The organism is Vibrio sp. FF145 (assembly GCF_041439075.1).
Taxonomy (GTDB): domain Bacteria; phylum Pseudomonadota; class Gammaproteobacteria; order Enterobacterales; family Vibrionaceae; genus Vibrio; species Vibrio tasmaniensis_A.
In genome coordinates this window covers 14690-72360 of record NZ_JBGONH010000013.1, presented here as the reverse complement: position 1 = coordinate 72360, position 57671 = coordinate 14690, and the positions used below count along the sequence as shown (strand labels likewise).

At 44.0% G+C, this 57671-nt stretch carries 46 protein-coding genes and 1 pseudogene (1 of these 47 cut by a window edge); 27 read left to right on the top strand and 20 right to left on the bottom strand.

Features of this window, described 5'->3' with window-relative positions:
- Positions 1-561 carry the 5' portion of a DUF808 domain-containing protein gene (locus ACED42_RS07125; RefSeq protein ID WP_269334652.1) on the bottom strand. 345 nt of this gene lie to the left of the window's left edge, so only the first 561 of its 906 coding nucleotides appear in the window; the start codon lies at positions 559-561; the stop codon falls past the left edge of the window.
- A 174-nt stretch (positions 562-735) separates the two neighbouring features.
- Between ACED42_RS07125 and ACED42_RS07120 the strand changes: the two genes are divergently transcribed.
- A complete protein-coding gene (locus ACED42_RS07120; RefSeq protein ID WP_371701976.1) occupies positions 736-1662 on the top strand; it encodes a M14 family metallocarboxypeptidase in 927 nt (308 codons plus the stop codon).
- Positions 1663-1885: 223 nt separating this feature from the next.
- Here the strand turns inward: ACED42_RS07120 and ACED42_RS07115 are convergent, their stop codons facing one another.
- Both ACED42_RS07115 and ACED42_RS07110 read right to left on the bottom strand, forming a co-directional pair.
- Positions 1886-3493 carry a BCCT family transporter gene (locus ACED42_RS07115; protein ID WP_371701975.1) on the bottom strand — a complete coding sequence of 536 codons (1608 nt, stop codon included), beginning with the start codon at positions 3491-3493 and terminating at the stop codon, positions 1886-1888.
- A gap of 494 nt (positions 3494-3987) precedes the next feature.
- Positions 3988-4560: a malate synthase gene (locus ACED42_RS07110; protein WP_009845766.1), complete on the bottom strand. Its 573-nt coding sequence runs from the start codon at positions 4558-4560 to the stop codon at positions 3988-3990.
- Positions 4561-5027: 467 nt separating this feature from the next.
- Between ACED42_RS07110 and ACED42_RS07105 the strand changes: the two genes are divergently transcribed.
- The gene (locus ACED42_RS07105; protein ID WP_371701974.1) at positions 5028-6455 is read left to right on the top strand and encodes an NAD-dependent succinate-semialdehyde dehydrogenase; all 1428 of its coding nucleotides are present in this window, start codon (positions 5028-5030) and stop codon (positions 6453-6455) included.
- Positions 6456-6683: 228 nt separating this feature from the next.
- On the opposite strand, the gene ACED42_RS07100 is transcribed toward ACED42_RS07105, so the two are convergent.
- Both ACED42_RS07100 and ACED42_RS07095 read right to left on the bottom strand, forming a co-directional pair.
- On the bottom strand, positions 6684-8867 hold the full coding sequence (locus ACED42_RS07100; RefSeq protein WP_371701972.1) for a malate synthase G: 2184 nt from the start codon (positions 8865-8867) through the stop codon (positions 6684-6686).
- Between the two features lie 155 nt (positions 8868-9022).
- Entirely contained in the window at positions 9023-9976 is a 954-nt protein-coding gene (locus ACED42_RS07095; RefSeq protein ID WP_009845781.1) for a LysR family transcriptional regulator, read from the bottom strand.
- A 141-nt stretch (positions 9977-10117) separates the two neighbouring features.
- Between ACED42_RS07095 and ACED42_RS07090 the strand changes: the two genes are divergently transcribed.
- The gene (locus ACED42_RS07090; RefSeq protein WP_371701970.1) at positions 10118-11716 is read left to right on the top strand and encodes an isocitrate lyase; all 1599 of its coding nucleotides are present in this window, start codon (positions 10118-10120) and stop codon (positions 11714-11716) included.
- Positions 11717-11937: 221 nt separating this feature from the next.
- Positions 11938-12531, top strand: coding sequence for a hypothetical protein (locus tag ACED42_RS07085; RefSeq protein ID WP_032500623.1), 594 nt, complete (start codon positions 11938-11940; stop codon positions 12529-12531).
- Positions 12532-12663: 132 nt separating this feature from the next.
- Here the strand turns inward: ACED42_RS07085 and ACED42_RS07080 are convergent, their stop codons facing one another.
- The gene (locus ACED42_RS07080) at positions 12664-13065 is read right to left on the bottom strand and encodes a cystatin domain-containing protein (protein ID WP_017102741.1); all 402 of its coding nucleotides are present in this window, start codon (positions 13063-13065) and stop codon (positions 12664-12666) included.
- A 428-nt stretch (positions 13066-13493) separates the two neighbouring features.
- On the opposite strand from ACED42_RS07080, the gene ACED42_RS07075 reads away from it, so the two are divergent.
- Both ACED42_RS07075 and ACED42_RS07070 read left to right on the top strand, forming a co-directional pair.
- Positions 13494-14681, top strand: coding sequence for an acyl-homoserine-lactone synthase (locus ACED42_RS07075; RefSeq protein WP_371694586.1), 1188 nt, complete (start codon positions 13494-13496; stop codon positions 14679-14681).
- Entirely contained in the window at positions 14678-17335 is a 2658-nt protein-coding gene (locus ACED42_RS07070) for a response regulator (protein ID WP_371701968.1), read from the top strand. The genes ACED42_RS07075 and ACED42_RS07070 overlap by 4 nt, the downstream gene beginning before the upstream one ends.
- Positions 17336-17377: 42 nt before the next feature.
- Here ACED42_RS07070 and ACED42_RS07065 read toward each other — a convergent pair whose 3' ends face one another.
- Complete coding sequence (locus tag ACED42_RS07065) at positions 17378-18304, bottom strand: LysR family transcriptional regulator (RefSeq protein WP_009845787.1); 927 nt, start codon at positions 18302-18304, stop codon at positions 17378-17380.
- 130 nt (positions 18305-18434) lie between these two features.
- Here ACED42_RS07065 and ACED42_RS07060 point away from each other — a divergent pair.
- The 4 genes and pseudogenes from ACED42_RS07060 (at position 18435) to ACED42_RS07045 (ending at position 23388) form a co-directional block, all read left to right on the top strand.
- A pseudogene (locus tag ACED42_RS07060) lies at positions 18435-19218 on the top strand (hypothetical protein).
- A 105-nt stretch (positions 19219-19323) separates the two neighbouring features.
- Positions 19324-20835, top strand: coding sequence for a DUF1214 domain-containing protein (locus tag ACED42_RS07055; protein ID WP_371701966.1), 1512 nt, complete (start codon positions 19324-19326; stop codon positions 20833-20835).
- A 217-nt stretch (positions 20836-21052) separates the two neighbouring features.
- Positions 21053-22384, top strand: coding sequence for an MFS transporter (locus ACED42_RS07050; protein ID WP_371701964.1), 1332 nt, complete (start codon positions 21053-21055; stop codon positions 22382-22384).
- Between the two features lie 122 nt (positions 22385-22506).
- A complete protein-coding gene (locus ACED42_RS07045; protein WP_017091732.1) occupies positions 22507-23388 on the top strand; it encodes a DMT family transporter in 882 nt (293 codons plus the stop codon).
- On the opposite strand, the gene ACED42_RS07040 is transcribed toward ACED42_RS07045, so the two are convergent.
- Positions 23375-24565, bottom strand: a complete 1191-nt coding sequence (locus tag ACED42_RS07040; protein WP_371701962.1) for a GGDEF domain-containing protein — start codon at positions 24563-24565, stop codon at positions 23375-23377. The two genes, ACED42_RS07045 and ACED42_RS07040, sit on opposite strands and share 14 nt — an antisense overlap.
- Before the next feature lie 303 nt (positions 24566-24868).
- Between ACED42_RS07040 and ACED42_RS07035 the strand changes: the two genes are divergently transcribed.
- Complete coding sequence (locus ACED42_RS07035) at positions 24869-25657, top strand: phytanoyl-CoA dioxygenase family protein (protein ID WP_012600234.1); 789 nt, start codon at positions 24869-24871, stop codon at positions 25655-25657.
- Between the two features lie 119 nt (positions 25658-25776).
- A complete protein-coding gene (locus ACED42_RS07030; RefSeq protein ID WP_017085371.1) occupies positions 25777-26118 on the top strand; it encodes a hypothetical protein in 342 nt (113 codons plus the stop codon).
- 146 nt (positions 26119-26264) lie between these two features.
- Here ACED42_RS07030 and ACED42_RS07025 read toward each other — a convergent pair whose 3' ends face one another.
- Both ACED42_RS07025 and ACED42_RS07020 read right to left on the bottom strand, forming a co-directional pair.
- Positions 26265-27476, bottom strand: a complete 1212-nt coding sequence (locus ACED42_RS07025) for a radical SAM protein (RefSeq protein ID WP_371701960.1) — start codon at positions 27474-27476, stop codon at positions 26265-26267.
- 30 nt (positions 27477-27506) lie between these two features.
- The gene (locus tag ACED42_RS07020; RefSeq protein ID WP_009845795.1) at positions 27507-27782 is read right to left on the bottom strand and encodes a hypothetical protein; all 276 of its coding nucleotides are present in this window, start codon (positions 27780-27782) and stop codon (positions 27507-27509) included.
- Positions 27783-27978: 196 nt separating this feature from the next.
- Here ACED42_RS07020 and ACED42_RS07015 point away from each other — a divergent pair, with 196 nt between their 5' ends.
- Complete coding sequence (locus ACED42_RS07015; RefSeq protein WP_012600231.1) at positions 27979-28965, top strand: zinc-dependent alcohol dehydrogenase family protein; 987 nt, start codon at positions 27979-27981, stop codon at positions 28963-28965.
- A gap of 142 nt (positions 28966-29107) precedes the next feature.
- Here the strand turns inward: ACED42_RS07015 and ACED42_RS07010 are convergent, their stop codons facing one another.
- The 3 genes from ACED42_RS07010 to ACED42_RS07000 are packed head-to-tail and all read right to left on the bottom strand — an operon-like array spanning position 29108 to position 32157.
- Entirely contained in the window at positions 29108-29887 is a 780-nt protein-coding gene (locus ACED42_RS07010; protein WP_371701997.1) for a putative bifunctional diguanylate cyclase/phosphodiesterase, read from the bottom strand.
- Positions 29836-31278 carry a diguanylate cyclase domain-containing protein gene (locus ACED42_RS07005; RefSeq protein ID WP_371701958.1) on the bottom strand — a complete coding sequence of 481 codons (1443 nt, stop codon included), beginning with the start codon at positions 31276-31278 and terminating at the stop codon, positions 29836-29838. The genes ACED42_RS07010 and ACED42_RS07005 overlap by 52 nt, the downstream gene beginning before the upstream one ends.
- An 18-nt stretch (positions 31279-31296) precedes the next feature.
- Entirely contained in the window at positions 31297-32157 is an 861-nt protein-coding gene (locus ACED42_RS07000; protein ID WP_231847907.1) for a phosphate/phosphite/phosphonate ABC transporter substrate-binding protein, read from the bottom strand.
- Positions 32158-32708: 551 nt separating this feature from the next.
- Here ACED42_RS07000 and ACED42_RS06995 point away from each other — a divergent pair.
- From ACED42_RS06995 to ACED42_RS06975, 5 genes are all read left to right on the top strand, one after another.
- Entirely contained in the window at positions 32709-33425 is a 717-nt protein-coding gene (locus ACED42_RS06995; RefSeq protein WP_371701956.1) for an ABC transporter ATP-binding protein, read from the top strand.
- Between the two features lie 4 nt (positions 33426-33429).
- Positions 33430-35964: an FtsX-like permease family protein gene (locus tag ACED42_RS06990; RefSeq protein ID WP_371701954.1), complete on the top strand. Its 2535-nt coding sequence runs from the start codon at positions 33430-33432 to the stop codon at positions 35962-35964.
- Entirely contained in the window at positions 35964-37097 is a 1134-nt protein-coding gene (locus ACED42_RS06985) for a lipocalin-like domain-containing protein (RefSeq protein WP_371701952.1), read from the top strand. Before ACED42_RS06990 ends, ACED42_RS06985 begins: the two co-directional genes overlap by 1 nt.
- Before the next feature lie 285 nt (positions 37098-37382).
- Positions 37383-37931 carry a hypothetical protein gene (locus ACED42_RS06980; RefSeq protein WP_371701951.1) on the top strand — a complete coding sequence of 183 codons (549 nt, stop codon included), beginning with the start codon at positions 37383-37385 and terminating at the stop codon, positions 37929-37931.
- A gap of 177 nt (positions 37932-38108) precedes the next feature.
- Complete coding sequence (locus ACED42_RS06975; RefSeq protein ID WP_371694573.1) at positions 38109-38468, top strand: hypothetical protein; 360 nt, start codon at positions 38109-38111, stop codon at positions 38466-38468.
- A gap of 143 nt (positions 38469-38611) precedes the next feature.
- Here the strand turns inward: ACED42_RS06975 and ACED42_RS06970 are convergent, their stop codons facing one another.
- Both ACED42_RS06970 and ACED42_RS06965 read right to left on the bottom strand, forming a co-directional pair.
- Entirely contained in the window at positions 38612-39850 is a 1239-nt protein-coding gene (locus ACED42_RS06970; RefSeq protein WP_371701949.1) for a hypothetical protein, read from the bottom strand.
- Between the two features lie 211 nt (positions 39851-40061).
- A complete protein-coding gene (locus ACED42_RS06965) occupies positions 40062-40850 on the bottom strand; it encodes a helix-turn-helix transcriptional regulator (RefSeq protein WP_371701947.1) in 789 nt (262 codons plus the stop codon).
- Positions 40851-40948: 98 nt separating this feature from the next.
- On the opposite strand from ACED42_RS06965, the gene ACED42_RS06960 reads away from it, so the two are divergent.
- From ACED42_RS06960 to ACED42_RS06950, 3 genes are all read left to right on the top strand, one after another.
- Positions 40949-41842 carry a DMT family transporter gene (locus ACED42_RS06960; protein ID WP_012600207.1) on the top strand — a complete coding sequence of 298 codons (894 nt, stop codon included), beginning with the start codon at positions 40949-40951 and terminating at the stop codon, positions 41840-41842.
- An 894-nt stretch (positions 41843-42736) separates the two neighbouring features.
- Complete coding sequence (locus tag ACED42_RS06955; RefSeq protein WP_012600206.1) at positions 42737-43240, top strand: acyl-CoA thioesterase; 504 nt, start codon at positions 42737-42739, stop codon at positions 43238-43240.
- Positions 43241-43470: 230 nt separating this feature from the next.
- A complete protein-coding gene (locus ACED42_RS06950) occupies positions 43471-43743 on the top strand; it encodes a hypothetical protein (protein ID WP_012600205.1) in 273 nt (90 codons plus the stop codon).
- 554 nt (positions 43744-44297) lie between these two features.
- Here the strand turns inward: ACED42_RS06950 and malG are convergent.
- The 3 genes from malG to malE form a co-directional block, all read right to left on the bottom strand.
- The gene (malG, locus tag ACED42_RS06945; protein ID WP_009845806.1) at positions 44298-45188 is read right to left on the bottom strand and encodes a maltose ABC transporter permease MalG; all 891 of its coding nucleotides are present in this window, start codon (positions 45186-45188) and stop codon (positions 44298-44300) included.
- Positions 45189-45199: 11 nt separating this feature from the next.
- Positions 45200-46771, bottom strand: a complete 1572-nt coding sequence (malF, locus tag ACED42_RS06940) for a maltose ABC transporter permease MalF (RefSeq protein WP_017096229.1) — start codon at positions 46769-46771, stop codon at positions 45200-45202.
- Between the two features lie 78 nt (positions 46772-46849).
- Entirely contained in the window at positions 46850-48034 is a 1185-nt protein-coding gene (gene malE, locus ACED42_RS06935; protein WP_009845808.1) for a maltose/maltodextrin ABC transporter substrate-binding protein MalE, read from the bottom strand.
- 665 nt (positions 48035-48699) lie between these two features.
- Here malE and malK point away from each other — a divergent pair.
- A complete protein-coding gene (malK, locus tag ACED42_RS06930; RefSeq protein WP_009845809.1) occupies positions 48700-49812 on the top strand; it encodes a maltose/maltodextrin ABC transporter ATP-binding protein MalK in 1113 nt (370 codons plus the stop codon).
- 292 nt (positions 49813-50104) lie between these two features.
- Here the strand turns inward: malK and ACED42_RS06925 are convergent, their stop codons facing one another.
- Both ACED42_RS06925 and ACED42_RS06920 read right to left on the bottom strand, forming a co-directional pair.
- On the bottom strand, positions 50105-50305 hold the full coding sequence (locus tag ACED42_RS06925; RefSeq protein WP_009845810.1) for a chromosome segregation ATPase: 201 nt from the start codon (positions 50303-50305) through the stop codon (positions 50105-50107).
- Positions 50306-50552: 247 nt separating this feature from the next.
- Entirely contained in the window at positions 50553-52469 is a 1917-nt protein-coding gene (locus ACED42_RS06920; protein ID WP_009845811.1) for a methyl-accepting chemotaxis protein, read from the bottom strand.
- A gap of 462 nt (positions 52470-52931) precedes the next feature.
- On the opposite strand from ACED42_RS06920, the gene ACED42_RS06915 reads away from it, so the two are divergent.
- The 5 genes from ACED42_RS06915 to ACED42_RS06895 form a co-directional block, all read left to right on the top strand.
- Entirely contained in the window at positions 52932-53888 is a 957-nt protein-coding gene (locus tag ACED42_RS06915; RefSeq protein ID WP_012600202.1) for a MoxR family ATPase, read from the top strand.
- Positions 53889-53898: 10 nt separating this feature from the next.
- Positions 53899-54825, top strand: coding sequence for a DUF58 domain-containing protein (locus ACED42_RS06910; RefSeq protein WP_029223170.1), 927 nt, complete (start codon positions 53899-53901; stop codon positions 54823-54825).
- Positions 54822-55307: a DUF4381 domain-containing protein gene (locus ACED42_RS06905; RefSeq protein WP_371701945.1), complete on the top strand. Its 486-nt coding sequence runs from the start codon at positions 54822-54824 to the stop codon at positions 55305-55307. The genes ACED42_RS06910 and ACED42_RS06905 overlap by 4 nt, the downstream gene beginning before the upstream one ends.
- On the top strand, positions 55300-56292 hold the full coding sequence (locus ACED42_RS06900; RefSeq protein WP_371701943.1) for a VWA domain-containing protein: 993 nt from the start codon (positions 55300-55302) through the stop codon (positions 56290-56292). Before ACED42_RS06905 ends, ACED42_RS06900 begins: the two co-directional genes overlap by 8 nt.
- Positions 56285-57671: VWA domain-containing protein (locus ACED42_RS06895; RefSeq protein WP_371701942.1), on the top strand; the 1387-nt coding region annotated here is incomplete at its 3' end. The genes ACED42_RS06900 and ACED42_RS06895, both read left to right, overlap by 8 nt.

Genomic DNA, 57671 nt, shown 5'->3' with positions numbered 1-57671 from the left:
CACTAAACCATAAACACCAATCGTCATCACAACCGCAATCAAACTCACGACAAGAATCTGAGTAACGATGCTTGTACCCGTCACGGTACCCAGAGCTATCACGATGATTTCCGCGGATAATATGAAATCGGTACGAATCGCGCCTGCGACCTTCCTCTTCTCATATTCCTCTATGGATTCACCAGTACTTGTGTCCTCTCCCTTTTCAGCCTCTTGATGAGCATGAGGAAACAACTTCTCTAAGATTTTCTCTGCCCCTTCAAAACAAAGAAACAGACCACCAATCAAAAGCAAAGGCATGATCAGCCAAGGAATAAAGGCACTGATCAATAATGCGGCTGGCACCAAAATCAGCTTGTTTTTAAATGAGCCTTTTGCAACCGCCCAAACCACTGGGATTTCTCGTTCAGCAGAAACACCGGATACCTGCTGAGCGTTCAGCGCTAAGTCATCCCCCAACACACCGGCGGTTTTTTTCGCAGCGACCTTAGACATCAGTGCGACATCATCCAACACGGTTGCAATGTCATCCAGTAGCGTTAATAAACTTGCTCCAGCCATTTTATGGTCTCTTTTAAGGGATTAAACAATTGATAAAATGTAACACCATCAATCCACTCATCAAAGTTATGAGTCTGTAAAAAATAGAGTCACAAGTTGTGTTTTCTATTGCCGTCTCAGCTAGACAGGACTAGTCTGTCTTCATCTTTCGCGAACATAAAAGAAGAAGTATAGATGAAAAGTGAATACTCCTACCCAATCGGTGAGCCAGGACAAAAATGGCAAGAAGCAGAACGTCAAGCATGGTTCGCTCAAAGAACCGTTAAGCGTGAATACCAGCAAGAAGTCGTGCCAAAAATCCAAGCATTGGCAGACCGCTTTGACATCGAGCAATACGGCGCATTGAGCTACGATGAAGCTCGCTTCCCGCTTTTTGCAATTAAAAGCAAAAACTGGAACGCATCAAAACCAACGATCCTTGTAACGGGTGGTGTTCACGGTTACGAAACCAGTGGTGTGCATGGCGCGATCAAGTTCGCCGCAACTCAAGCAGAACAATATGCAGCGCATTTCAACATTGTTGTTGCACCTTGTGTGAGCCCTTGGGGTTACGAAGTCATCAACCGTTGGAACCCAAATGCTGTCGATCCAAACCGCTCTTTCTACGACGATACGCCAGCAGAAGAATCAGCAAACCTACGAGCTTTAGTGGCCTCTTTGCCAGAAGTATTGGTTCACGTTGACCTGCATGAGACGACAGACTCTGATGAAACTGAATTCCGACCCGCACTCGCTGCTCGTGATGGTATTGAGTACATCGAAGGTATGATCCCAGATGGTTTCTACACGGTTGGCGATACTGAAAACCCGCAACCAGAATTCCAAGAAGCTGTAATTAAATCAGTAGAGCAAGTAACGCATATTGCGCCTGCGGATGACGAAGGCAAGATCATTGGTTCAGACGTCACTCAACACGGTGTGATCAACTACCCAATGAAGAAGCTTGGCTTATGTGGCGGCGTGACCGACTGTAAGTACGGAACAACCACAGAGGTTTACCCAGACAGCGACAAAGTGACTGACGAAGAGTGTAATGACGCTCAAGTTGCAGCGGTAGTCGGTGCTTTGGATTACGTAATTCAACACGAACTAAACGCGTAAGCTAGTAGCTAGTAGCTACTAGCTAGTACACTAGAGCTAAGCCCTAAAACTAAAAAGAGCCACAAGTGACGATTCGCTTGTGGCTCTTTTTTTGTCTCTTTCTCTTACCTGTCATTTCTTCTCAAGTATAAAAAAGCGCCCTTGCACACAGTACAAGAGAGCTTTGAAATAACGCTGAATAAGGAGTAATTAGCGAACTATATACTCCCTATACTCGATTACTTTATTTAACGGTTTCGCTAACGTTTTCTTGTCCTTTATCTACTTCAGTCAGTAGACCTTTCAACAAGCTAAAACAGCCAATAAGAAGAATGATCGTAAACGGCAGTGCAGCAATGATCGTGATCGATTGCAGAGCTTGAATAGATTGAGTACCACCAATCCACAGCATTACCATTGCGATAGCACCTGAGATAACCGCCCAAACCACTTTCTGTTTAACAGGAACTTCAAGCTTACCACCCGCCGTCATGCCATCGATAACGATAGAGCCTGAGTCTAGCGTTGTAACGAAGAACACAATGATCAGTGCGACTGCGAGAACTGACAGAATGCTACCGAACGAGTAAGCATCTAGCATGTAGAACAAGCTTAGAGATACGTCTGTAATGCCTTGGTCGAGGCCAAGTTGTCCCACATGGTTAATTACTTGCTCGATAGCCACGCCACCGAAGATCGACATCCAAGCCGACGTTACCAATGTTGGGATAATCAGTACGCAAAGTAAGAACTCACGAACCGTACGGCCCTTAGAAATACGCGCTACGAACATACCGAAGAATGGTGCATACGCAACCCACCATGCCCAGTAGAACACAGTCCAGCCATGCAGCCATGTTGTGTCTTCACGACCCGCACTTTGGCTCAAAGCTACGATGTTTTTCACATAGCCCGTTGCCGCAGTCGCCACAGAATCAAGCACTGTCGTAAAGTTCAATACAGCGATAAGACCAAGGAATACGAACGCAATAACCATGTTCAGGTTACTTAGGAACTTAACACCACCGTCCATGCCACGCATAACAGAGATGATCGCCAAACCCATAATCAAAACGATAATAGATTGCTGAAGGTAGATGTTGTTTTCCAAGCCAAACACGTGGCTAATACCACTTGCTGCTTGCGTACCACCTAGACCCAATGAAGTCGCAAGGCCAAACAGAGTAACCAGTACCGTTAGTACATCGATCACATCACCTGTTTTACCCCAAACTCGTTCACCCAGTATTGGGTAAAACACAGAACGCATTGATAGCGGTAAGCCTTTGTTGTAAACAAAGTACGCTAGACAAAGCGCCGTCATGCCATAGATAGCCCATGCATGAAAGCCCCAGTGAAATACGGTTGCACCAAGTGCCAGTTCACGGCCTGCTTCTGTAAAAGGTTCCGCATCTAATGGTGTACCGAACCAGTTAGTGAAGAACGCGGTTGGCTCAGCAACGCCCCAGAAAATAAGCCCGATACCCATACCCGCTGCGAATAACATCGCAATCCAAGATGACATCGAATAGTCCGCCGTCGCGTCTTCGCCGCCTAGGCGAATCTTACCCAACGGTGAAAATGCTAGAACAACAGCAAACGCTAGCATGATGTTAGCTCCCCACATAAACAGGAAGTCAAACTTTGATAAAACAGCACCCTTAATAGAATCAATAGCAGCTTTAGCGTCTGCTGGAGGAAGAGCAAGAAGAGTGATGATGAAGAGAAGAGATAAGCCTACTGAGGCTATGAAGACGGTGTTGTGGACATCCATGCCCCATTTACTGACGTTATCTTGACCAACTTGATAGTCAGTAGAATCGATACTGTATTTTTTTGATTTAAAACTCATAAATTATGATGTTCGCATATCCGAATCAACGAATATAAGGACGCTCTCCATATCCAATTACTACTTGATTGGCTCGCCGCACCACCTAAATAGAGGCGATAAAAATCACAATGGTTGGTGAAAAATGGACTTACTGGCTCAATCCCAAGGCGCGCATTATAGCACAGGTCGAAGCATTTTGACTGAGTTTTAGCTCAATAGTTACCCAGACTACCATTGATAGTGATAGTTAACCCAATAAAAGCAGAATAAAACAAACAGACAAAAACATTAAAATACAACATGTTAAATTAAAATGACGCACCGTAAAATCTCATGCAAACTTTCTACAGATAATATTAACAATAGCCTGATTTATTTATAGCTCTAATAAAAAAGCCCCGCTATAGGGGCGGGGAAATTACCAAAGGTAAAAGAGAAATCAGTATTTAAATGTCAGTGCTATGTCTTGCTACGCTTCTCGCCACAGAACTGCACATTTCAAAGGCAGTACATTAAATCGCGAAGCAAAAGCCTAGGTTGTAATCTTCGCCATTCTTTTCAGTGAACTCTTTATCTTCACTCGATGCGCTTGGTCGGCCGCTTTCATCACCCTTCACTAAGCTAACCCAGTGGCGAATACCAGAAGAGAGGTTCGCTTCAGTTTGGCCAAACGTGGTGCATGTCTCTAATTGAATGTCTTCGATGTTCACCAACTCTAAATTACCAGTTCCTTTGCGAGCACCTATCGTCACTTCAACATGGGTACCGCTCTCGTCTCGAAATAGAATTGACGATGGTTTAGATTTATCACCCGCATAAGCGACAAAGTGCTTCGCTCTTTTCAGGCCGGTGTGCTCGCCGTTTTTGAAGTAAACCTGAACATGTCGATAATCAATCTCGTAGCTCACTGCATCTTCGTGTGAACCCGCCTCTAAAGGGAATAGAGTATCAAGCAACTGTTTCGCCATTTTTTGTTTTTCGAGTTGCTTGTCTGCTTTCACCATTTCTACGGCAAAGACAGCTTCAGCAATAAATGTTGAATGGTTTCTGTGAAGTTCTGTTTTGTCTAGTGTCAGCATATTCATAATCTTTCCCTCTTACGGCTTTGAATTTCATGTAGGTCAAAAATCCTGATTGACCCTTTTCAAATGTGTTCTTTACTGTGTGGCTTCCATGTATTTCATACTACTTGTATTTTTTAAACAATTTCACAACAAAAATTTCACAGTGTGAATTTTACTAAATTGATTTTTTACACAAACCGGAATTTCCGCCCCTAGCCCTTTATCTAATTGGGCTGAGAGCTCATTAGACACACTTTTACGTGTTGTTTGATTTTGTGTAATAACCGATTCAATCACAGTCAACACGCAGCGCTATGGTAATCATTTCAAGAAAAAGGGTAGGTGTTTCATCTTGAAAACAAGAAACACTGTATTATTGAGTAGTAACCACAATCTTCGACCAATCAACATTTGGTCGAAGTCATTTCAACACACGCCACCCCGCACATAAGCAACACGTCTAAAGTAATCACAACAAAGGAATCACGATGCTAAACATTAAGAACCAGCACTTACTCTCTTTTATGGTGACAGAAGCGAACAACGCAGTTGCAGTCACAAATCCAGCGACAGGTGAACTCGTCGGACACGCACCTATTTCATCACAAGCAGAGTTAGCAAACGCGATTGAACGTGCTCATGTTGCACAGAAAGAGTGGGCCAAGGTTCCAGCTAAATCTCGTGCTGCATCACTGCACCGTTGGCACCAACTGATCCTTGAAAACAAAGAAGATCTGGCTCGAATCATGACGATTGAGCAGGGTAAACCGTTAGCAGAAGCGACAGGCGAAGTCGTGTATGGCGCGAGCTTTATTGAGTGGTTTGCAGAAGAAGCCAAACGTACTTATGGTGATTCTATTCCTAGCACAGTCGCTGGCAAACGCTTGGTGACCATCAAGCAGCCTATTGGAGTCGCGTGTGCAATTACGCCATGGAACTTCCCTATTGCAATGATCACTCGTAAAGCAGCTCCTGCCCTAGCTGCTGGTTGTAGCTTTGTCGTAAAACCTTCAGATGAAACACCGCTTTCTGCGTTTGCTGTGGTTGAACTGGCTTATCAAGCGGGTATTCCGAAAGATCTACTTCAAGTCGTTCTTGGTGAAAGCCCTGAGCAAGTTGGCACCCTATTCACTTCTCATCCACTGATCAAAAAAATCTCTTTCACAGGCTCGACTCGAGTGGGCAGTATCTTGATGGCTCAAGCCGCACAAGGCATCAAGCGCACCTCAATGGAGCTCGGTGGCAACGCACCTTTTATTGTATTTGACGATGCAGACATCGACGCGGCCGTTCAAGGCGCAATGGCGTCGAAATTCCGTAATGCGGGACAAACATGTGTCTGTGCAAACCGTTTCTATGTTCACAGTAAAGTATACGATGAGTTCGTGGCTAAATTCGCTCAAGCGGTTCAGCAGCTTAAGATTGGTAACGGCTTAGATGAAAGTGTCACCATTGGTCCTGTTGTCAATCAGAATGCGAAGAACAACATCCAAGCATTAATAGACAGAGCGGTAGAACAAGGCGCAACACCTGTGACGCCAACTCAAGAGCTTGATGGGCTTTTCCTTCAGCCTGTTATTTTAAAAAATGTGAAACACAGCATGGACATTGTTCAGCAAGAGATCTTTGGCCCTGTCGCTCCTGTGATGCAATTCGAGACAGACGAAGAGCTTATTGAGATGGCAAACGACACCATTTATGGATTAGCGTCGTACTTCTACAGTCAGAACATTCATCGAGTATGGAACATCGCAGAGGCACTTGAGTACGGTATGGTAGGTATTAATGATGGCCTCATCTCAACTGAGGTCGCGCCCTTCGGCGGTGTTAAGCAATCAGGTATTGGCCGTGAAGGCGCAAAAGAAGGCATTGATGAATACATGGATATTAAGTATCTGTGTTTTGGTAGTAACTAGGTCTCGGAAGTAGTTAGGCTTGGTCGTAACTAAGCCTGACTCTTAGACATCAGCAAGCTTAAACATCGAATAGCCCTACTAACACCTCTCTTCTGAGATTCCCCCACACACCAGAAAAACAGCCAAAAAAAGCCGCGCTATAAAAGCGCGGCACCTTGGGCTCGGTTAAAGGGGGTTTCTTTTTTTTTAGTATTTTACATTCTCTGTTTTTGTTATTGGGTTGCTTCTCTATCCCTGCGCTTTCAGTTTTAGACGCATAGCATGCAGCACTGGCTCGGTGTAACCACTAGGTTGAGCGCAGCCTTCGAATACCAACTGACACGCTGCTGAAAATGCGATGCTGTTTTCAAAGTCAGGTGCCATATTACGGTAGCTCGGGTCGCTAGCGTTTTGCTCGTCAACCACTGCCGCCATACGTTTCATGGTTTTCATTACTTGTGCTTCATCGCAAATGCCGTGGCGTAACCAGTTGGCAATATGTTGACTCGAAATACGCAATGTCGCTCGGTCTTCCATTAACCCTACATCGTTAATATCTGGCACTTTCGAACAACCGACTCCTTGGTCAATCCAACGCACTACGTAGCCAAGAATACCTTGTGTATTGTTATCCAATTCATTTTGGATATCTTTAGCAGTCAGCTTTTGATTACCTAGTAGCGGGATAGTCAGGATATCGTCGACGTTCGCTCTCACACGTTCACGAAGCTCTTTCTGACGGCTAGGAACACTCACCTTGTGATAGTGCAAAGCATGCAAAGTCGCGGCAGTTGGAGAAGGAACCCAAGCAGTATTTGCGCCCGCTTGTGGGTGTCCGATTTTCGCATCCATCATCTTGGCCATGTTGTCCGGCTCTGGCCACATGCCTTTACCGATCTGGGCTTTACCTTGCAGGCCACAAGCTAAGCCAAGATCAACGTTCTGGTCTTCGTATGCGCCAATCCAAGTCATGGTTTTCAGCTGTGTTTTAGGAGCGAATGGGCCCGCTTCCATACTGGTGTGAATTTCATCACCCGTTCGGTCTAAGAAACCTGTGTTGATGAACACAACACGATCTTTAGCCGCGCGGATACATTCTTTTAGGTTGACTGAAGTACGACGCTCTTCGTCCATGATGCCGACTTTGATCGTGAATCGATCTAGGCCTAATGCATCTTCAATACGGCCAAACAGTTCATTGGTAAACGCCACTTCTTCAGGACCATGCATCTTAGGTTTAACAATATTGATGCTGTTCGCAGTCGAGTTTTGGTACGCGCTGTTACCTTTTAAATCGTGCATTGCGATTAACGAGGTGACCATGCCATCCATAATGCCTTCAGGGACTTCATTGCCTTGAGCATCAATAATGGCAGGGTTGGTCATTAGGTGGCCCACATTGCGTATGAACAACATACTACGACCTTTCAGCGAGATCTCGCCTCCCGTCACGCTGGTGTATTGGCGATCTGGATTAAGGTTACGAACGATGGTTTTGCCGTTTTTCTCTAGCGACTCTTGTAGGTCACCTTTCATCAAGCCTAACCAGTTGCGGTAAGCCAATGCTTTGTCTTCACCATCAACCGCAGCTACCGAGTCTTCGCAATCCATAATCGTAGTCAGTGCCGATTCCACCAGCACATCTTTAATACCTGCCACATCAACGCTACCAATTGGCGCGCTTGGGTCAATTTGAATTTCGATATGGAGATTATTGTGCTTAAGCAGAATACTTGAAGGGGCACTCGCATCACCTTGGTAACCAATGAACTGGTTGCGATCGATTAGAGTGACTTCTTCGCCATTGTCTAAGGTCGCTGTCAGTGTATTGCCAATACTGACATTGCTGATGCTGTATTTGGTGACGTCTTTATGAGATACACCGTTTAACGGTGCAGCGTCATCAAGGAAACCTCGAGCGTAGCTCACCACTTTAGCACCGCGTACCGGGTTAAAGCTTCCTCCCTTTTTCGCGCCGTCACTTTCACTGATGACATCGGTTCCGTAGAGCGCATCGTATAAACTTCCCCAACGCGCATTAGCCGCGTTAAGTGCAAAACGTGCATTCATAATAGGTACAACAAGCTGCGGACCCGCTTGTGTTGCAATTTCAGGCTCAACGCTGGTAGTCGTTACTTGAAAGTCATCACCCTCAGGAACTAAGTAGCCAATCTGCTGTAAGAACTGTTTGTACTCTGCCGCATCTAGCGTTTGTCCCGCACGCTCTTGGTGCCAAACGTCAATTTGATGTTGAAGATCTTCACGCTTGATAAGCAGTGCGCGGTTCTTGGGAGCCAAGTCTTCAAGGATAGTTGCAAATGATTGCCAAAAGTCTTCAGCGACAATGCCTGTTCCAGGAATGACCTGCTCATTAATTAATTGGTAGAGGGTGCTATCAATGTTCAAGCTTCCCTGTTGAATACGACTGCTCATAAAATCTCTCTCAAGCTAACTGATGACTACTCAATATATTTACTTAACTGACTTAAATTTAAATAACTCGTTTAAACTTACGCAACGGACATAAATTTAGCTAATTTATGCCAGTTATACTGGATATTCATATAAAAAATACCCTACAAACTGTGTTATTCCGTCACACCACTCTCTATTTCATTGGCGACACTTTTAATCAATCGGCGCATCCACTGATGGTCTGGATTAGTTTGTAACAATGGACTCCACGCCATCTTCACCTCAAAGGGTTCAATAGCAAATGGCGCAGGTTTGATTAACAACCGAGGGTTGTTGCGCTGCAATTGTGCTGCTTTGGTTGGAATGGTCAGGATCAGGTTCTTCTGTTGAGCGAAGAGAATCGCCGACAGGTAGTGTCGTGTGAACACCGTGATATTACGCGTTTTGCCAATGCGCATTAATGCTTCATCTATCCAACCAAGCTTTTGCGCTTCGCTTGGGTTAATCCCAACGCCGGTGCCCATACCCGTCTTACTTACCCAGATATGTTGCGCCTTTAGATAAGACAAAATATCGAAGTTGTCCGCTATCGGGTTATCACAACTAAATAGGCAAGAGAACCCGTCGTGCCAAAGGCTCATCTGATGGAACGACTGTGGAATATCGTCAAAACGGTTGATGATAATATCAACAGTGCCTTGCTCCACATCCTGATAACTCACGTCACTTGGCGTCATAATATCCAAGCGTATTTTCGGTGCTATCTCGCTCAACTTTTTTAATAGCGGCTGAATAATGGTCGACTCAGCATAGTCACTCGCCATGATACGAAACACACGTTCACTGTCTTCAGCATTAAATTCCGTGGTCGGCTGCAATGTCTTTTCTACATTCGCCAAGATGTTTCTAATCAATGGCTGCAGTTTATGTGCTCGCTCGGTCGGTATCATCCCTTCACTGGTTCTCACCAACAGCGGGTCTTCAAATAGATCACGTAATCGACGCAGGCCATTACTCATGGCTGGCTGAGTGATTCCTAACTGATTTGCTGCTCGTGTTACGTTTCTTTCACGTAGCAACATGTCTAAATACACAAGTAAATTAAGGTCTATACGAGCAATATTCATAAGAAAAATACCGAATATAATAACTATAAATTAACAAAATTATCACATACATGGTTATTATTTGTCCATGGTTAGATTTAATCCAAATCAAATGACCTCGCCAAATTGGCCAACATGTCCACGTGAAACTAAGGAATAGTTATGTCGCAAATTACACAAGATATCGAAATGATTGAAGTTGCAAAAAGCGCTGCTGGTGCTCCATGGGATGCAATTAACCCTGAATCTGCTGCTCGCATGCGAGCTCAAAACAAATTCAAAACAGGTCTGGATATTGCGCAATACACGGCAGATATCATGCGTGCAGACATGGCGGCTTACGACGAAGACAGCTCTCAATACACTCAGTCTCTGGGTTGCTGGCATGGTTTCATCGGCCAACAAAAGCTGATTTCTATTAAGAAGCACTTTGATGGCAAGACTGACCGTCGTTACCTATACCTTTCAGGTTGGATGGTAGCAGCACTTCGCTCTGACTTCGGTCCACTTCCAGACCAATCTATGCATGAGAAAACGTCAGTTGCTGGCCTAGTAGAAGAGCTATACACCTTCCTACGTCAAGCGGATGCTCGTGAACTAGGTGGCTTGTTCCGTCAACTAGACGCAGCACGTGAAGCGGGTGATGTGAATCGACAAGACCAAATCCAAGACAAAATCGACAACCACGTAACACACGTAGTACCAATCATTGCCGATATCGATGCAGGTTTCGGTAACGCAGAAGCGACTTACCTAATGGCTAAGCAGATGATTGAAGCGGGTGCATGTTGTCTACAAATCGAAAACCAAGTAGCCGATGAGAAGCAATGTGGTCACCAAGACGGCAAAGTAACGGTTCCTCATGCTGATTTCCACGCAAAACTTCGCGCACTTCGTTACGCTTTCCTTGAACTAGGCATCGACAACGGCATCATCGTTGCTCGTACCGATTCACAAGGTGCTGGCCTAACAAAAGAAATCGCGGTAGTGAAAGAGCCAGGCGACCAAGGTGACATCTACAACTCTTACCTAGATGTTGAAGAGATTGATGTTGCAGATATGGCTGAAGGTGATGTTTGCTTCAACCGTGACGGCAAGCTAGTTCGTCCTAAGCGTCTGCCTTCAGGCTTATACCAATTCCGCGAAGGTACTGGTGAAGACCGCTGTGTATTCGACTGTATTGAAGCAATCAACGCGGGTGCTGACCTTCTTTGGATTGAGACTGAGAAACCACACATCGGTCAAATCAAAGAGATGATGGACGGCGTACGTGAAGTTCACCCTAATGCGAAACTGGTTTACAACAACTCTCCATCATTCAACTGGACATTAAACTTCCGCCAACAAGCATACGATGCAATGGCAGCAGAAGGTAAAGATGTATCAGCTTACGACCGTGCAAGCCTAATGAGTGCGGAATACGATGAAACTGAACTGTCTGCAAGCGCTGACGAGAAGATTCGTACATTCCAAGCGGACGCATCTCGCGAAGCGGGTATCTTCCACCACTTGATTACTCTGCCGACTTACCACACAGCAGCACTGTCTACCGACAACCTTGCAAAAGAATACTTCGGTGACCAAGGCATGTTGGGCTACGTTGCTAATGTTCAACGTAAAGAGATTCGCCAAGGTATCGCATGTGTTAAACACCAAAATATGTCTGGTTCAGACATGGGTGACGACCACAAAGAATACTTTGCTGGTGAAAATGCACTAAAAGCAGCGGGTGAAGCGAATACGTCTAATCAATTTGATTAATCGTTAACAGCGTTTCCCTTCTAGAATCTCCCCCTCCCTTTTCCCTGTTAGGTGCTGGGAGGGAGGAGGTTTTGGGATCAAGCTTGTACTGCCGGCTTCATCTCAAAGCCTCAGATTTGTGTTCCACACCACTGTGACCCTGAAAAATTCTGTTTAAACTGATCACATTCCTGTTTGTTGATTTTCCTATTTATTGATATGCCTATTTATTGAGAGTGCCTATGACTTCAATACCGACACACCTACAAGATGCTAAAACACTGCTGTCAGAAAATGGTTTCGCGACTGGTGATACTTGGTATCACGGCACATCTTCAGCCTTGCTCGCTTCAATCCAAGGCCAAGGGCTGAAACGCTCAGGAGACAAAGCACTCAATGAAGCCGCGTCAAAAACCATGGCAACCATTGGCAACAACTACACCGAATCCGTTGAACCAGTGTTTCTTACCCAGAGCAAAGAACTGGCCTACTACTGGGCTCAGCAAACCATTCGCGAGCGCAGCACTCGTTTTGAGGGTGAAGAGCGCCCTATCGTGTTAGCGGTAAATTTAACGGATAAACAACGTGCCAAAGTAAGGCCTGACGTTGGCGCAATGAGCCTATTAATGATGAGTGTTGGCGAGCAATTCATGGCTCACTTAACTAAGATCTATCAAGAGAACAACATCGCAGGCCCAGACATCGAACTGCGCACTGCGGATCGTATGGACTATCTCAATAAGCTTGGAATGGCCTACATTGATGAAGACATCAGCCGTGCTTGTGTGCAAGAGCTTTATGAACCAGAGCTATCAGAGCCGGAACTGACCAGTTAATCAGGTTCATTACGTCAGTACGATTCAGAATAAAAAAGGGCTCCTAATCTAGGAGCCCTTTTTATGTGTGACGTTATTTACATGCTCGTTAATCAATGGGTTAGTTGAACAATAGACATGTAAGTCAATAGACTAGTTAATCAACGGACACAAGCGACCTTGTTGTGCAGCTTGCGTCATTTCGATATCACCTTGAAGTGAACGATAAACAACAGTATTCCACACCTGACCATTATCCATTTCAAACTCGATCGCATAGTTCAAACCCGCGACAACCTGAGTTCGAACACTCAAGATCTGCTTGAGCTCAGCTGAAGTGTTCATTTGACTAAGAACTGCGTCTAAAGCTTGCTTAGCTTGTGGTGTGATAGCGCTTTGCGACCAACCACCTGTCAGGTTTTTAGTGCTACAGATCGGATTCGCTTTCTCTTGCGGTTGCACGGGAGCATCAGACTCCTGACTGCATCCAGCTAACACAGCAACACTAAACACAGTTGCTAATCCAAGTAATGATGTTAATCGTACTTTTTTCATAAATCCTCTCTACATCGTTCATTCAGTCAGTCATTTACGAGAGATTACCCGTAATGATGTTTCATATGCAGGCAAGCTTAAACCTCGAATGTCATCACTTCATCAGAGATTATGGTGTAACTAATCTATAAATACAGAGCACTGTCAGAAAACCAAAGCCGGACAATAAGCAGACAAGTAAGTATTTGAGAATACACTAATTTAGGGGTTCATGAATTGATTGAAAAATGGCGAAACCATGTTATTTAGGATTAGTACAAGTAGTAAACTCCCACTTTAAATGCAGCTTGTTTTTGAGAAACTAAACGCACAAAAAGTTAGGACAACTTTATAAAGTAACTACTCTCAAACATCAGCCATAGATACATCTCTCATAAACGGGTACAAGTCACATAAAAATAATTAGATAAACTTAGGCGGTTCACTACATGGAATTAATGTCGTCTTTAGGTTCACTGTTGGCTAGCAGCCTGCCTATCGAAAAAAAACAACACGCTCTGGTTGAACTCGTACTCGACACTTATCAACCGCAACAGCGCACGGCTCTTTTCAAAACAGTGGCAGAACATCGTCGAAGCCAAATAGAATTGCTTTTCCCTGAACATCAAACAAAAAGCGACTCAGTAATGTTTGAAGTGATGGACTACCGCGATCTGGTTCAGCGCTATCCAAATACCTTATCCGCAGAAGTTGCTCTCTTAGAGGAAGCGGTAGGACAATGCTATATGCATTGGTTGGACTTTTGGTGTGAATGTGAAATTTCCGCAATCAAAGCAAAATTACCATTGAGCACCCATGCCCCTTATCCTATAGATCTGCCCATTAAAGATAGTGCTTACTATGGTGTAATCATTGACCAAATAGAAAATAGCCCACTCTTAGTACAAACGCCAAGTCGCCCTCAAGGAATACCAATCAACGATGCTATTGCTTTAAGCAACCTTGAGGTTTTTATTAAAGGTGAGAAGTGGTATGAGATGCTGCCTTTACTCCACTTATCACAAACAGGTAAGCACTTTATTCTACTCAAACACCCAACAGATGAAGCCTTTCCAACCCTAGTCTCTTCAGCCCTAATTCAGGACTGGTCAAAAAATGAGACTTGGCTAAGCTACGCCCCCATGTTTAGCAACGACAAATGGAAGTACGGTTTATCCAGACGTGGTTATAAGGGACTGGCAGAGCTACATATTTTTACTCAACCGGCCCTATCAAAGTGTGACTCTATTCCAGAGTTCGATAATAAGTTCCAATTACAATTAGCCGAAATGCAAGCTGTATGTGAAATTCTACGCCTAACCGTGAGTGGAAATATTCAACAAAAAGTCTACTTCCTTTATCTTGCTCAAAAAGAGATGCTTAACTTGTTACATCAAGCGAGCTATAAAATTGGTTTCACCATTATAGATCAACCTTTGATACTCAATTTTTACAAGGCTATCGAACCACAAGCATACTTGCCGCTAGGGTCTTGTGACTTGAACGAAACGAACTTACTGACTTACCGCGGGTTATGGAATATTGAACTGATGTTGAAGGCATTCAATCATGTCAACTTTCGAGACTATAGACGGTGCCTCCGTGAAAATAAACATACAGCGTGGCAAATAATATGAAGACGTTTGATCTTGGGCTAGAGGCGATATTCTTTGCTAAAGCCATCACTCTGCTTGCAACGGTCGCTGTTGTTGTAATGTGGCTGTTCTACTATTGTTATCGCCTTAAACAAAAGAACGAAGCGATAGTGGGGACACACCATGTACCTTACATCGCATATTCCATCTGTATTATTACGTGGATCAGCAGTAATGCCTACTTCCACACCGGCTTTTTGCCAGGACTTGGTACCACAGCAGCCATATTCGCAGCAAAGTTGGCCAACCTCAGCTCTTTCCTTGCTTTTGCCTTTGCGTATTACTTCTCGTGTCAGCTCGCAGCCGAAAACCGCAGTGGTAAAATCCATAGGTGGCAACAAACCATTCTCGCGAGCATGACGGGCTACTCTTTCTATATCAATTTGACCCCAGGGTTAACGGTAGAAGATGTCACCATTACTGCTCCAAGCCAATTCGTGATCGAGTTTGGTCCGCATACACCCTATTTTTTCATGGGGGTTATCAGCTTGATTGCCCTTACACTGACTAATCTAGTGACCATGCGTACCAATAGCAGCAAGCTAACATTAGCCAAAGCCAACTACATGATTACAGGCATCTTGGTATTCATGCTATCTACAGCAACGATTCACATTGGCGTTGCCTATTTCCTACGTGATTTCTCGCTCACTTGGCTCCCCCCAGCGTTGTCGCTCAGTGAGATGTTGTTTGTAGGCTATGCTCTGCTGACCTCTCGCTTCTACAGTTTTAAATACCTTACATACATAAGCCTTAATGTGCTGCTGGTGTGTGCAATTTTAGTGGTACCTTTTTGTACGGTATTTATTCCCCTAACCGACGGTAACCAATGGCTATTAGCGATACCCATCTGCGCGATTATCGGCATTACATGGAGTCCAATCTACAAACGTGTAAGTCCTTACTCCTCATTGCTTGTCTATAGAAACAAAAAGACACCGGTACAACAGATACTCGCATTAGAAGAAGGCTTTAAGTTGTCGATTGACGATGCCATGCGTCGTTTAGGTCGCCAACTGCAAATCCCAGAAGATAAGCTTCGACTAGTTAACAGTAATTACAACGAAACCTTCTACGAAGATTACCTATCTAGCAAAGAGTCCGTTCTAGTGTTCGATGAGCTTTCTGAAGAGCTAGATGATACTGCGCTCGCTAAACGGTCGCTAAAAGCACTTTATGACAAGATGAGTTCAAACAACACCGCGTTGGTAATGCCACTATTCGGACACAAAAAATCAGTCACACACTTGCTAGTATCATCGCACAAAAGCAACAATCGTATGTTCTCTAATGAAGAAATCTCTGCACTGCAAACCTTGTTAACGCGTGTACAAAGCACCATCGAAGCCGATAGACGAATTCGCCAAAGTCGTGCTCTTGCTAACTCGATCGCTCATGAGATGCGTAACCCACTAGCCCAAGTTCAACTGCATTTTGAGGTGTTAAAGCAGCACATAGATAATCAAGCACCAACTCAACAAATCTTGACTGACATTGAGAATGGCCAAGCAGCGATTCAACGCGGGCGACAACTGATTGATATCATCTTACGAGAAGTCAGTGACAGCTCGCCTGAGCATGGACCAATCACCATGACATCTATCCACAAGGCCGTGGACCAAGCCGTCAGCCACTATGGCTTTGAGAACGAGAAGATCATTGAGCGAATTCGTTTACCACAACACGCTGATTTTGTGGCAAAACTAAATGAAACTCTATTCAACTTCGTCATTTTCAATCTGATACGCAATGCAATCTATTACTTTGATTCTTACCCAGACAGCCAAATTGAGATCAGCACCAAAACAGGATCTTACGAGAACGCTCTCACATTTCGTGATACCGGCCCCGGCATTGACGAAGCCATTGTTCATAAGGTCTTTGATGACTTTTTCTCTTTCCAAAAAAGCGGTGGTAGCGGCTTAGGACTGGGTTATTGCCAACGAGTGATGCGCTCATTTGGTGGCAGAGTAGAATGCCATTCCAAACTTGGTGAATTTACTGAGTTTCACCTGTACTTCCCTATTGTACCCAATGCTCCAAAAGCGGAGACGCTGCGTACGCCTTATTTCAACGGTTGGAAACACAACCAATCGACGGAAGATAAAGCCGAAGCTGATGTAAAACCAGAGAGCCAAACTCCAAGCCGTGATATAGAACCTGAACCGGCAAGTACGCTAACAGAAAGTAAGCAAACAGAACGCACGCAAGCAGAAAATCAACCAGCATCAAGCCATCTTGCACCGACGGTACTTATTGTTGATGACAAAGAAGTGCAACGCACGCTTGTTCAGATGTACCTGAGCCGACTTGGCGTAAATAGCTTGCAAGCTAAAAACGGGGAAAATGCTGTCGAGCTGTTCAGATCACACAAAGTTGATTTGATCTTAATGGACGTACAAATGCCGATAATGAATGGCTTTGACGCAAGCCAGATCATCAAGGCGCGCTCACCTCAAACACCAATTATTGCTTTGTCTGGTGAATCAGGACAACGAGAGCTAGACATGATCAGAAAACTGATGGACGGTCGCCTAGAGAAGCCAACCTCTTTGAACGCACTGCAACACCTACTGGACAACTGGCTAGAGAAAGGCTGGGCGCCAAACGCTTCTAAAGAAACAGAAAATGAATAGCTGACTACGGTTAAGTGAATCAATGAAAAAAACGATTAGAACTCACTGATGGTTGGCCTCAATCATCGCTGTTTCGATCAAATCCAGTAACCACTTGTATTTGGCAGAATGTTGGTTTTTCTTATGAAGATAGGCAAATACCTCCATTTTCTCTGCATCTTCTTCTAATCCTTCAATCACAATCGAGCGCAATACTCCCTTGTGCTGTTCGATCACCGGAGGCATGCAGGGTGCGATCATGTTGGAATGCTTAATCGTTTCTATTAACCCAACAACTGACGTCGTTCGAAGCGCCATATTAATCGATTTACCTTGGCTTAAAACTTCTTCTTCCAATCGCGAGTGTTTGTTTTGATCGAAGTAAGCAAGGTCAACATGCGCAAATGGAAAGGACAACAAATCATCAATCTGTGCTACATCCTCTTTAAAAGGATGGTCGACTCTTACTGCCAATACAAATTTCAGGGTCACGAGAGGCACAGCAATGATCTCGGCGGGCAGGTTTTCAGCTTCAAAGTGAATAACAAAATCAATCTCGTCACTCTTAAGTCTTTCCAGTGAATCTTGGGAGCTAGTATGACTAATCAACCTCGAAAGTGGACTTTCATCTGAGAGTTGATGAAACAGAGAGGGTGTTAACCAAGGCAAAAGGTGCGGGTTCGCCTCTATCTTAAAATCTTCGCTTAGTTCGGCAGGAGTAAACTGTTTACCCTCTTCTATCGCCGTGACCAACCCGTCCAATAGTGGAAATACACGTCGATACAGTTCATCAGAATAAGGCGTCGGGAGAAACTGCTTATTGGACAAAACAAATAGCTCTTCACCTAATGATTCCTTAAGCTTTTTGACGCTTTGGCTTACCGCTGGTGTCGAGACAAACAGCTTTTCAGCTGCTTTGCGCAAGCTTTTTTCCTGATACACCACCACAAACACTTTCAATAAGTTCAAATCGACGTTATTCAGTTTCATACCCAAACCATAAACTAATACTTAACGAATGGTTAAGTTTATATGAATTAACTTAACGATGTCCACTTTGTATAGTTACCTCACCTTCACGCAGTACACGGATGTAGTGAGATAAATTTATGAGGCATCTATGTTATTACAACGTTCAATCCTTTCTCTAACTCCTTTGTTTCTGGCAAGTGTCGCGTTCGCGGAAGAAGCCGAAATTCAAGATATGTCAGATCCGTTAGCCGTCTATACACAAGGTGGCTTCGGTTACACAGACAAAGGCTTAAACCTGAAAATCGGGCAAACCTATGACACTGGTAGCGATACGACCATGGGTATGAATGTCTTCGAAGTCAAAGGCATCGCTGGTGAAGCCATTGGTTGGAATAACCGAGGCGCAGATGACACTATCGATTCGTTTCAGAAACTTCGGCGTAGACTTAACCAATGGTCGAGGCACACAAGTCGATATGTCTTGGGATTTCGATAGTAATCAAGGTAGTGCGTCATACAGCTTTATACAGGCTCTTCCACAAATGGGCATGTTTAACTTCTATCCGCTTGCGGGTGTTGGTGTTGCTGCAGGTGAGGAGTTGGTTGAAGGCTCTGGAGGCAACCTCGACGCGGATCAACTTCGTGATCGCTACAACATGCACGGCACTTTCTACGTGGCGGGTATGTACGCAAAAATGCAACTTACCGACAAGATTTGGTTGAACTATAACCCTATGTATTTAGGCACGATGTCTGGTTCATCAACGTTCAAAGATTATGGATTCGAGGGCAGTGATTCTGTACTCGCACATGAGTTTGCTGCGAGCTACCAGATTAACCCAAGGGCGAACGTTCGTTATTTTGCAAATTGGACAGAAAACACCAGTATCGAAGACGGTGATCACCGCATCGAATTTAACTATCAGTTTTAAGCAGTCACTTTCTGCTTGGATGAGCTCTTTCAGTTTGAACCAATGATTTCTGTTCGACGAGCCATTCCCGTTTTGACGAATAATTTTGAGTTTTGAGGACACATTATGAATATGATATCTAAAGCCTTTGTTGGTAGTTTCACTTGCCCATTACGCTCAGCTGCCATGCTAGTTTCTGTAACAGCCTTGTTTTCAGCCACAGCGATAGCAGGCAGCGGTGATGCGACAGAAACGATCCAAACGCGTGCAGGTGACTTTACTTTCGAAACCGACTTTCTTCATGGCATTCCAACACAAGAAAGCTCTGCAAAACTGTTTGAACTGATGGACTATCAACGCGCGTCACAAGCTTACATTTGGTCCGTGCCTTTGGTGTCAAACTACGCATGGAAACAAGCCTATGCCGACATGGGGGCAGAGGATGGTCAAATTACTTATGTTGAGTCTCATGAATCTAAGCTAGGAGGTTTAACTTACAATACCTCTACGCCTTACGCGATTACTTGGTTTAACGTAGAGAAAGAGCCCGTTGTTATAGAAATTCCCACAAATGAACTGCGTGGCGCGGTACACACCATGTGGCAAATCGGTATTTCTCAGATGACTGAGCCGGGCGTCTACGTGGTAAAAGCGAAAGGTTCTGAAACGCCGAGTAACCTGCCAAAAGGCGCAAAAGTATTTGAGTCTGATACCAATAATGTTTTCTTGGGTGTTCGCTTAATGGCTAAGTCAGATCAGCAACGTATGAAAGACTTAGAAGCATTAAAAATTACTGACCTTAACGGCAAGCCGCTCAGTAGCAAAGGCGTGAACTTCCCTGAACGTGGTGACGATGCTAAGCACCCACGTGGTATGGCATTTTGGGAGACCTTGAATGAAGCGATCCAAGCCGAACCTGTAGCAGAGCGCGACCGCATGATGCACGACATGTTACGCCCACTAGGTATTGAAAAAGGCAAAGCATTTACTCCATCAGCTCAGCAGCGTGACATCTTAGAACAAGCTGTAATCATGGGTGAAGCTATGGTTAAAAACATCGATTTCAACAAGACTGAACGTCTACCACACGCGGCTTATGGCAAAGAAGGGAATTCGTGGGAAATCGCAACGGCTTCAACACCAAACCAAGACCGTCACTATGGTATGGACCTCGATGGACGTGCAGCTTGGTTTTATGAAGCCGTCACTAACGACATTGCAATGCATGGATTTGAGAACGGCGGTTGGGGACAGATCTACCTAGACAACTACCGTGACGACAATGGCAAAGGGCTAAATGGCAGTAACCACTATACTTTGACGCTAGATGGAGATGTAAATTTCGCCGATTTATTCTGGACCATCACTGTTTATAACGTTGAGAACCGCGCCATTATCGACAACGACATTGAGCGTGCCGATGTGGGCTCAAACATCGAAGGAACGGTCAAAGACGCACAAGGCAATTACACTTTCCACTTCTCGCCAACTAAGCCAACAGGTGTGAACGAAGCTAACTGGGTGCAAACCCGAGAAGACGAAAACTGGTTTGTTTACTTCCGTGCATACTCACCAAGTAAAGCGTTTGTAGCGCAGCAGCCAGAAACCTTGTTGCCTAACTTCAAGCGTGTGGACTAACCGTTAAGTCTATGTACTAACGATAAAGTTCACTGCGGCCTACGATAAAAGAGGAGCCTCAGCGCTCCTCTTTTTAATCCTGCTACCTTTCTAGCCTTCAAAGGCGCTGCGAAATAAACTCAACTAGTTGTTTTTCTGATTCTTGAAACAATTCCATGATTTAAAAGAGTAAAAGGGTTATACATAATAATGTGTTATCTAAATTACTGAAATTATCATGACGCTCAAAGAGATCCTTAACATTCCCAATGTCCGCTACTTCTTAATGTTTAGAAGCAGCTACTTTGCGCGTTTTTACTACCCTATATTCACCCTACTTTATTTAGATTACGGGTTAACCCTGTCTCAATTCGCGATGCTCAATGTAGTTTGGGCGGCCACCATTGTGCTTGCTGAAGTACCGTCGGGTGCATTCGCCGATACCTTAGGCCGCAAGAAACTGGTGGTGCTGTCTTCGATTGTGATGTTTGTTGAGATCGCCATGATAGCGCTAGTACCAACCGGAAACCCCGACTTGGTATTCATAGTCTTTCTAATTAACCGGATTCTCAGTGGCTTAGCGATGGCACTGGCCAGCGGTGCTGACGAGGCATTGGCTTACGACACCTTAAAAGAACAAGGCAATGAAGAGTTGTGGCCGCGAGTGCTGCAAATTCAGCTTCGTGTCGCCTCAACCGTCGGTATCTTTGTCACACTAATTGGCGCGGCGATGTACGACGTGAACTTTATGGCGAACATCTTTCATTTCCTTGGACTATCTGAACCAGAAAGCACTAAAGATCTGATGCGTATTCCTGTGTTCGCCACCCTATTTGTAGCGATGATCGCCATCTATGCCGCGATTAATATGCGCGAAGAGAAAAAGGTAATGCCAAGCGAGCAAACCAAATTGGCAACCACCATCGCCAGCCTTAAATTAACAGCTGACACAGGTAAGTGGGTACTTGCTACGCCTTACGTGCTGTTCATGTTGTTGTATTACAGCCTGTTCGAACACACCTCAAGAATGTTCCTAACCATGAACAGCCAATATTATCTCGCCATCGATATTCCTATTATCTACTTCGGTTTTATTGGCGCGGGGATCAGTTTGCTTAAAATCATATTGGCGGGGCAAAGCCGTAGGCTAGCAGAAAGCATGGAGCCTAAAACCTTCATTGTGGTTATGGGTTTAGCAAGCATGGCGACTTATTATTGGATCAGTTTAGGTTGGACGATTTACGGGGTTATTCCAGCACTAGTGCTGATTTTTATTATCATGACGATGAACATTTTCATTAGCTACCACCTGAATAAAAAAACCGAATCACACAACCGAGCCACTGTCCTCAGCTTTAAAGGCCTGATGTTTAATCTCGGATATGGGCTGATCGGCATTTTGTACGCTTACTACTATAAACTGGTGTCTCAGGGCTACACCGAACAAGAAATAGAACAGAACCTCGCTTTCTTAGCTTCACTGTCTTCGTTTTTCTATTACTTCACCTTATTGTTCGTTTTGATTAGCGCGTTGTTCTATTTCAAAAACAAAAAACAGCCGATCTTTTGAAGAACGTACTGATACTGAATGGAGAGTAAAATGAGCCTCTGGCTATAAATAGACCATGTCGCTTCTTATCATGTGATTTTTTGTTAAGATAATCATCAAATTACATAACACATGGAAGCGTCATGTCTTTTAGTTGGATAGCTTTTACTCTTCTCGCAGCCTTCAGCCAATCTTGGCGCAATGCCTTTCAAAGCAAGTTAAGTGGCACCATGAGTGTTGCTGGTGTGACGCTGGCGCGTTTTATCTGGGCTGGCCCAATCGCCTTAATTTATCTGTGCGCCCTCTATCAATGGAAGCCAGTATCCACACCTGATTTTTCGGGTGAGTTTGTTTTCTACATTATTGCAGCAGCCATTATGCAGATCCTCGCGACGGGCTTAATGGTGATGTTATTTAAGCTCGAAAACTATGCGATAGGAGCAGGCTTAGCCAAGTGTGAAGCCCCCGTATCTGCTGTGTTATCCGTATTGTTTTTTGGTACTGCTTTGACACTAACAGGTTGGGTCGGCGTGCTTATTGGCACGTTAGGCGTACTAATCATGAGTAGTTCTTCTGGTTGGCGAAGCTTGTCTCCGAAAGTATTTTTGTTAGGTATGGCGTGTAGTACCGCTTTTGCTTTAACGTCTCTTTGGGTACGTGAAGCAAGCTTGAGCATAGGGCTTCCCTTCCCCCATAGCGCTGCTTGGGTGCTGTTTCTGGTCATTACTCTTCAGACATGCATTATCTGTACGTATCTCTTTTTCAGAGAGCGAGACACGCTGCGCCAGATATTCAAGAAATCTAAACTGGTGGTGATGACAAGCCTAGCGAGTGTTATCGGTTCTCTGGGTTGGTTTAGCGCGATGTCGCTTCAAGCCGTGCCGTACGTAAAGACACTCGGGCAAGTCGAAGTGATCTTCATGGTGTTGATATCCTATTTCTGGTTGGGACAAAGCATCGCGCGCAAAGACATTCTTGCGCTCATCTTGCTTTCTATCGCAGCAGTATTGGTTATGTGGCAGTGACGAGCTCATTAATATGGCTAGGACAAATTGAAGTCATATTGCGACCGTTTGTTTTCGCTTGATACAACGCTTTGTCGGCTCGACTAATAAACCCATCCCAATTCTCATTTGGGTGAAGCTGAGCGACACCGAAACTCGACGTCAGAAACATCTCATTCCCTTGCACGGCTGAGATCTCTGAAATAGACAATCGCAGCTTACAAGCAATAGCCTGTGCTTGTAGGAAATTAACATTGGGCAATAAAATCATTATCTCGTCTCCGCCAAAACGGAACGCGCTGGCTGTTGGCGATGTTTTGATTGCACTTTGAACCATTTCAGCAAAAGACTTGATGACGAGATCACCCACAATATGTCCGTGTTGGTCATTGATCGACTTAAAATTGTCAATATCCATCATAATGGCACTAACAGGCGTAGTCCCCGCCTGTTTCATGATGACTGGAACCATTTCATCTAATGCTCTGCGGTTTCCAAGTGCCGTTAAAGGATCGCTGTAGGAGAGCTCGTGAATAGACCTAAGCAACCTTGCATTAATCAACCAAAGCATTGTGAAGCTCATCGACACGATAAGAACAATACTCATTAAAAAGGCAAGTTGATGAATGAGTGCGGCTGCCATGAAATCCTGAAGCTCAGCTGAAAATAGCGTCACCAATACTCGGAAAACCATAAACCCGCCATATATCAAAAATGATAAGGCCATCATCCGAGTAGCTAAGTTCAAGTCATCACGTTGACCCTTTAACACCACAAACGCAGTGCAAAGAGTGACAAAGGCTAAATAGAAACTAACGAGAATAATTCGAGCCTTGATGGAAGGTTCATAGTACGTGAAGTGAATAAAACCTAGCAGAAGAGCCAACATCATCAAACTGCTGAGGTAGGTACATTTTAAAGAGTATTCTCGGAACAGGCATAAGCTATACAAAGCGAGATGAAAGCCTAGCGCAATGACCATATTGGCACCAATAACAGTGACCCAATCCGGTAACTCCCCCCTTAGGCTCAACATCAACGGCCCAGTTCCAATAACAAATATTGAAAGGGAAAAGCTAGAGAGCCCTTTAATTGGCTGTTGCGTAAATTGGAACAGCAATAAGCCAATGCAGTAAGTGAAAGAGAACAAAATAATAATAAAATTAAGCGTTCTCATATCCAGCGAAAAACCATCCATGATTTTCTATCTTCCATACACAACCAAATTTCAACATGGTCAATAATCATGCAAACCACAAAAACATTCACCATATGAATCTTTTCATTTTATAAAATAAGGGATAGATCACATATGCGGAGATTTTTATCGCATGAGTCCATGATATGGATAGGCATGTAACACTCGCCCCCATAGAGCTTTATCGCATCACTGAATCTACAGGCTTCTGCACTCGTTACTTGGTTGAATGACGACTGTCTGGCATTATGCGCCCAAGAAACCTGTGGTTATTGCACAGCAAAGAATGAACGAAGGTAGTCAGTGGTAGAAAACAGCCAACAATTAAGTGACCGTTACGACGAACATGGTTACTTTGTTATCAGAAATTATTTCGATGAAGCTCAAATTGCATCGCTTAGAAAAGTCGTGCTGAAATTCCATGAATCATGGAAAGCAGACAACGAAGAATTCTATAAAGAAGAAGCATTTAACTCGTCTTTAATTACGGGAAGCGAATATTTGCCCGCCGACGATAGAAGTGTGCTTTTTGACTTCATCAGCTCGAAGCAAGTGATGGACGTGGTTGATGCGGTGATTCCGAACAAACCGGCATTCATGAATACACAGCTGTTCTTCAACCCGGTAAATCCGCAACAAAAAGACTTCTGGCATCGTGACTGTCAATACGACTACGACGTTGATGACCAAATGAAAGTCATCATGGAAACCCAGGTATTGCATCTGCGAGTCCCCCTTTTTGATGAGCCCGGTATGGAGCTTATCCCCGGCACGCACAAACGTTGGGATAACGAAGAAGAATACAACGTTCGCCAAGAAGAAAATGGTAAAGTGAGCAGCGATGATATCTCTGGTGGTAAGCAGATACCATTAGCCGCCGGTGACTTATTGGTATTTTCAGCGGACATGATCCACCGAGGCCGATATGGCTTGGATCGTTTGGCTTTGGATATTTTGATCTTCGATTCGGCGGCAGACTATGTCGACTACGTTGATGACGATTGTTTACCAACACCAGCCATGTTGAGCAATATTACCGACCCAAGATTATTTATGAACACGCTGCATTTGAAATCGATGTTGTGCTCCTAAGAGATTAAAACAGTTACATCAAAAGTCACATGACTTGAAAATAATAACAAATATGTTCACATTTATTTCATAGCGCTCGCAATAAGATACCTTCATATTCAATATTCGAGATAAGCAATATGAAAAAATTAATTACTAGCATGTCACTACTTACAGCACTTGTTTCGGGTGCTGTTTTAGCCGAAGTGAATGGTGAAGATTTTAACGAATTCCCTAAACAAGATGCTGCGCACTGCTTTGGTTGGGCGGCAGGCTTAGATAAAGACCAAGATTACGCTAAGTTTATTGTCGAGCTATCGAAAGATCGCACTGTGAGTGTCAAAGAAGATCCTTATATAATGGAAGAGTTCGGCACTGCAATGGGTTATTCAGAAGCGATGTTAGAATTTGCTGGGAAAGAAGCTGCGGATGCTAAATATAAACTAGTCTGCGATCCAATCAAACAAAGCTATGGCTTTTGATCGCGAGGTTTCACCGCTACGTCAAAGACTTGATACAAAGGCTCCACATGGAGCCTTTAAAGTGTACTGACTCAGTCAGGGATTCCGAATAGTAAAACTTATTTATGAACCTTCGCGATTTTCATTCCATGTATCCAGAACAAATTTTAATTGAACCATGCAAAAACTCGTTCTTTCAAGCTCGCATTCTTTCTCCAAATCCAATACAAGCCTTCCTCTAGCTCTTCAACGCTCATACGACTGGGCTGATAAACCGGATGGCTACCATCGTACTTGGACCAATCTTTAGTAAGAAGTCGCCCTTCACGCTCTAGCTGATTAAAAGACTCTGAACCGGGAAACGGAATCATATAATGCGGGATGACCTTATCAATCTTGATATCTTCAACGAACTTCTGCGTCTGTTTGAAGATAGAAGTATCGTGTTCATCAAAACCGAACAAGAAGTCTCCCCATACCTCAATGCCATGTGATCTTATCTCAGCAATGTATTCTTTCATCTTAGAGGGTTTCACAAAGCCTTTCTTTTGCGCCTTTAATGCCTCTTCAGAAGGCGTTTCTATACCTAACAATACAGCTTTGAATCCTGCTTTCACCGCAGCGCTAAGCAATTCTGTGTCACGAGCAATCAAGACTGTCGTTTCCCCGTAGAAACTCATCCTAAGAGGCTCAATAGCTTTAAACAGCGCTAAAGCATATTCTCGATCATGAGTGAGATTGTCGGAGTGTAACTCAACCCACTCAATACCCAATGTCTTGAGATCCGCTAACTCGCTGACGATATTTTCGATTGGCCTTTTCTGGAACTTATCAAAGAACCTTGGCACTAAACAGAAGTTACATTTAAATGGGCAACCTCTTGTCACAACTACTGACCATGTATAATTGTACGCTTCAGGATTGATGATATTTGTTGGGTATGGATTGAGCATACTGAGATCGACAGGCTCGGAGCTTTCATAAATAGGCTGTAGCGAACCAAACTCAGCGTCACGGAGTAACTGAACCCAGTAGTTCTCAACTTCTCCCATCGCCAAACAATCCGCATATACTGCCGCTTCTGAAGGGTTAAACTGAGTATGTAACCCCCCGAATATGACTGTTTTGCCTTTTTTCTTATATTTAGAAGCTAGCTCGTAAGCCCGATAAGCATCTGGAGTCGACATAAATATCACCACCAAATCAGCATCATTATAAAGGTCAGCTTTTGCACCTATGGTCTCATCAACCATATCTAACTTGTACCACTTTGGTGTCGCAGCAGCGGCGGCAAAGATGTTTTGTGGAGGTCCCCCCGTAGAGGCTTTGTATTTTGAGTAATCGCTGCCAGCAGACGCTTTAATTAAATAGATTTTCATAGCGTATCCTAATTATTAAATTTTGCTTTGCTACAAAGAGCTAAAAAACTCAAAGACTCTATTGTCCATATAGAAATATACCCCTCCCATCACAAACCAACTGATGATGATTAAGGTAAACAAAACTGGATGTTCTTTTAGCTCAATACGTTCAACAAAGAAGGCTTCTTTTGCGCGAAGATTTTCCCATCCCCAAAACCAGCAAAATAGCCCCCAAATCAGAAGTAGATGAAACTTAAGAGCAAACAAGGCCATGGTCAGAGCCAGCAATGTTTTCCACTTAGACATTACTTCAGGCACGTTCATCTTTCTTAACTCCTAGTTATTAAACTAGGAATCATTGTAAATAGGTGTTGGTCAACTTTTGGTTAACTAATTTCAGTTTGAACAATCAATTGCCAACAACATCGATGTTGAGCAATATTAGCGACCCAAGATTGTTTATGAACACGCTACAATTAAAATCGATGCAACACTCATAACCCATAAAGGTATCCGAACTATGACTGACACTAAGCAAAATACCCGAATTAGCCAGTTCCGTTTCGGTCAGCCAAAAGAATCTCTCAAGTTAGAACATGTCGCTTTAGGGGCATTAGACAAAGATAAAGTTCGCGTACAAATTGAAGCGACTAACATCAACCCTAGTGATTTGTTGTCGATTTATGGTGTGGGCCAATACAAACATAGCCACCAGCCGCCGAGAGTACCGGGATTTGAAGCGGTAGGAAGGGTTATAGAATCCAGCAATGCTGAGTTTGCAGTAAACCAGCGTGTGCTTGTGGCAACCAGTGGAACATGGCAGAACTATGTCGATGTATCACCAGATGACCTGTTCCAAATTCCTCAACATTTAGAAAATGGCTACGCCTGTCAGTTGTACATTAATGCGCTAACTGCATGGGTGTTGACGACAGAAGTAGCTAAGCTGACCCAAGAAGATGTATTGATCATCAACGCGGGCAGCTCAGCCATCGGTAAGATATTCTCTCAATTATCAGAATCACTCGGCTTCAAAATCATTGTCGTTACATCACAACCGAAACAATACCCGACCATTTCAAGTTGGGTGTTAGATGCAAATGATGATTTAGTTTCTCAAATTAAGGCGTTAGGCTTGCCTATGCCGACCGTTGCCTTTGATGCGATTGGTGGCTCACCCGGAACCGATCTTATTCACACCCTTAGCAACAATGGGCGTTTTATCAACTATGGCACGCTGTCACTGGATTTTTACGAGCCACGTTTTTTTGAGCACGCGAAAAGCCAAAGCATCGATTTCAGCACCTTCTTCTTACGTTATTGGGAAGAGGCTGAAGGCAAAGATGTGCGCCGTGATAAATTCACAACCATGCTAGATCACTTCATCACAAACGACATACAGCTCGACGTCGACCGCTACCTGCCATTCGATGAAGTTCAAACCGCAATTGATCTCATTGAATCGAAAACCACGCGCCTAGAGGGCAAGATCATCTTGCTTCCTTAGTACATCGTTGATCGCGATAACTTGCGCTCGTGTTAGGTAACCCTCCTAACACTGCGTTAAACGGCGGAGTTTGGAATGTATACTAGTCCATGAAGACATTAATACACTGTTATTGGCCGGTATAGACTCTGAATAAGCGTAATTACTTCAGATAAATAACGTTTGTATCTTTCGGTTTGCTCAACCCTGTTTCAAGTTTTTCCGACAACGTTTCCGCACACATAGGTTTGGCCAAGAGATAACCTTGTCCGTAGTCACAGTGCGATTGCGCTAAGAAGCTTGACTGGATCGTTGTTTCAATTCCTTCAGCAACGACCTTAATACCTAGCTGGTGAGCCATTGAAACAACTGCCGCACATAGAGCTCGGTCATTCATATCGCACTCAAGATCATTGACAAAGCTTCGGTCAATTTTCAAACCATCAATGTTGAACTCTCGTAAGAACCCTAGTGAAGAGTATCCGGTGCCAAAATCATCTAACCAGACTTTGATCCCCATACTCCTAAGGTCGTCCAACGTTTTCTTTGCGCTTACCTTATCAAACATTAGGGCCGTTTCGGTTACTTCTATATGTAACCTTGTCACTTCAACTTGATGTTTTTGTGTTTGATATTGGAATGTTCGGAGTGCCTTATCACCATAGAGCTGCTTTGGAGACAGGTTTATCGCAACATAAAATTCGGGAGGAAGGTGATGTCTAAAATCCCACTCCTGAATATCTTTGCAGGCTTGCATTACTATCCAATCACCAAGTGTATGAATAATATCCGTGGCTTCAGCGATAGGAATGAACTCAATTGGAGAAATATTGCCTTTTGTAGGATGATGCCAACGTATAAGGGCTTCAACTCCAACGACATGCCCTGTTTTCAGGTCAAACTTTGGTTGATATAAGAGCCTAAACTGAGAAAAATCATCGATAGCGGCTCTAAGTTCCTTCTCGATGACTCCTCTTGCGAGTATCTTCTGTTCGATTTCTTGGTTGAAGAAACAGTACCTACCTTTACCATTCTCTTTGGCGCTGTACATTGCCATGTCCGCACTTTTAACCAAGTCTTCAGAGGTGTCTGGATAAAAGCAACGCCAACACTCGCTCCAACCACTACCGATTCACCTACGGAACTGAGGTAAATCGGCTGTTTTAGTGAGTTCACAATATCAGAGGCAAACTTAGATACTGTATCCTGTGTCTTAATTCCTGATAAGCGAAGCAAAAACTCATCCCCCCCAACTCTTGCAATCATGCATTGAGGCTCGTCCTTTGTAGCTATTTGCCCCATTTTTTTTAGCGAGTTAGTTAATGTCTGAGCCACTTCACTTAACAGCTCATCTCCAGCTTGATGTCCAAGGTTGTCATTGACTCGTTTAAACTCGTCCAAATCGATAAAGAAAACCGCAAACACCTCTTTTGACTGTTTGCATCGATGAATACATCGTTCAAGGCATTTAATAAACTGAGAGCGATTCGGTAACTTAGTCAGCGGATCGTTATAAGCTAAAAACTCAACTTCCTCATTCCGTTGCTTGAGGCTTGAATCCATACTATCAAACGCCTGAGCAAGTTCTCCGAGTTCATCACTGCGCTGAATGTTGTTTGGTACTTGGAAAATCCCTTTACTGATGCGTTTCGAATGTTGTAGGAGTTGATTAATCGGACGAATCATCGTCTTAGCTAATAACATGGAAAAGAGTAAGCTGACCAGACACATGAACATCGTCAAGGTTATGCTCAACACCGCGCTATAGCTTCGACTTGACTCAGTAATATCCTTGATAATGGTGTTATTTTTCTCGATATCGTCTTTCACAGCCTTTAAGGAGTAGCTCATCACTATGCCACCTAACCGAGTCTTATTCATCGTGATTGGCCGCGCAACAATCAGTGCTGATGAATTGATTTCTGTGTAAGCTTCTTGCTTATTCAAGACATTTTCTTGCACCCTTGGCATATCCAAGTTGGAGCCATAACCGAGTACTACATCTTCTCCTGTATGAACTATCAGACCATTAGCATCAAAAACCTTTATGAATATGACATCTTTATTTTCAAAGGCAGGCTCTAAAATGGAGTTAATATTATCGATATCATAAAAATACATCGGATCAAAAAGTGCATCTGAGAGGTACTCAACCGTTTGTTCTGCTTGACTCTGAGCTTGGGAAGTAAAGTTCTCTGCAATATTCGTTGCCGTTTCTTCTAGAATTTCATCACTATAGTATGAAGATATCAGCCACTGAGACAAGGAAAGGCAGCCCATAGTCAAAACGACCATAAGCATGTTTCCGAGAACCAATTTACCTTTTAACTTCATAAGCAATAACTTCTCTAGTTAACGGGAGATGTATTCATCAACCAGTCGTTTTTGCGCTTCCGCCCAAGAAATGCTTTCTACAATCTCTGGTGTGATAGCATCAAACTTTTTCGTCTTCTTATAGGCTTTCAAAGCCAGTTTACCTTCCTCACTTTCATGAGCCGCAAGCAATACTAAGAGCATGTTTTGCTTAAGTTCGGAGGAGAGATCAGGGCGTATTAGTACTAGTGAGCGGGGAATCGCTTGAGAAGTATGGATTACCTGTAACTGTTGTTTTACCTGCTCGGGAATTTCTTTCTCCCAATCGAGATTACTAAATGCAGCTGACGCAACAATATTACGATGAACCCAGCTCATCATGTTAGATTCTCCTCCAGACTTTGAATATTCATCGGAGAAAAAATAACCCACCTTGTCTTTCGGTGGATATTCTCTAGGGGAGCTTAGCTCATAGAGCTTATATCCTTGCCCAAGCAGTATCGCCGCAGGGACAAGAAATGCACTAGTAGAACCGACATCCTCAAAGACAACCGTTTTGCCTCGCAGATCACCTAGGGAGTCTACCCCGTTATCGCGTTTGGAAAAGAAGATTGAATGATATTCCGCCACACCGCTTTTCCATCGTCTTGCTAAAGGTTCAGCACCCGAATATTGCATTAATTCCTGTGCTGCAAACACCGTTTCAGAAACCAGATCTACCTGACCGCTTTTTATCCAACGAGCCATTTGACGAGAGTCGCGGGCGACAACAACTTGGCCTGTTTTGATACCATAGTTAGATAGGTTTTCAGCTAAGTAATCAGCAAAAGGCTGTGCACGTTTGAATGCTTTTTTGGGGTTAGAGCTAATAACCCCTATGATTATTGTTTCTTCACGCAAGGTGCTTTTCGTGTCTGCACTAACGGATACAGTGAAAAGCGAACAAACGATTACTGCTAGCAGTATAACGAACTGTTTACAAATGGACTGACAACTAAACATGCACGCACCAAAATGTGATATTTATCCCAATATTAAAACTATAATATTCGAAAATCATAGAATCTGCCATCTTGTATTAGCGATTAGTGGTGTAAGTACACAATCGCGAATAAATTAATCTCATTACGTTAACAACAAGTTGTTATTGCGTCTTCTTACGTGAAAATTTAGAGCAAATAGTCTTTACTCTAAGATCATAAACGTGGTCACGAACCATCTAACAACAAATTCGAAAACATCTTTGATGGCTTAAACATTCCCACCAACATCTGTATTCTCCCTCGCACTGATCTATTTCCCTCTTATCGAAGTACAAGTTATTAATAATTCGATATAAATCGCTCTATTGTTTGAGATTATTGTCTACAGTTTTATAGAGCTTGTCGCTTCGGTAATAGCCACAAGTAACGACACCTTTTGATGGTTAGTTTTGGTTATAAGGAAAGGAAATGGAAAGCCCTATTGTCACACTCACACAGGCCAGCAAAAGCTTTGTTGATGGTAAAGACACTCATAGCGTGTTGGACAATGTCGATTTCGCTTTGGCGACAGGGGCAAGCGTGGCTTTGACAGGGGCGAGTGGCAGTGGGAAAAGTACTCTGCTGAATATCATTGCGGGGTTTGAACCTCTATCCGGTGGCGAACTATCTGGTGGAGAATTGTGGCTCGATGGCGAGAACACATCAGATTGGAAAGATCCACAGTGGAGCCGATTCCGCCATCAAAAACTAGGCGTTATCTTTCAACAGTTCAACTTATTAACGCCACTCAACGTAAAACAAAACATCGCGTTTCCTCTCCATTTAAATCAACAGAAATGGAGCGACTGGTGCGATTATTTAGTTGATGCATTGGGCATCAGTGAGCTACTCGAAAGACACGTATCCGCACTCTCTGGCGGTCAGCAACAACGAGTCGCAATAGCGCGTGCGCTAGCCCATAAACCTAAGCTATTGCTTGCCGACGAACCCACAGGCAACCTCGACCACAAGGCAGGCATTGAGGTGATGAAGTTGCTGAGTGAAATCACCACACAAGGCAACACTGCCGTACTTTTGGTTACGCACAGCCCAGAATGTGCCAGCTTTATGCAGACAAAATTGGTGTTAGATAATGGTTGTTTAAGGAACGCGAAGCTAACCCAAGAGCGGCAGCGTTGTGAGTAATCCAATGAAACAAACTGGTTTCGCTCAGAACCAGCTCACCCATACCAAACTCACTCTGAACCTATTCGCGGCACACTATCGCCAATCACCATTGCAAGCCGCAGCGATTCTGATCGGCATTGTGCTAGCGGTCACCTTGTTTGTCGCGGTGCAAGCCATTAACCTCAATGCCAAGCGCAGTTATGCAGGATCGACCGAGCAACTTAGCGCTCAAGCTCTGAACCTTATCATTCCACCAGCAGGGCAAAACTATTTGCCGGAATCGCTCTACTTCAGCTTAAGACAAAGTGGATTAAGCGCTGCGCTACCTGTAATTGAAGGGCGAGTAAGAGACGAACAAGGCCGACGCTGGTCAGTTCAAGGAAGTGAGTTGATCGCCGCCCTCACTTCAAGAGCTCGCCACGCTCGCGTCGACGAAAAAAGCAATACTCAAGCCAAAGAACCAAACATTTCCCTGTTCGACAATGCCTTACCTTTGCCGCAACTCTTAGCGGGTGAACCCATTGTGATGATGAGCCAATCACAACACCAGAGCTTGGGAGAAGTAGACGCACTCACTTTGGATGAAGTGCTCACTCAAGTGGTAGTGCTACCAGATGAATGGCAGCTAGGTAGCCGAATGTTGATGGATATTGGGTTCGCTCAGCAACTGCTTAACAAGCAAGGGCAACTGAGCTACATCGCTATTTTTGACACTAAGAGCGACACGAACAGCAATGCTCAGGATAAATGGCAAAGCCTTATTGGCGAGCAAGGGCAATGGATATCCAACAACCAAAGCACGGATCTCGGTTCAATTACCGATAGCTTTCACCTCAATCTCACCGCCATGAGTTTGTTGGCGTTTTTGGTTGGCCTGTTCATCGCTTACAACGGCGTGAAGTACAGCTTGCTGAAACGTAATCGGCTGTTGGTGCAAATTCAACAAGCAGGGATTGCGCCAAGCATCGTGTTTTCTGCTCTGCTAATCGAGCTCACGGTTTTAGTCACACTAGGCGCATCACTTGGTTTCATTCTCGGCATTCAACTCAGCCATTGGCTGCATCCCACCGTCGCGATAACGCTTGAGCAACTTTATGGTGCAACACTGCTTCCCGGCACATGGCAGTGGCAATGGCTGGTACAAGCTTTATTACTTACGTTAGCGGCTACGTTAGTTGCATGTTGGCAACACTTTAAGCAGCGTATTCGACAACCACTCTCTTCCCACGGCGGCTTTTACCAAGCGCCAGAGGCTTCAAACGAAAACCAGTTGTTTACTATCGGTTTGGTGCTGACAGTTATCGCGTTAGCAGGGTTATGGCTTAGCGAACATCATCGCTTCACCATGGCGTGGCTTGGAGTGTTAGTGGTATCGATTCCTTTATATCTACCCAAAACACTCAGCGTGTTAGCAAATTGGAGCGTACAGCGCACTAAGTCAGGGTTAATACAATATCTTTTTGCTGAACTGAGAGAGCTAATATCTCCCCTATCCCTTGCCATGATGGCGCTGCTTCTAGCGGTTACCGCTAACATGGGAATGAATACCTTAGTCGGCAGCTTTGAATCCACTTTAAAGCAATGGCTTGAACAGCGCTTACATGCCGATATTTACGTTAGCCCTGCCCAAGGTGAAATCGCCAATGTGGAACGTGCGTTAGAGCAGTTTGAAAATGTTGAAACCGTTTATAAGCAATACTATGTCAACGATAACTTACAGGGCTTGCCGACTTTGCTCGGTACCAAAGACAGAGACACACTTGAGCAAACCATGGTATTCCAATCCCACCTTGATGATTTCTGGACGCGCTTTTACCAAGGTGAATTCGTGGCGATCAGCGAACCTACGGCAGTGAAGCTCGGCTTGTCCCTTGGAAGCCAACTCAAGCTCGACGCGATCCAAGACAAAACACTCATCGTCGGGGCGATTTTCCACGATTACGGCTCACCGAATGGCGAAGTGTTACTTGCACCTAATTTTTGGTTCGAAAACGGATTTACTGGCTTACCCACCAGCTTGGGAATCAAAGTCTCTGGCGACCCACAAGTGGTGTACGAACAGCTACGCCAGCAACTCAATTTGCACCCTAGCCAGCTTTACGATCAAGCACAGATCAAATCGATCGCTTTAGATATCTTCTCACAAACCTTTGCTATCACTCGGGCGCTTAATGGCGTCACTTTAATGGTGGCGGTGATTGGCTTGTTCTGCGCCTGTTTCATGTTGCTCGATGCACGCAAAGCCGCTATTGCAAGGTTGTACGCGCTCGGTGTTAGTCAGCGAAAATTGATGGCGATGGTGGTCGGGCAAATCGTAGTTCTGGTCGCCTTCACTCTGGTTATCGCTTTACCACTCGGCGCTATGGTCGGTTATGTATTGACGGACATCGTCACCCTGCGCGCCTTTGGTTGGAGCTTAAATTACGTATGGAATTGGAGTGACGCACTCAGCATCGCAGCCATCACCATTCTTGTGGCTGTGTTTGCGACCTTGATTCCACTGTGGCGTTTGGTCAGTAAACCCGTGGTATCCAGTTTGCAAAGTGAGGTGTTGTGATGAATCGATCAATAAGCGTTTTCGTTCTCACACTTGGCATCTTGCTCCTTTTAGGGTGTGAGGAGTCCACTCAACCATCAGCTCAAAATATGGGTTCGATACTTGGCGCAGAAACACAAACCGACGATGAAACACAAAAAGAGACTGAGCAATTCACGCCGGTATTAAAAGGCGTGGAGATCACCTTCCCTGCCGACCATCAAGCACACCCTAATTTTCGTCATGAATGGTGGTACTTAACCGCAAACTTAATTGATGAAGACGGCAATGCGTTAGGCGTGCAGTGGACACAATTCCGCTTCGCGGCTGCACCGCTGGAAAGTGGCAATAGCACTAAGGAAACTACGTGGAAAAGTCAGCAAATTTACATGGCGCACAGTGCTGTCACCACTAAAGACAAACACTATGCCGATGAAAAATGGTCACGTGACCAAGCAGAACTGGCAGGCGTCGATGCTTCCCCATTACGTGTCTACCTTGATGATTGGCAATGGAACGCTTCAAGCGATGACCTATTCCCCGCAACCTTGAACGCTAATTCAGATCAGTTTGGCTACTCGCTTAAGTTAACCAGCAACGCGCCTTATCAAAAGCAAGGCGAACAAGGCTACAGCACTAAAAGTAGCGATGGCAAAGTGGCTTCCTACTACTACAGCCAACCATTCATTAATGTATCGGGCGAGGTAGCTATTGATGGAGTAACCCATCTGGTTTCTGGCAAAGGTTGGATAGACAGAGAATGGAGCTCTCAGTTTTTACTCGACTCGCAACAAGGTTGGGATTGGTTTGCGCTAAGGCTGAGTGATGAAACCAGCTTGGTGGTATTTCAACTTCGAAACTCAACAACAGGCAAAGCCAGTTATTCCCATGCAAGGCTGATGAAACAAAATGGCTCTAGCATCGCGATTAAGCAGCAGGACATCCGCTTAACCGCTATCAAGCAAACAGAAATCGACGGACGCGATTATCCAACAGAATGGCAAGTTTCGATTCCAACTCAACAAATCGAACTGACCGTCTCGGCACTCAATCCAGAAGCAAAAATGCCACTGTCTGTACCCTATTGGGAAGGGCCAATCGTTATTGAAGGAACACACTCTGGTACGGGCTATATGGAGTTGACTGGGTACTAAGCCAAAGGCATGAACACCATTACGATCCAAAGCTTTTGCTATACCGAAAATTTTACTACCGTGGATATAACTTTGTAGATCTCAACTTAATTCATTGTTTTGTCGAGGGAAAACGTGAAACCCATCGCAATGCAACCCCTATTTCAAATACAACGATGTTTAAAGAGTAATACCCTAAGAACCTTCGCTAAGGCAAAGTCATATATTTCGAGAATATTGTTATTGTGCTAATGGACACTTACTTTTCTTACAAGACAAATAACGATAAAAAGGAGTTCGCAACAAATGAAAGCATCACTTAAATTTATCACTCTTTTGATCTTAGTTATTTCAATTCTAGGATGTGAAGATAAAAACGACGTCTATGCTAACCCACCTAGCCACCTATTAGAGCAACTAGATGCATACTTCCCACTATCTATTAAGTATGTAAGAAAAAATGAACAAATAGCACTAACCCAAGGTATCCCTTTACTACCTCAATACGTTGAAATTGCACATAAGATTGGCATCAAATATCCTGAAAAAATCCGCGTACATTATGCCGATTCAATTCCTTTGCCTGAAAATGAATCGTTGCTATTTCAAATGCAACGTTTGGGGCTTGACTCTCCTTACTTTACGGGTTCAACATTTGGTTATGGCATTTGGATCGCTAACAAAGCAAAAGGTGACAAATTACTACTTTCTCATGAATTGATTCATGTAAAACAAGTCGAAGATTTGGGGCTTGAAGCATTTACTAAAAAGTATTTATTGCAACTAGCCATCTTTGGTTACGTTGAAGCACCGATAGAAATCGAAGCTTATGAAAATGCAGGTAAATACTTATAGCCTTATTCATTATTAAACTACTTATCAATCGATTCAACGGACTCCAATAGCACTTTGTAATGATTAGTTTTTTTGGTTAGAGTACTCGCATATTTTTTTGCGTATATAACGTTTACGTATATAGCTTCGTCGTATAGTTTCCACAAATTGACAAGGCATTAGGTGTTCGAGAGAATTATGAGTGACTACCAACTGACTGTGATTAGCCAAGTTTGGGTTTTATTAGCCTTCTACCCCATGGTTTCTTATCTCTACTACTTAAATTCCAGGTCGATTGCTCAATCTGCTCACGGCCTATTATCCTTAGTTGGATTTTTTTATGCTGTTGTTGCATGCGAATTTACTCAGTTTGACCCCCTGTATTATTGGTATTGGCCTATTGGTCTGTTTTTTGTCCTATCTTTGCTTTCAACAATCTACTCATTTAAAGCCTTTAAAGGGAATAAATTAGTGCATCTCATTCATGTGGTTACCATCCTCTCGAATGTACTGACCAGTTTTGTTTCGTTAATGGCGGTAGCCCATGATTGGATATAAGCGCCAAACAAATATTTAAGATTTCGAAGGTCTTGCCACGCGACTGCTTGCCAACCCACTAGTGATATGAAAAAGCCATCACGAGGATGGCTATTTACGATTATAGATTGCAGAGGCACACCTTCATAACGCTCTTCTAAACGCTATTTAGTCAAATCGGCTTTGATCTGATCAACTTGATTCGCCAAAGAAGTATCTTGGAAATATTCACTGTGTGTTTTTCCTAGGTACAACTTCTTATTTGCTACTCGTTGATCCAACTTGTCTTTAACAATAGTGCCTTGTGCCAACTTATTGTTTAACTCAAGCGCAATTGCGGAGCTGTCTGAGACTATACTTCCTTTTGTATCGTAGTAACGAACTTGGCTGATATTCGCATCAAATGGGTCACAGTAAGCCGCTCCCAAATCACCATTTTCAATAATGCTGCTGTATTGTGCTTCGCTGATAGGCGTCTCTTTGTTTAGTACGAACTGGCTCCCTCGTACACACCAATTAATTCTTGTTCCAACACCTGGGAAGTATGCCGAGATCAAGTTAACTGCATAGTATGTATCTGGGGCTGACTGGTTTAATTTTGCATATCTATCAATCACCTTACCGCCAACAACTTGGAACTCAACTTCGCCATTGTCATAAGACTCAAAGAAATAGCTATTTCTAAACATCTTGCTGAAATTGACGTTATCAACAAAGCGCCCACTGTCGGATGTGAAGCTTTTCAGTTGCTGCTTGTGTTGAATACTACCTGTTGTAATGTTCGTCACTAAACCAACCACTGTGTTTTTCGCAGCGTCACTTTGCCAAGCAGTATAGTTACTTATATCTTGTTGAGGTGTGTTTGTCGTAGCATCGGCATCTACACTGTACTTGTAACTAAGCTCGGTAATGTCTTGGCCTACTTTCTTGACCTTGGCATATGACTTGTAACGACGCGCTTCGCAATCTTGAAAATTTGCATCATAGTAGAAATAACTGATCCAATCTTTAGCTTCGATAGTGTGAGCAGAGTAATCGACAATTCCGTTTGCGCCATAAACACCATAGAAATCTTTAAGATCTTTTTGCTGCTTAGATGATAGCTCTTCATTAAATTCATCGTCCCACCCAATACTGTAAATATTAAACAGGTTTAGAGACTTGATACACTCTTTGATATCAGTACTACCTATAGCATTAGCTGTATACATGACGGGACTGCTATAAGAGTTTTTTGCAACGTCATCTTTTGGATCTGCAACACTTCCTGATGCCGGGGTTATGGACATTTGAGGAACTACGGTTTTAGTCTTTTTAGGTGGTGGCGCAGCGCTATCGCTACCACCACCGCATGCAGAAAGTGTTACAGCTAATACTGATATCGTTGGGATAATAAACTTCAAATTTTTTCCTCGGCATTTTGAGCAAGTGATTATATAAATGATCACTCAAATACGATCAAAAAACTAAATGCTTATATAACCAAATTCAAACCATTGACGAAACAGACGTGTACATCCACTATCAATACTAAATTTAATCATTTAATAACAATAAGTTAAACATAAAAATTGAAAGTAATCGATTATTGACACGTTTGACAAAAGAAACCAATTACAACAACCGGTTCTTATACTGTTCTGGCGTTTGGTTCGCGTAACGTTTGAACATGGTGATAAATGGGCTTGCTTGGTTATAACCCAATGTAAGAGCGACCTCTTTAACCGACTGGCCGTTTCTCAACAAGTCCATTGAGTATAGGTAGCGCACTCGCAGTCGCCACTCGGTAAAGCTCATTCCGAGCTCCGTCTGGCAGTGGCGAGAAAGGGTTCTTTCCGTAGTGTGGACACGTTCAGCCCAATCTTTCAGCGTCACTTCATCGGTTGGGTTCTCTTCAACAGAAGCTAATATAGGCGCTAGATACTTATTGTCGGTTGAAGGCAAGAAGTGGTGTTCAACCTCACGCTGCGCAAGTTGGTCAAGCAGTACCTGAACGAGCCTTTGATCTTGCTCTTTTTCTGCAACATTGATTCCACGATCGCGAAAATCATCGATGATAGAAGACACAATCGGCGTGATCTTTATAAGGCTGGTTTTATCTGGCAGGTGTTGCGTGAGTTCTGGGGCGATATTTAGCGAGCAGTAGTCCAAAGGCTTACGGTTATAACTACAATGCATCACCCCGGCCGGTACCCAAATCGCCAAATGTGGTGGCGCTAGAAATCGGGTGCTTTCCGCTTCCATCTCTAATATACCGCCACTGATCAATTGAACCTGTCCCCATGAGTGGCTATGAACTCGGGTTTCAGTATTCGAAAGAAACGCTTCAAAATTCATAAATACATTGGATGGTGCCTTATCAATTGATAAGGATGGATGAAGGTTTCTGGACTGTTTTTTCAAACTTGTCTTCCTATCGCGCCTGATGTCTTTCTAAAGATACTTGTAAGTATAACGACCTGTCAAACTAGCCGCATCAACTCATTTGCGACGGAATTCACATGCATTATCTCTTACCATTTTTTACAGTCTGTATCTGGGGCGCCAATGCAATCGTCAACAAGCTTGCTGCAAGCACCATAGAACCTAGCGCGATGAGTTTTTACCGCTGGTTTTTTGCGATGTTAATTCTCACGCCTTTCTGCATTCGCCCAGTGATGAAACAGTGGGCTGTCATTAAGCCAAACTTATCTAAATTAGCGTTCCTCGGCTTTTTGGGCATGGTGTTGAACCAATCTCTAGGTTACTACGCAGGCTTAACCACAACCGCTTCCAACATGGCATTGATCACGTCTCTAGTCCCGTTGATCAGTGTATTTCTAAGCGTTCCTTTGTTGCACAAGTCCATTTCTAGTTTAAGTATTGTTGGCGGTGTGTTGTCACTGTCAGGCTTAGCTCTGATGTTAGGCAAAGGCGACCCTTTGTTCTTCATGCATCAAGAATTGACTCAAGGCGATGGCTATATGCTGATTGCGGCCTTTGTTTATGCTTCTTACTGTGTGTTATTGAAACGCTGGAAAATGCCCATCAGTAGCTGGGTGGTAATTTACATTCAGGGTCTGTTTGCTGTCGCTATGCTTACGCCACTTTGGCTTACCAGCGAACAACTGTTACCACCGCAACAAGCGATCCCATTGATAGCTTACGCCGCGGTGGCCGCTTCAATTTTAGCGCCTTGGATGTGGGTGAAGGCGATTGACACGATTGGTGCTGACTCAAGCGCGATGTTTATGAATTTGATGCCAGTTATCGCGATTGTATTAGCTTCCACCTGGCTGGGCGAAAAGATTAACCAGTTCCACATCATTGGTGGTGTGATGGTGATTTCCGGTGTCATCCTTGCTCAAATCAAAAGAAAACCAAGGCTTGAGGCTCCCTTACCTCAGCAAAACTAACCCCGCTTAACCTGCGACAATGCCCCATTCCATTTTCCACTCAGTACCTGCCTCGTTAGCAGGTACTGTTGTTTATTGTCGATTTCTCGATTCATGCTCTCTAATTTTATTTTTCGTTCATGAAGCTTTTAAGTACACTTAATAATGGTGTTTGCTATTGCAATATCTCGCCAACTTCCATTTAATGCACTAAGTACGGTTTAAGTGTTCAAAGCGTTAGAATAACTCCCCAGAAAGCAGGTAACTGTTGATCTAATCGCTCTCCTATGGTCACACGGCTCATGTAACCCAGGTCACTATGAGCCATTTAGAAAATTTACAGCAACGAAATAACCGTCTAGTTACTTTGGTTTATACAAAAGTGAACACTTTAAAATCGATATAAATTTAGCTTTAACACCTTAACTTACCGATAAATACAGATTATTATTGCAAAATGTATTAAAAGAGTTTTCTAGCAATAATACGAAAGGAAATATCTACGCGAAGGTTCTATACTTTTCGAACAGAAAGTGAGCTTATAAGAAAACAATCAAAACTATCGTTTTGGGATTAATTAAGATACCATCACTTAAACTAAACCGGATAAGCAACGGTTAGTTGGCTAACTCAAAAAGGTACCGATATGAGTACCACACGGCTTAGAAACACCTAGCATTCCGCTAGGTGTTTTTTTTTGCAATCCACCCTTCCGCCAGCTTGCTCGATAGAGTACTCCTCTGTTGGAGCGTCACGTCCACCTCCTTTAAACATCAATAGTCATCAACTCGCCATCTGTTTGAAAAAATAGTCTTGTTCGTGAGATTATCCGCTTTAATTTATGTCATCTTAAGTATATTGTTATTAGCAAGTAACGAGCATGTTATTCAGAACAATAATAATGAAGGAAGATAGATGAGCAGTCACAATAGCCGACAAGATGGTAAACGAGACGTTACTCTGCGTTTTTTAGCTGAACCCGGGGATGTGAACTTTGGTGGTAAAGTTCATGGTGGTGCCGTAATGAAATGGGTCGATTTAGCGGCTTACGCTTGTTCTGCTGGATGGAGTGGTAAGTACTGTATTACCGCTTACGCTGGTGGTATTCGATTCGTTGCTCCAATCCATGTGGGTAACCTTGTTGAAGTAAGTGCGAAGGTCATTTATACAGGTTCATCTTCTATGCACATCGCTATCGATGTTCAAGCCAGCGACCCAAAAGAACTCAACAACCGCCTAACGACTCACTGTATCGTGATTATGGTCGCTGTTGATGAAAATGGTAACCCGACTAAAGTGCCAGAATGGGTACCAGAAACATCAGAAGACATCGAATTAAGAGATTCTGCTATTCGCCTAATGAACATGCGAAAACAGATCGGTGAAGAGATGGAAGCACACGTAAAGTATCTTAAATAGGCGCAGCTAGCAGATATACTCTACAAAACCTTATTACGATGCCAGGCAGTACTTGCTTGGCATTTTCAATTCCCTCTCTATACCCAAGTAAATCCGTTACACACCTAATGCTGACTATAACGCGTGATACCCAGTCAAAAGTTAAAATGATCCGATACTTGTTCACGGATTTATTTTGACTGTAATAAAGTCGTCATTTTGCTCTGTTTAAATACCGCCAATCATAATGGATGTATTTAAATTTCTTGGAGCCACTTTTGAGCACAACATTTCCCACCCTTTGCGAATCTACACTGACGAACTTGAAGGCAGTTGAGTATCAATGGGTTAGAAGTTTGTACGTCGAAGGCTACGACACGAATGAAATTAACCACTATATCCAAGCTTGTTTTGGCGGTGATCAGACGTTTGCGGATCTGTTTCGTCGCGTAGCTCTTTATCAAGACAGCATCTATGTTTTACTTCAGCATTTAGGTTGCGCACCTTCTAGCAAAGAGTTCTAGTCTCACATCACCTCTTCCTTTTCTCCTTCCCTTTTTGAAATATTTACCACTAAATCAATAACTACCGAGAATACCCACCACAAAAATTAACACGAGCCTGCCTTTATAGGCACTTTCTGTGTAATAGACCGATCCGTTGCATGCAAATTATTGAAGTATCACGCATGGAAATATTACACATATATCAATAGAGCTGTGGCCCCCTATACTGAGTGTCTGATTTGTGAGACTCGTTGATGTCTTCAATTAGAGAGATGAAACCGGAAAAATCCAGGAAAGAGGTACTTCAGTATTTAATGACTGAAAGAAACCAAAAAGACTGAGATAGAGATAGAGATAAAAGTAGCGGGCATAAAAAAACCCAAGTAAGTACCTGGGTTAGAGTTACAAAAACCACTAATCATTAATAGCGTAAGGAACCTGATTAGTAGCCAGCTATGCGTAACCTGAGGGTTATTTTTATTACTGATCGGCGGCCAAACCAAATGATGTAATAAAAATGCCAATATAGAGCGACCTAACGGTCGCTCTTTTGTCTTTCTTATAAGGACAGCTTATCCTTTTACACCACCCGACGTCAAACCGCCAACTAACCAACGCTGAGCCAGTAAGAACACGATAGTAATCGGAAGTGCGGAAAGTACCGCTGCTGCCGCAAAGTCGCCCCATAAGTAGTTCTGAGGATATAGGTACTGCTGCATACCTACCGCTAGCGTGTAAGAGTTCACGTCCGATAATAGGATGGAAGCAACTGGTACCTCACCAACAACACCAATGAAAGATAAAATGAATACAACCGCTAGGATGGGTACTGACAGTGGTAATAGAACCAATCTGAACGCTTGCCAAGGTGTTGCGCCATCTAATGCTGCAGCTTCTTCCAAAGAGTTATCAATCGTCTCAAAGTAGCCCTTAATCGTCCAAACGTGCAATGCAATACCGCCCAAGTACGAGAAGATCAGACCGCCATGCGTGTTCAAGCCTAAGAATGGGATGTATTGCCCTAATTTGTCGAACAGTGCGTAGATAGCCACTAGAGCCAATACCGCAGGGAACATTTGAAAAATCATCATCGCTTTCAGGATAGTTTCTTTACCTTTAAAGCGCATACGAGCAAATGCGTAAGCCGATGTTGTCGACAGTGTCACAATAAGAATTGACGTAATACCCGCTACTTTTATCGAGTTCCACAGCCAAGTCAGTACTGGGAATGGAGGCGGAGTAACTGAGCCATCAGCATTCGTCACTGACATACCCAGAGCCAATTTCCAGTGTTCCAAAGATGGGTTATCTGGAATCAAGCTACCGGTTGCAAAGTTACCTTCGCGGAATGAGATAGCAATAATCATCAGTAGTGGGAAAATAATTAGCGCTAAGAAGCACCACAGCGCAATATGCGTTGCCCATACTCGGTATTTAAGGCTCTTACCTTGTACCATAGCCATTGTCGTGCTCCTTAATCTTGAGTCAATTTAGTGAAACGAAGGTTTAGTAACGCTAGGGCACCAACCAATAGGAAGATAAGCGTTGCGATTGCACTTGCTAGACCAAAGTCTTGACCGCCGCCGCCTTCGAATGCAATTCGGTACGTGTAGCTTACAAGCAAGTCTGTGTAACCCGCTGGCTCAGAAGTACCAATCATGTTCGGGCCACCGTTCGTCAATAGTTGAATCATTACAAAGTTATTGAAGTTAAAGGCAAACGCTGCAATCAATAGTGGTGTTAACGGTTTTATCATCAATGGAAAAGTGATTCGCTTGAAGTTATCAAGGAAGTTAGCACCATCGATTGCTGACGCTTCGTACAAATCTTCAGGAATCGCTTTTAGTAGACCCATACATAGAATCATCATGTAAGGGAAGCCTAGCCAAGTGTTAACAATCAACACCATGGATTTCGCTAAGATCGGGTCGGAGAACCAGTTTGGGCTTAAACCAAAGATACTCTCAAGCACCATGTTAATCTCACCAAAGCTCTGGTTGAATAGGCCCTTAAAGATAAGAATCGAGATAAATGCTGGTACGGCGTAAGGCAAAATTAGTAGAACACGATACACAGCACGGCCTTTCAGCTCTTCCCACTGCACAACGTTTGCCAGAACCAAACCAATTGCAAGTGTGAAGGCTACCGTACAAATGGAGAATACAACCGTCCAAATAAAGATACTGATAAACGGTTCTTTGATGCCGTCATCTTTCCAAACACGTTCAAAGTTGGCTGTACCAATGTCTACAACAAATCCTGGAGAAATGGTGTTACCGATAAACTCACCTTTCTCGTCAACCGGTTGGTAGAAACCCACTTCCATGTTTGGTTTCAATATTTCACCAGATTCATTGTTGTATAACGTTTCCCCGTCATCTTGAAGAGTGTAAAGCGGTGCAACGGCAGCAAATTTACGTAAGCCGCTCATGCGGATGTCATCACCATTTGGCAGATGGAAATCGACACCACTGATCACAGAGCGATTTTGGATGATCGCTTTGATCTTCTCTTTTTCACCTTGTACAGAGTCAATTGCAGATAGGTCCATCTCTGTTGATGTCATGCCTTCCAGAGAAAATACATCAGTTGCTAACAGCTGGTCGCCATCTTTCACAACGATCTGGTGACCGTTATCTGTTTTGTACAAAGTGAATGGGTAGCTTTCACCGCTTTGGAATGAACGGTCTAAAAGAACGGTTTGAGTACGCTCTAGAGAGAGCTGGTTTTTTGCGCTGTAGTTAGTAAACGCAAGCCCTACGGTATATGCCAGTGGGAAAAGAATGAATAAGATCATTCCGGCAATACCGGGGTAAATATAACGGTGGGCGTAAGTTTTCTTACTACCAAAAATGTAAAGAGCCAAAGCCGTTAAAATCACAGTAAGCAGCGCAAATGCGAGCTCACCGCGAGAATACATTAAAATTGTAGCGTAGCCATTAATTAAGCCAACACTACCAAGCAACCCCCATTTGATGAAGACGCTTTTACTGCCTGGAAGGCTTGATGGTGCCGGGATCGCATCTGAACCTTGAACTGACTGCATAGAGGAACCTGCTAACGAGATATAAAAATAGAAAAGTAAGGAGAGGTTGCCCCCTCCTTAAAAGGTAGTGCTTGGTTGTTACTTAGTCATTCGAGCTTCAGCACCTTTTAGTGCTTGCTCTACTGATTGACGGCTATCAACTACGTTGCCAATAGCTTCTTCCATGCTGTACCAGAATGTTGTGAACTGAGGGATGTTAGGCATGATTTCGCCGTTCATCGCGTTATCCATTGTTGCTGCAATACGAGTGTCGCTGTCTAGTTGACGTTGGAAAGAGTTAAGAGCAACAGCGCCTAATGGCTTGTCGTCGTTCAAGCTCTTCATACCTTCATCAGTTAGTAGGTAGTTTTCCATAAACTCAACGGCTAGATCACGGTTTGGAGAAGCGGTGCTGATACCACCAGCCCATACACCAACGAATGGCTTAGACGCTTTACCGTTGAACTTAGGCAATGTTGCTACGCCGTAATCTACGCCAGCTTTCTCGATGTTTGCCCAGCCCCAAGGACCGTTAATTGTCATTGCAACGTTACCTGCTACGAATTCAGACTCAGCAACTGAGTAATCCATATCCGCAGAAATAACTTTGTCTTTTACCATCTTCTCAATGAAACCTAGAGACTTCTGAACACCGTCAGTCGCTACGCCTGCATCTTTAATGTCGTAACCTTCCGCTGTTTGCTTGAACGCGTAACCGCCGTCAGCTGCAAGTAGAGGCCATGTGAAGTAAGCGCCACCACGTAGAGGCCACATGATTGCTTTCTTGCCATCTTTTTGAAGCTTAGCGTTTAGTGCAGGGATCTCTTCCCAAGACTTAGGTGGATTAGGAACAAGTGCTTTGTTGTAGATAAGAGAAACTGACTCAACTGCAACTGGGTAAGCGATTGTTTTACCGTCGTAAGAAACAGCATCCCATGCGAAGTCTACGATACCTTCTTTAGTTTCCTTAGAAGGTTTGATATCAACAAGAAGACCTGCTTCTGCAAAACCACCAAAACGGTCGTGTGCGTAGAAAATCATGTCTGGGCCATCGCCAGCTGCTGCAACCTGAGAGAATTTCTCTTCTAGTTTGTCAGGGAAAGCGACGGTTACTTTAACACCAGTATCTTCTTCAAAGCGTTTACCTACTTCAGCCATTCCTTCATAAGCTTTGTCGCCACCAACCCAAATAGTTAGTTGACCTTCTTCGATAGCAGCGTTTGCACCAAAAGAACCCAGAGCAACGATTGTGCCTAGAGCTACAGCGCTTAGAGCGTTTTTCATGTCAATATCCTTTTTATATTTATACGTAGGGCGCATTCAATTAAGACGAGCCAGTTTTCGGAGGCTATGATCTGAGAAAATCAATGACAGCTCATCATCCTAGCCACTACGCCCTAGCTATTATGGCCTAATTTCGTGATCGTCATCCGGTAAGATTGGCGAGCGAAGTCACAAAGTAGATACTCATCGTGATCCACATCACCGTTATGCGGTGAATTTATTTGAACTGGATCGCCAGTTATAGATAACCCCCTTTATCTACTCCTCCCCTCCTACTCCCCCTAGTTAATTTTCTATTGGGAGGATGTACCATTACGCGAATTCACCGAAACTGCATTCATCCAAGAGTGGATAGTAAGAACCCTTTACCAGCGAATGTTATGCGTTGACGCATTCTTCATTTAGTTGGCTTCACTGCCCGCTGTTGTCTTTATTAAGCATCGAGCTAAATCTGTGATTGAATCACGGGGGAGATTTAGCTGGATGTGGGGGAAATAGGCACCAGTTTGGCTATGACGGGTGGGCTTGGTTAAAGAATTCAAGTCCCACCCACTTTTTTCTTACTCACTCAATACTTACCAATTCCTACAGTTACTGCTGACCCAAAAATTCCTTATAATGATAAGCAGTAAAACTTAAAATTTGATCGATCGAGGACAAGCTAGATGGCGAGTGTCACGTTAAAAAACGTTTATAAATCATATGGTGATGTACAGATTTCTAAGGACGTAACCTTAGACATCAACGAAGGTGAATTCGTAGTATTCGTTGGACCATCAGGTTGTGGTAAATCGACGCTATTACGCTGTATCGCAGGTCTAGAAGATATTACGTCTGGTGATTTGTACATTGGTGATCAACGCATGAACGATGTTGAGCCATCAAAACGTGGTGTAGGTATGGTATTCCAATCTTACGCGCTCTACCCTCACCTAAATCTCTACGACAACATGTCTTTTGGTCTTAAACTGGCAAACGCCGATAAAGCTGAAATTGACAAGCGTGTTGAACATGCTGCAGAAATCCTTCAGCTTGGTCACCTTCTTGAACGTCAACCTAAAGCATTGTCTGGTGGTCAACGTCAACGTGTTGCGATTGGTCGTACTCTGGTTTCTCAACCAAACGTATTCCTACTTGATGAGCCTCTGTCTAACCTGGATGCAGCACTGCGTGTTCAAATGCGTTCACAAATCACCAAGCTACAGCGTCAACTGGGCTGTACCATGATTTATGTAACACACGACCAAGTTGAAGCGATGACAATGGCGGATAAAATCGTTGTGCTTGATGGCGGTTTTGTTTCTCAAGTGGGTAAACCTCTTGATCTTTACCACTATCCTCAAAACCGTTTCGTTGCTGGCTTTATTGGCTCACCAAAAATGAACTTTATGTCGGTTCACATCGAACAAGCTGAAGCAGAACGCGTATTGGTACAACTTTCAAACGGTATGACTTTCTGGATCCCAGTTGATGGCACGACTGTCAACGCTGGTGACCGTATGTCTCTAGGTGTTCGTCCTGAGCACTTATTGTCTGCTGAAACAGGTGATGCGACGATTGAAGCTGATGTGTTGATGGTCGAGAAGCTCGGTAACGAAACACAAGTTTACCTAAACCTCGACAGTGCCGATGCTGACGTTATCTATCGCCAGCCAGACACGTTGACGATTGAGTCTGGTGACAAGCTAGCGATTGGTATTCCTGCACACCGTTGTCACTTGTTCCATAGCGATGGTAGAGCATGTCGTCGCTTGTACAAAGAGTACGGCACCGACTAATCGGTTCGTCTTTTTAGGATATAACTTGCCCGTATCGAATCCCTCTTACCTTGTAAGGGGGATTTCTCATTTTCTGACAACGAGTTTTACTTTCATTAAATAGATCGCGCTTTGTCTGTTGTCTGTTGTCTGTTGTCTGTTGTCTGTTGTCTGTTGTCTGTTGTCTGTTCAGTATAAAAACAAAAAAGGCCTAGCGAATGCTAGACCTTTATCTGTTGGAGCTAAAAGCCACCCTATCTAAACGATAAAGATATAGGCTTGCTCAACTTTAATACCAATCGTAGTAAATAACTTAGTGAATTGGCGTATCACTTGTTTTATTGAACTGGCCAAAATGCTGTTCTAACACTTCAGGTGTCAGTTTGCCTTCCGCTTCTAGTCGCTTAAATTCAGCAACGATCGCTTTTTGCTCTTCAAGTGATGGAAGTTTCACTTCAGGCTCATCGCCCATCTCTTGAGTCATCTGCTCTAGTTCTTTTTCAAAATCGCTCATGATACTTACCTAAATATTAAACCTAGCGAGATTTTACTCATTTACGCTCTATGATGCTAGGGCGATTAGGTGCAAAGCCCGAAACCAGATCAAGTGAACATCAGCTTAAATGCAGAACTGCGGTCTGAATGGCGACGTTCAACGTAAAAAGCTATACCAAACGTAACAATTAGCATCAGACGTAAAAAAGCCGGGGTCACGTGAAATGAATCCGGCTCCAATGTAAGTGTTGCAAGTTTATCCGCTATTAAAGCTTAAACGAGCCAACCATCTTATCTAGACGAGAAGAAAGCTGTTGAAGTTCTTGGCTCGCTTCAGCAAGCTGCTCTGCGGTTCCAGTCGTCACTTCGTTAATCGCGTTGATTTCTTCAATATTCTGGTTGATGGTATGAACTACGGTTGATTGCTCTTCCGTTGCCGTTGCCACTTGAGTGTTACGATCAGTGATATCAACGATACGGTCTGAAATACCCCCCAGTACGTCCACCGCTTCATCCGACGCCGATACGCCTTCAAGTGTAATCACTTTGCCTGCACTCATCGCCGTTACGGCATCTTTAGCATCACTTTGCAGTTGGTTGATCATCTTCTGAATCTCTTCAGTAGAATCTGCGGTACGGCTTGCTAGGTTACGAACCTCATCGGCTACAACGGCAAAGCCGCGACCTTGTTCACCCGCACGCGCAGCTTCAATAGCAGCGTTCAGAGCTAGTAGGTTGGTTTGTTCAGAGATGTCACGAATTACACCCAAAATAGAGCCAATGTCTTGAGTCGTTGAAGCTAACTGCTCTACCACTTGACCTGTACTTTCGATGTCTTGCGCTAAACGGCTGATCGCGTCTTTTGCTTTGTTTACCACAGATCGGCCTACTTCAGTATTGCCTGAAGCCTGTGTTGCCGTTTCCGCAGCCGTTGCCGCATTCGATGCAATCTCGCTGATTGTCATGCCCATCTGGTTAATGGCTGCAACTACCTGAAGAGTTTGATCTCGTTGTTCTTGGCTATTGTCGTGGGTGATGTGTGCTTTATTAGAAACACTCTCAGCGGCGACTTGAAGTGCTTGGCTTGTAGAAAACACCTCTTTCATCGACTCGTGAATCTTTTCGATGAATCCATTAAAGCCCTTTGAAAGCTGTGCAATTTCATCGTTGCCTTTCACTTCGATACGCTGAGCAAGGTCACCGTCACCTTCGCCAAGGTCACCGAATCGCTTAGCCAAAAGTTTAATCGGTTGAGTAATACTGTTTGCTAGCACTACGCCCATCAGAATAAAGATTAACGCTACAACAGCGGTCATGATCAGCATCTGTTTAGCCGTTGCATCAAGCTCAGCAAAAACTTCGCTCGTCGGAACTTCACCAACAACGAACCAATCCATTGACGGCACATACAAACTCGCGACAAACAACTCTTGTCCTTTATGTTCCGTTGTAATCAGGTTAAATCCTGACTTGCTTAACAACTGACTAGATTGAGGACCGTAAAGTTGTTGAAGTGATGAATCACTAAGCGAACGTTCGCGATGAATTTGAACATCACCTTGGCTATTCGTTAAGAAAACAAAACCGGTATCTTCGATCTTAAAACTATTGAGTAGACTTACCATGTCACCCATCGATTTCGATAAGCCAGACATCGCTAAACCAGAAGGTTGTTGGTAGTTAGCGAACATTTTCACTTCACCTGTCGCTTCTTGGAACATACTGACCATTGTCTGCTGGCCAGATTGCGTAAAGCCAAAGAACCAACCATCTTGCTGTTGATTGAGTTGACGCAAGAAGCCATCTTGGTTCCAGTAGTAGGCCGTTTGACGGTTTGCTACCGAGGCATCATTTAGCTGGTATTGGTTACGAACATTGTTCAATTGCTTTACTAGCTTGTTCTCTAAGACGGCATCACGATCGGTCGATTCGATAGCGTCAGAAATGAATTCATTCGAAGCAATTTGTTCTGCAGCTAACAATAGCTGAGAGACTTCACGGTCAATTTCACCATTAATTCGCTCTAACATTCCCGGAAGCTCAATATCGACTAATCGATGACTCAAAACATCTCTTGCTTGCTTTTGTGCCATCGCACCGACAATCACCGTTGATGCAAGAACTGCGAAGGTAATTCCAAGTACAACTTTTTGTTTAATACTCAGAGAGTTAGTTTTCAACATATTTGGACCTTTAAAAAGAATCGCTCGTTATTTATATATCCTGAACAGGATTTTTTTGGTGCACTTAAACCAGTAGTGCACTCTCTCCACCATATATCGGCTAAACCCCATCAAACTAGAGAGGTATTTCGCAAAAATTTGTAAGCATGGTGAAACAAAGCAATCATTCTTCTATAGAAAAAACTATCAGCAAGACTAATGCAGTGAAACGTAACCATTCATTTTAATTATCTGGATAATAAGGTTCCACGAAGCTCACTTAACGACAGACCTCTGAAGCTTTGATATATAAAAAACAATTGATATGGTACAAACCATGGCTCAGTGGTTTTTTCTCGTTAACCGCTTGTAAATAATTCCAATTTTGAAAAAATAAATTCCACAAACGTACTGGAACTTTTTCCTAGTAATCAGTGACCAATACTCAAAATAAAAATCAAATGGATACCCAGAGAGTCCAAAATGCACAAAACAAATTTCGAAGTCCTTCAAAACTATTTAGAGTCTCAAATCATTGGTCAAAAAGAGCTTGTTAAGCAGCTGATGATAGCCCTTTTGGCCGATGGTCATATCCTCGTTGAAGGGCCTCCCGGGCTAGCAAAAACTCGCGCAGTAAAATCATTGGCTGACTGTGTCGAGGGAGACTTCCACCGCATTCAATTCACGCCAGATTTGTTACCTGCTGATTTAACGGGTACCGATATATTTCGTCCAGAAACGGGAGAATTCACCTTCCAATCGGGCCCGATTTTCAACTCGCTTATTCTGGCGGATGAGATCAACCGTGCTCCGGCGAAAGTGCAAGCCGCAATGCTAGAAGCGATGGCTGAGAAGCAGGTGACGGCGGGACGAAAAACCTATGCCTTACCCGATTTGTTTTTGGTAATGGCAACGCAAAACCCAATTGAGCAAGAAGGCACTTACCCGCTACCAGAAGCTCAATTAGACCGTTTCTTGCTGCATTTAGAAGTGGCTTATCCAGACATGGAAAGTGAGCTGGAGATTTTGCGCCTAAACAGAGGCGAAGCTCAAGGCAATCAACCAGTTCAACCAGAGCCTATTTCTCAACAAACTATCTTCGAAGCTCGCCAAGAAGTGCTCAACATTCACATGGCAGACACCATTGAGCAGTACATCATCAGATTGGTAATGGCGACGCGCCAACCTAAGCAATACAGCGACCAGCTTGATCAATGGTTAGACATGGGTGTTAGCCCGCGTGCAACCATCGCGTTAGACCGTTGTGCCCGCGCTCACGCTTGGCTTGCAGGACGAGATTACGTCACTCCACAAGATGTTCAAGCGATGGCATTCCCTGTACTGCGTCACCGCCTGCTTCGTAGCTACCACGCACAAGCCGAAGGGGTCACTGCAAACCAAGTGATCGCACACCTTCTCTCGTTGGTTGGTAGCGCATAGGGATACGCGCATGAAGAATCAATTACCCAACCATAGTGACGGCGTCACGTTAAACCTGGACGAACTGCTGCAATACAAAGCGCAGTCTGTCCGCTGGTTGCCTCCAGCCAAGAGCCTGTGGTCGCAACTTAACGGCCAGCACGAAAGCAATCGTAAAGGTCGCGGGATGAATTTCTCTGAGGTTCGTCAATATCAGGCGGGCGACGATATCCGCAGCATTGATTGGCGCGTCACGGCGAGAACAGGCAAGGCGCACACCAAACTGTTTTCTGAAGAAAGAGAACAGCCTGTGATTTTGTTCTTAGATCTGTCGAGCAGTATGATTTTCGGCTCAACCTTGTTGCTTAAATCGGTTCAACTCGCACACTTTGCCAGCCAACTTTGCTGGTTAACCGTCGCTCAAAAAGACCGTATTGGTGCAGTGATCGATACTGGCCAAGAGATCATTGAGATTAAACCCAGTGCTAGCAACCACGCTCCGCTGCGTATTTTACAAAAAGTCATAGAAATCAATAACGCAGCGCTGACTAACCCAAACAATCACAGCAACACAACCTTAGAGCATGGGCTGAAGTCTCTTCATCAGCTTTGCCCGAAAGGCAGCGATATCATTATGCTCAGTGATTTTGTTCGTTATAGCGAAAGTAATTACTCACTTATCAATCAAATACGTCGGCATAATCGGGTTCGCTTGGTGCATTTTTACGATCCATTAGAGCAAGGTGTCACTGCTTTCAAAGGTTCAAAACAGATCACCGACGGCAATAAAACGCAATGGTTTAACTTTTCATCAAGCAAGGAAAAGGAAAAGCTCAGTCACGCATTTGATCAGAAGCAACAACAACTTATGCAAATGAGCCTTTCTTTGGCGATCCCATACAGTTCATTGTCTTGTGCGCAATCGTTAATGAGCCAAGTATCAGGAGTTCAGTCATGAATCAACCTCTCGACTTGAGCCCTATTATTACGCCAAGCGCACCGTCATGGTGGCCTTTGGCATGGGGTTGGTGGTTAATCATTATCACGGCCATTGTTCTGATCGCCTTAGTATTTTTCATTGTAAACAAAAGACAAAAGAACCAATACGCGAAGAACGAAGCACTTGCTTGCTTTCGTGATAGTCAGCCTTCAAATACCTTGTCTCCGAGTGCAGCTCAAGACATCGTTCGTCAGGCAGCACTAAGCTATTTCCCACGCGAAAAAGTGGCAGGCTTGTCTGGTGATGATTGGTTGACGTTCTTAGATGCGCAATTGGCAAAACCTTTGTTCGCCGCAAAACAATCGCAATGGCAACAAGCGCTCTACCAAGATGCAACCTTAATGAGCAACGAACAGAAAAAGGCTCAACAGCAATTGGTTAACGACTGCGAAATCTGGCTTCGTAAAGCCCTTCCTCCAAAGCGAGGTCGTTATGACTGATCTTTTAAACACGAGCTTACTAAATATTGAATTCGTTTGGTGGTGGATGTTTTTCCTCGCGCCACTGCCGGTTCTCGTTTACTTGTTCTCTCCTAAGGCGGAATCGAACAATGCCCTAAGGCTTCCATTTCTGCCCGAGGACAGCAATACCAAAACGCCGAGCAGTCGCTTACCCAAGGCGTTGTCGGTCATCATCTGGCTTTTATTGGTAACGGCCATGGCACGTCCAGTTTGGTACGGTGAACCGGTTGAGTTTCAGCCAAAACACCGAGACTTGATGTTGGTTGTCGACCTCTCCGGCTCGATGAGCCAAGAAGACATGCAGTTCAATGGCGAATACATCGATCGCTTATCTGCGGTGAAACATGTATTGAGTGACTTTATTGAGCGACGAAAAGGCGACCGAGTCGGATTGGTGCTATTTGCTGATCACGCCTATCTGCAAACGCCACTGACGTTAGATAGAGACACGCTTTCACAACAACTCAATCAGGCTGTGTTAAAGCTGATTGGTACTCAAACCGCGATTGGTGATGGTATCGGCCTTGCCACCAAAACCTTTGTCGACAGTGACGCCCCTCAGCGTGTGATGATTCTACTCAGTGACGGCAGCAATACCGCAGGCGTATTAGATCCACTAGAAGCCGCGGATATTGCTAAGAAGTACAACGCGACGATTTACACCGTGGGTGTCGGTGCGGGTGAAATGATGGTCAAAGAGTTCTTCATGACTCGTAAGGTCAATACTGCTCAAGACTTGGATGAGCGTACTCTAATGGAAATCGCCAAACGCACTGGCGGTCAGTACTTCCGTGCGCGTGACAGCAAAGAGCTGGCAACGATTTACGACACCATCAACCAGTTAGAGCCCGTGACGAACGCCACTAAGATCTGGCGACCACAACAAGAGTGGTTTGTCTGGCCACTGTCGGCGGCAATGTTTTTCGCATTTATGCTGTTAGCCATTAGGAGAAACAATGTCTAACTTTACTTTTATCTACCCATATTGGTTCTTGGCTCTTGCCGTGCTGCCCGCTATTTGGTGGCTTAGCAAGAGACAATCCAAGCAAGGGTTATTAGCGTCACACATCGCCCGTTATTTGGCTCCTGAATCGAGCAAGCCATCGAAAAACCGCGGCACTTATTTCGGTGTTTGGTGGTTGGTCGGTGTCATCGCATTGGCCGGTCCAAGCTTTGAAAAAAATGAACAACCAAGCTTTGAAAAAACACAAGCTCGAGTTGTGCTCATTGATATGTCGATGTCGATGTATGCCACTGACATTAAACCAAACCGTTTAACACAGGCGCGATACAAGGCTTTGGATCTACTATCACTCTGGAAAGAAGGCCTAACGGGAATGGTGGCATACGCCGGAGATGCTTACACCATCAGTCCGCTAACGTCTGACATCAACACCATCAAGAACCTCGTACCCAACCTATCACCAGATATCATGCCCTTCCAAGGCGGCAATGCAGCATCGGCAGTTAAGCTTGCGATTGAGATGATGACTCGTGCTCATATCTATAAAGGCGATCTGGTACTGATTGCTGATGATATTGATGGTCAAGAGAAGAAAGATATCGACTCGCTACTCTCTGGTAGTCATTGGACGTTATCAGTCTTGGCTGTAGGTACGGAAAGCGGCGCGCCGATCTCGTTACCTACAGGTTCGATGTTACAGACCGACTCAGGACAAACCGTGGTTGCGAAAACCAACGTAGACAATATGCGCGACCTGACTCGTCGCTCTGGCGGCACATTCACTGAATTGCAATTGGATAACTCAGACGTTGAACACATCGCAAGTTACCTCGACCGAGTTGCGACAACATCAGAAGTGACTAAAACCAATAACTCACTCAACACCAGAGTGAACAACGGTTTCTGGTTATTGCCGTTTCTGTTACTTCCTGCACTTGGGCTATTTCGAAAAGGGGTCATTTGGTGTGGCCTAGCTGTACTTGTCTCGTTCAGCCAACCGAATACTGCGTTTGCAAATCCTTGGAAAACCGATGACCAAGTGGGTTATCAGTTGTATCAAGATGAGGACTTTCAACAAGCCGCAGAACAATTCGAACAGCAAGAATGGAAAGGCATTGCGCAATACAAAGCCGGTGATTTCGAAGCGGCCGAACAGACGCTACAAGGTCTTTCTGGCGAAGATGCTCGTTACAACCTCGCCAATGCACAAGCAAAGCAAGGTAAATACGACCAAGCGATAAAAGAGTATCAACGCATTCTCGAAAGTAACCCTGAACATGCTTACGCGAAGAAGAACCTAGAGATTGTCGAACAGGCTCAGAAGCAACAGCAACAGCAACAGCAACAGCAACAGCAACAGCAACAGCAACAGCAACAGC

Bases quoted from the DNA above. Each gene is read 5' to 3' on its own strand.
- ACED42_RS07075 (WP_371694586.1), top strand. From the start codon at position 13,494: ATGGAATTAATGTCGTCTTTAGGTTCACTGTTGGCTAGCAGCCTGCCT.
- ACED42_RS07030 (WP_017085371.1), top strand. From the start codon at position 25,777: ATGAAAAAATTAATTACTAGCATGTCACTACTTACAGCACTTGTTTCG.
- ACED42_RS06990 (WP_371701954.1), top strand. From the start codon at position 33,430: ATGAAACAAACTGGTTTCGCTCAGAACCAGCTCACCCATACCAAACTC.
- ACED42_RS06900 (WP_371701943.1), top strand. From the start codon at position 55,300: ATGACTGATCTTTTAAACACGAGCTTACTAAATATTGAATTCGTTTGG.
- malG (WP_009845806.1), bottom strand. From the start codon at position 45,188: ATGGCTATGGTACAAGGTAAGAGCCTTAAATACCGAGTATGGGCAACG.
- ACED42_RS06980 (WP_371701951.1), top strand. From the start codon at position 37,383: ATGAAAGCATCACTTAAATTTATCACTCTTTTGATCTTAGTTATTTCA.
- ACED42_RS07070 (WP_371701968.1), top strand. From the start codon at position 14,678: ATGAAGACGTTTGATCTTGGGCTAGAGGCGATATTCTTTGCTAAAGCC.
- ACED42_RS07090 (WP_371701970.1), top strand. From the start codon at position 10,118: ATGTCGCAAATTACACAAGATATCGAAATGATTGAAGTTGCAAAAAGC.
- ACED42_RS07085 (WP_032500623.1), top strand. From the start codon at position 11,938: ATGACTTCAATACCGACACACCTACAAGATGCTAAAACACTGCTGTCA.
- ACED42_RS06905 (WP_371701945.1), top strand. From the start codon at position 54,822: ATGAATCAACCTCTCGACTTGAGCCCTATTATTACGCCAAGCGCACCG.
- ACED42_RS07045 (WP_017091732.1), top strand. From the start codon at position 22,507: ATGTCTTTTAGTTGGATAGCTTTTACTCTTCTCGCAGCCTTCAGCCAA.
- malK (WP_009845809.1), top strand. From the start codon at position 48,700: ATGGCGAGTGTCACGTTAAAAAACGTTTATAAATCATATGGTGATGTA.
- ACED42_RS07050 (WP_371701964.1), top strand. From the start codon at position 21,053: ATGACGCTCAAAGAGATCCTTAACATTCCCAATGTCCGCTACTTCTTA.
- ACED42_RS07115 (WP_371701975.1), bottom strand. From the start codon at position 3,493: ATGAGTTTTAAATCAAAAAAATACAGTATCGATTCTACTGACTATCAA.
- ACED42_RS07055 (WP_371701966.1), top strand. From the start codon at position 19,324: ATGAATATGATATCTAAAGCCTTTGTTGGTAGTTTCACTTGCCCATTA.
- ACED42_RS07120 (WP_371701976.1), top strand. From the start codon at position 736: ATGAAAAGTGAATACTCCTACCCAATCGGTGAGCCAGGACAAAAATGG.
- ACED42_RS06915 (WP_012600202.1), top strand. From the start codon at position 52,932: ATGCACAAAACAAATTTCGAAGTCCTTCAAAACTATTTAGAGTCTCAA.
- ACED42_RS07015 (WP_012600231.1), top strand. From the start codon at position 27,979: ATGACTGACACTAAGCAAAATACCCGAATTAGCCAGTTCCGTTTCGGT.
- ACED42_RS07040 (WP_371701962.1), bottom strand. From the start codon at position 24,565: ATGGATGGTTTTTCGCTGGATATGAGAACGCTTAATTTTATTATTATT.
- ACED42_RS06995 (WP_371701956.1), top strand. From the start codon at position 32,709: ATGGAAAGCCCTATTGTCACACTCACACAGGCCAGCAAAAGCTTTGTT.
- ACED42_RS06925 (WP_009845810.1), bottom strand. From the start codon at position 50,305: ATGAGCGATTTTGAAAAAGAACTAGAGCAGATGACTCAAGAGATGGGC.
- malE (WP_009845808.1), bottom strand. From the start codon at position 48,034: ATGAAAAACGCTCTAAGCGCTGTAGCTCTAGGCACAATCGTTGCTCTG.
- malF (WP_017096229.1), bottom strand. From the start codon at position 46,771: ATGCAGTCAGTTCAAGGTTCAGATGCGATCCCGGCACCATCAAGCCTT.
- ACED42_RS07025 (WP_371701960.1), bottom strand. From the start codon at position 27,476: ATGAAAATCTATTTAATTAAAGCGTCTGCTGGCAGCGATTACTCAAAA.
- ACED42_RS06975 (WP_371694573.1), top strand. From the start codon at position 38,109: ATGAGTGACTACCAACTGACTGTGATTAGCCAAGTTTGGGTTTTATTA.
- ACED42_RS07080 (WP_017102741.1), bottom strand. From the start codon at position 13,065: ATGAAAAAAGTACGATTAACATCATTACTTGGATTAGCAACTGTGTTT.
- ACED42_RS06985 (WP_371701952.1), top strand. From the start codon at position 35,964: ATGAATCGATCAATAAGCGTTTTCGTTCTCACACTTGGCATCTTGCTC.
- ACED42_RS07105 (WP_371701974.1), top strand. From the start codon at position 5,028: ATGCTAAACATTAAGAACCAGCACTTACTCTCTTTTATGGTGACAGAA.
- ACED42_RS07100 (WP_371701972.1), bottom strand. From the start codon at position 8,867: ATGAGCAGTCGTATTCAACAGGGAAGCTTGAACATTGATAGCACCCTC.
- ACED42_RS07095 (WP_009845781.1), bottom strand. From the start codon at position 9,976: ATGAATATTGCTCGTATAGACCTTAATTTACTTGTGTATTTAGACATG.
- ACED42_RS07065 (WP_009845787.1), bottom strand. From the start codon at position 18,304: ATGAAACTGAATAACGTCGATTTGAACTTATTGAAAGTGTTTGTGGTG.
- ACED42_RS06910 (WP_029223170.1), top strand. From the start codon at position 53,899: ATGAAGAATCAATTACCCAACCATAGTGACGGCGTCACGTTAAACCTG.
- ACED42_RS06950 (WP_012600205.1), top strand. From the start codon at position 43,471: ATGTATTTAAATTTCTTGGAGCCACTTTTGAGCACAACATTTCCCACC.
- ACED42_RS06955 (WP_012600206.1), top strand. From the start codon at position 42,737: ATGAGCAGTCACAATAGCCGACAAGATGGTAAACGAGACGTTACTCTG.
- ACED42_RS07020 (WP_009845795.1), bottom strand. From the start codon at position 27,782: ATGAACGTGCCTGAAGTAATGTCTAAGTGGAAAACATTGCTGGCTCTG.
- ACED42_RS06960 (WP_012600207.1), top strand. From the start codon at position 40,949: ATGCATTATCTCTTACCATTTTTTACAGTCTGTATCTGGGGCGCCAAT.
- ACED42_RS06920 (WP_009845811.1), bottom strand. From the start codon at position 52,469: ATGTTGAAAACTAACTCTCTGAGTATTAAACAAAAAGTTGTACTTGGA.
- ACED42_RS07005 (WP_371701958.1), bottom strand. From the start codon at position 31,278: ATGAAGTTAAAAGGTAAATTGGTTCTCGGAAACATGCTTATGGTCGTT.
- ACED42_RS07110 (WP_009845766.1), bottom strand. From the start codon at position 4,560: ATGAATATGCTGACACTAGACAAAACAGAACTTCACAGAAACCATTCA.